Origin of the sequence: Flavobacterium cheongpyeongense, from assembly GCF_003202435.1 — a bacterium.
Classification (GTDB): domain Bacteria; phylum Bacteroidota; class Bacteroidia; order Flavobacteriales; family Flavobacteriaceae; genus Flavobacterium; species Flavobacterium cheongpyeongense.
This window is the reverse complement of the sequence record NZ_QJHK01000013.1, coordinates 1-57,671: the sequence shown is the minus strand read 5'-3', so window position 1 is coordinate 57,671 and position 57,671 is coordinate 1. Positions and strand designations below refer to the sequence as shown.

General features: G+C 34.6%; 53 protein-coding genes (1 of these 53 running past the window's edge). 24 read left to right on the top strand and 29 right to left on the bottom strand.

What is annotated here, in order from left to right; translation table 11 throughout:
* Together DMB65_RS14600 and DMB65_RS14595 are read right to left on the bottom strand one after the other, a co-directional pair.
* Positions 1-885 carry the 5' portion of an NAD(P)/FAD-dependent oxidoreductase gene (locus tag DMB65_RS14600; protein ID WP_110307380.1) on the bottom strand. Its footprint begins 21 nt before the window's first position, so the window shows 885 of its 906 coding nt (coding positions 1-885); its start codon is at positions 883-885; the stop codon falls past the left edge of the window.
* Between the two features lie 11 nt (positions 886-896).
* Positions 897-1,250: a MerC domain-containing protein gene (locus tag DMB65_RS14595; protein ID WP_110307379.1), complete on the bottom strand. Its 354-nt coding sequence runs from the start codon at positions 1,248-1,250 to the stop codon at positions 897-899.
* 92 nt (positions 1,251-1,342) lie between these two features.
* On the opposite strand from DMB65_RS14595, the gene DMB65_RS14590 reads away from it, so the two are divergent.
* From DMB65_RS14590 to DMB65_RS14580, 3 genes are all read left to right on the top strand, one after another.
* Entirely contained in the window at positions 1,343-1,735 is a 393-nt protein-coding gene (locus tag DMB65_RS14590) for a Fur family transcriptional regulator (protein WP_110307378.1), read from the top strand.
* Positions 1,736-1,809: 74 nt separating this feature from the next.
* Entirely contained in the window at positions 1,810-3,678 is a 1,869-nt protein-coding gene (locus tag DMB65_RS14585) for an Nramp family divalent metal transporter (RefSeq protein WP_110307377.1), read from the top strand.
* A gap of 81 nt (positions 3,679-3,759) precedes the next feature.
* Entirely contained in the window at positions 3,760-4,413 is a 654-nt protein-coding gene (locus tag DMB65_RS14580) for a metal-dependent transcriptional regulator (protein ID WP_110307376.1), read from the top strand.
* Positions 4,414-4,814: 401 nt separating this feature from the next.
* On the opposite strand, the gene DMB65_RS14570 is transcribed toward DMB65_RS14580, so the two are convergent.
* The 6 genes from DMB65_RS14570 to DMB65_RS14545 all read right to left on the bottom strand — a co-directional run bounded on the left by DMB65_RS14570 (position 4,815) and on the right by DMB65_RS14545 (position 10,345).
* Positions 4,815-5,213, bottom strand: coding sequence for a hypothetical protein (locus DMB65_RS14570; protein ID WP_110307374.1), 399 nt, complete (start codon positions 5,211-5,213; stop codon positions 4,815-4,817).
* 124 nt (positions 5,214-5,337) lie between these two features.
* The gene (locus DMB65_RS14565) at positions 5,338-6,120 is read right to left on the bottom strand and encodes an enoyl-CoA hydratase/isomerase family protein (RefSeq protein ID WP_110307373.1); all 783 of its coding nucleotides are present in this window, start codon (positions 6,118-6,120) and stop codon (positions 5,338-5,340) included.
* Positions 6,121-6,131: 11 nt separating this feature from the next.
* Positions 6,132-7,547, bottom strand: coding sequence for an ATP-binding protein (locus DMB65_RS14560; protein WP_110307372.1), 1,416 nt, complete (start codon positions 7,545-7,547; stop codon positions 6,132-6,134).
* Between the two features lie 129 nt (positions 7,548-7,676).
* On the bottom strand, positions 7,677-8,225 hold the full coding sequence (locus DMB65_RS14555) for a CopD family protein (RefSeq protein WP_110307371.1): 549 nt from the start codon (positions 8,223-8,225) through the stop codon (positions 7,677-7,679).
* Positions 8,226-8,252: 27 nt separating this feature from the next.
* Entirely contained in the window at positions 8,253-9,272 is a 1,020-nt protein-coding gene (hemH, locus tag DMB65_RS14550) for a ferrochelatase (protein ID WP_110307370.1), read from the bottom strand.
* 206 nt (positions 9,273-9,478) lie between these two features.
* Entirely contained in the window at positions 9,479-10,345 is an 867-nt protein-coding gene (locus tag DMB65_RS14545) for an AraC family transcriptional regulator (RefSeq protein WP_110307369.1), read from the bottom strand.
* A gap of 405 nt (positions 10,346-10,750) precedes the next feature.
* On the opposite strand from DMB65_RS14545, the gene DMB65_RS14540 reads away from it, so the two are divergent.
* The 9 genes from DMB65_RS14540 (at position 10,751) to hemF (ending at position 18,289) form a co-directional block, all read left to right on the top strand.
* Complete coding sequence (locus DMB65_RS14540; protein ID WP_110307368.1) at positions 10,751-11,185, top strand: hypothetical protein; 435 nt, start codon at positions 10,751-10,753, stop codon at positions 11,183-11,185.
* Between the two features lie 18 nt (positions 11,186-11,203).
* A complete protein-coding gene (locus DMB65_RS14535) occupies positions 11,204-11,788 on the top strand; it encodes a globin family protein (protein WP_110307367.1) in 585 nt (194 codons plus the stop codon).
* Between the two features lie 361 nt (positions 11,789-12,149).
* A complete protein-coding gene (hemA, locus tag DMB65_RS14530) occupies positions 12,150-13,454 on the top strand; it encodes a glutamyl-tRNA reductase (protein WP_110307366.1) in 1,305 nt (434 codons plus the stop codon).
* Between the two features lie 44 nt (positions 13,455-13,498).
* The gene (gene hemC / locus DMB65_RS14525) at positions 13,499-14,422 is read left to right on the top strand and encodes a hydroxymethylbilane synthase (protein WP_110307365.1); all 924 of its coding nucleotides are present in this window, start codon (positions 13,499-13,501) and stop codon (positions 14,420-14,422) included.
* Positions 14,422-15,087, top strand: coding sequence for a uroporphyrinogen-III synthase (locus DMB65_RS14520; RefSeq protein WP_110307364.1), 666 nt, complete (start codon positions 14,422-14,424; stop codon positions 15,085-15,087). The genes hemC and DMB65_RS14520 overlap by 1 nt, the downstream gene beginning before the upstream one ends.
* Before the next feature lie 104 nt (positions 15,088-15,191).
* On the top strand, positions 15,192-16,217 hold the full coding sequence (gene hemE / locus DMB65_RS14515; RefSeq protein WP_110307363.1) for a uroporphyrinogen decarboxylase: 1,026 nt from the start codon (positions 15,192-15,194) through the stop codon (positions 16,215-16,217).
* Between the two features lie 105 nt (positions 16,218-16,322).
* Positions 16,323-16,874, top strand: a complete 552-nt coding sequence (locus DMB65_RS14510; protein ID WP_110307362.1) for a transposase — start codon at positions 16,323-16,325, stop codon at positions 16,872-16,874.
* Positions 16,875-17,000: 126 nt separating this feature from the next.
* Positions 17,001-17,381, top strand: coding sequence for a hypothetical protein (locus DMB65_RS14505; RefSeq protein ID WP_110307361.1), 381 nt, complete (start codon positions 17,001-17,003; stop codon positions 17,379-17,381).
* A 5-nt stretch (positions 17,382-17,386) separates the two neighbouring features.
* Positions 17,387-18,289, top strand: a complete 903-nt coding sequence (hemF, locus tag DMB65_RS14500; protein ID WP_110307455.1) for an oxygen-dependent coproporphyrinogen oxidase — start codon at positions 17,387-17,389, stop codon at positions 18,287-18,289.
* A 145-nt stretch (positions 18,290-18,434) separates the two neighbouring features.
* On the opposite strand, the gene DMB65_RS14495 is transcribed toward hemF, so the two are convergent.
* Positions 18,435-20,204 (bottom strand): hypothetical protein, encoded by a 1,770-nt coding sequence (locus tag DMB65_RS14495; RefSeq protein WP_110307360.1) that lies wholly within the window; start codon positions 20,202-20,204, stop codon positions 18,435-18,437.
* Between the two features lie 15 nt (positions 20,205-20,219).
* Complete coding sequence (locus DMB65_RS14490) at positions 20,220-20,852, bottom strand: hypothetical protein (RefSeq protein ID WP_110307359.1); 633 nt, start codon at positions 20,850-20,852, stop codon at positions 20,220-20,222.
* Positions 20,853-21,073: 221 nt separating this feature from the next.
* Here DMB65_RS14490 and hemB point away from each other — a divergent pair, with 221 nt between their 5' ends.
* Both hemB and DMB65_RS14480 read left to right on the top strand, forming a co-directional pair.
* Positions 21,074-22,066 carry a porphobilinogen synthase gene (gene hemB, locus DMB65_RS14485; RefSeq protein WP_110307358.1) on the top strand — a complete coding sequence of 331 codons (993 nt, stop codon included), beginning with the start codon at positions 21,074-21,076 and terminating at the stop codon, positions 22,064-22,066.
* A gap of 2 nt (positions 22,067-22,068) precedes the next feature.
* The gene (locus DMB65_RS14480; RefSeq protein WP_110307357.1) at positions 22,069-22,479 is read left to right on the top strand and encodes a c-type cytochrome; all 411 of its coding nucleotides are present in this window, start codon (positions 22,069-22,071) and stop codon (positions 22,477-22,479) included.
* A gap of 60 nt (positions 22,480-22,539) precedes the next feature.
* Here DMB65_RS14480 and DMB65_RS14475 read toward each other — a convergent pair whose 3' ends face one another.
* Positions 22,540-24,600, bottom strand: coding sequence for a M13 family metallopeptidase (locus DMB65_RS14475; protein ID WP_110307454.1), 2,061 nt, complete (start codon positions 24,598-24,600; stop codon positions 22,540-22,542).
* 199 nt (positions 24,601-24,799) lie between these two features.
* On the opposite strand from DMB65_RS14475, the gene DMB65_RS14470 reads away from it, so the two are divergent.
* From DMB65_RS14470 to DMB65_RS14450, 5 genes are all read left to right on the top strand, one after another.
* Positions 24,800-25,735, top strand: coding sequence for a DMT family transporter (locus DMB65_RS14470; protein WP_110307356.1), 936 nt, complete (start codon positions 24,800-24,802; stop codon positions 25,733-25,735).
* 71 nt (positions 25,736-25,806) lie between these two features.
* The gene (locus DMB65_RS14465) at positions 25,807-26,472 is read left to right on the top strand and encodes an SCO family protein (protein ID WP_110307355.1); all 666 of its coding nucleotides are present in this window, start codon (positions 25,807-25,809) and stop codon (positions 26,470-26,472) included.
* Positions 26,473-26,574: 102 nt separating this feature from the next.
* Positions 26,575-26,814, top strand: a complete 240-nt coding sequence (locus tag DMB65_RS14460; protein ID WP_110307354.1) for a FeoA family protein — start codon at positions 26,575-26,577, stop codon at positions 26,812-26,814.
* Positions 26,814-28,913: a ferrous iron transport protein B gene (gene feoB / locus DMB65_RS14455; protein WP_110307353.1), complete on the top strand. Its 2,100-nt coding sequence runs from the start codon at positions 26,814-26,816 to the stop codon at positions 28,911-28,913. The genes DMB65_RS14460 and feoB overlap by 1 nt, the downstream gene beginning before the upstream one ends.
* Before the next feature lie 6 nt (positions 28,914-28,919).
* Positions 28,920-29,042, top strand: coding sequence for a FeoB-associated Cys-rich membrane protein (locus tag DMB65_RS14450; RefSeq protein ID WP_110307352.1), 123 nt, complete (start codon positions 28,920-28,922; stop codon positions 29,040-29,042).
* Between the two features lie 104 nt (positions 29,043-29,146).
* Here the strand turns inward: DMB65_RS14450 and DMB65_RS14445 are convergent, their stop codons facing one another.
* The 3 genes from DMB65_RS14445 to DMB65_RS14435 form a co-directional block, all read right to left on the bottom strand.
* Entirely contained in the window at positions 29,147-29,800 is a 654-nt protein-coding gene (locus DMB65_RS14445) for an HD domain-containing protein (protein ID WP_110307351.1), read from the bottom strand.
* 226 nt (positions 29,801-30,026) lie between these two features.
* Positions 30,027-31,022 (bottom strand): acyl-ACP desaturase, encoded by a 996-nt coding sequence (locus DMB65_RS14440; protein ID WP_110307350.1) that lies wholly within the window; start codon positions 31,020-31,022, stop codon positions 30,027-30,029.
* Positions 31,023-31,072: 50 nt separating this feature from the next.
* A complete protein-coding gene (locus DMB65_RS14435; RefSeq protein WP_110307349.1) occupies positions 31,073-31,813 on the bottom strand; it encodes a lysophospholipid acyltransferase family protein in 741 nt (246 codons plus the stop codon).
* A gap of 126 nt (positions 31,814-31,939) precedes the next feature.
* Between DMB65_RS14435 and rnpA the strand changes: the two genes are divergently transcribed.
* The 3 genes from rnpA to DMB65_RS14420 all read left to right on the top strand — a co-directional run bounded on the left by rnpA (position 31,940) and on the right by DMB65_RS14420 (position 34,902).
* Positions 31,940-32,344 (top strand): ribonuclease P protein component, encoded by a 405-nt coding sequence (gene rnpA, locus DMB65_RS14430; protein WP_110307348.1) that lies wholly within the window; start codon positions 31,940-31,942, stop codon positions 32,342-32,344.
* 114 nt (positions 32,345-32,458) lie between these two features.
* Positions 32,459-34,096, top strand: a complete 1,638-nt coding sequence (locus tag DMB65_RS14425; protein WP_110307347.1) for a S41 family peptidase — start codon at positions 32,459-32,461, stop codon at positions 34,094-34,096.
* Positions 34,097-34,098: 2 nt separating this feature from the next.
* Positions 34,099-34,902 (top strand): OmpA family protein, encoded by an 804-nt coding sequence (locus DMB65_RS14420; RefSeq protein WP_110307346.1) that lies wholly within the window; start codon positions 34,099-34,101, stop codon positions 34,900-34,902.
* Here the strand turns inward: DMB65_RS14420 and DMB65_RS14415 are convergent.
* The 11 genes from DMB65_RS14415 to DMB65_RS14365 form a co-directional block, all read right to left on the bottom strand.
* The gene (locus tag DMB65_RS14415; protein ID WP_110307345.1) at positions 34,899-35,345 is read right to left on the bottom strand and encodes a GNAT family N-acetyltransferase; all 447 of its coding nucleotides are present in this window, start codon (positions 35,343-35,345) and stop codon (positions 34,899-34,901) included. The two genes, DMB65_RS14420 and DMB65_RS14415, sit on opposite strands and share 4 nt — an antisense overlap.
* A gap of 144 nt (positions 35,346-35,489) precedes the next feature.
* Positions 35,490-36,131, bottom strand: coding sequence for a DUF1579 domain-containing protein (locus DMB65_RS14410; protein ID WP_110307344.1), 642 nt, complete (start codon positions 36,129-36,131; stop codon positions 35,490-35,492).
* Positions 36,132-36,177: 46 nt separating this feature from the next.
* Positions 36,178-37,152 (bottom strand): DUF4837 family protein, encoded by a 975-nt coding sequence (locus DMB65_RS14405; RefSeq protein ID WP_110307343.1) that lies wholly within the window; start codon positions 37,150-37,152, stop codon positions 36,178-36,180.
* Between the two features lie 47 nt (positions 37,153-37,199).
* Positions 37,200-38,996 carry a LysM peptidoglycan-binding domain-containing protein gene (locus DMB65_RS14400; RefSeq protein ID WP_110307342.1) on the bottom strand — a complete coding sequence of 599 codons (1,797 nt, stop codon included), beginning with the start codon at positions 38,994-38,996 and terminating at the stop codon, positions 37,200-37,202.
* Positions 38,997-39,106: 110 nt separating this feature from the next.
* On the bottom strand, positions 39,107-40,294 hold the full coding sequence (locus tag DMB65_RS14395) for a phosphoglycerate kinase (protein ID WP_110307341.1): 1,188 nt from the start codon (positions 40,292-40,294) through the stop codon (positions 39,107-39,109).
* Between the two features lie 262 nt (positions 40,295-40,556).
* Positions 40,557-41,060: a hypothetical protein gene (locus DMB65_RS14390; protein ID WP_110307340.1), complete on the bottom strand. Its 504-nt coding sequence runs from the start codon at positions 41,058-41,060 to the stop codon at positions 40,557-40,559.
* 20 nt (positions 41,061-41,080) lie between these two features.
* Positions 41,081-41,773, bottom strand: coding sequence for a pirin family protein (locus DMB65_RS14385; RefSeq protein ID WP_110307339.1), 693 nt, complete (start codon positions 41,771-41,773; stop codon positions 41,081-41,083).
* 11 nt (positions 41,774-41,784) lie between these two features.
* Positions 41,785-42,540, bottom strand: coding sequence for a dioxygenase family protein (locus DMB65_RS14380; RefSeq protein WP_110307338.1), 756 nt, complete (start codon positions 42,538-42,540; stop codon positions 41,785-41,787).
* 256 nt (positions 42,541-42,796) lie between these two features.
* Positions 42,797-45,010, bottom strand: a complete 2,214-nt coding sequence (locus tag DMB65_RS14375) for a TonB-dependent receptor (protein WP_110307337.1) — start codon at positions 45,008-45,010, stop codon at positions 42,797-42,799.
* A 30-nt stretch (positions 45,011-45,040) separates the two neighbouring features.
* The gene (locus DMB65_RS14370) at positions 45,041-46,387 is read right to left on the bottom strand and encodes a HupE/UreJ family protein (RefSeq protein WP_110307336.1); all 1,347 of its coding nucleotides are present in this window, start codon (positions 46,385-46,387) and stop codon (positions 45,041-45,043) included.
* Positions 46,388-46,406: 19 nt separating this feature from the next.
* A complete protein-coding gene (locus DMB65_RS14365; RefSeq protein WP_110307335.1) occupies positions 46,407-47,810 on the bottom strand; it encodes a DUF3500 domain-containing protein in 1,404 nt (467 codons plus the stop codon).
* 305 nt (positions 47,811-48,115) lie between these two features.
* Here DMB65_RS14365 and DMB65_RS14360 point away from each other — a divergent pair, with 305 nt between their 5' ends.
* A complete protein-coding gene (locus DMB65_RS14360; protein ID WP_110307334.1) occupies positions 48,116-49,165 on the top strand; it encodes a sensor histidine kinase in 1,050 nt (349 codons plus the stop codon).
* Complete coding sequence (locus DMB65_RS14355; protein ID WP_110307333.1) at positions 49,162-49,857, top strand: LytR/AlgR family response regulator transcription factor; 696 nt, start codon at positions 49,162-49,164, stop codon at positions 49,855-49,857. The genes DMB65_RS14360 and DMB65_RS14355 overlap by 4 nt, the downstream gene beginning before the upstream one ends.
* Positions 49,858-49,914: 57 nt before the next feature.
* Here the strand turns inward: DMB65_RS14355 and DMB65_RS14350 are convergent, their stop codons facing one another.
* The 4 genes from DMB65_RS14350 to DMB65_RS14335 all read right to left on the bottom strand — a co-directional run.
* A complete protein-coding gene (locus DMB65_RS14350) occupies positions 49,915-50,607 on the bottom strand; it encodes a LytR/AlgR family response regulator transcription factor (RefSeq protein WP_110307332.1) in 693 nt (230 codons plus the stop codon).
* The gene (locus DMB65_RS14345; protein WP_165834951.1) at positions 50,604-51,470 is read right to left on the bottom strand and encodes a sensor histidine kinase; all 867 of its coding nucleotides are present in this window, start codon (positions 51,468-51,470) and stop codon (positions 50,604-50,606) included. Before DMB65_RS14345 ends, DMB65_RS14350 begins: the two co-directional genes overlap by 4 nt.
* Before the next feature lie 367 nt (positions 51,471-51,837).
* Complete coding sequence (locus DMB65_RS14340; protein WP_165834949.1) at positions 51,838-52,797, bottom strand: PorP/SprF family type IX secretion system membrane protein; 960 nt, start codon at positions 52,795-52,797, stop codon at positions 51,838-51,840.
* Positions 52,798-52,841: 44 nt separating this feature from the next.
* A partial coding sequence (locus DMB65_RS14335; RefSeq protein WP_133249518.1) for a T9SS type B sorting domain-containing protein occupies positions 52,842-57,671 on the bottom strand: 4,830 nt, incomplete at its 5' end.

Below are 57,671 nucleotides of genomic sequence, written 5' to 3'. Positions count from 1 at the left end.
TTCTTTGTTTATTGTCGCTCCTGCAAAAGATCCTGAAGAAACCGCTAAAGCCACAGAACGCATTTGAGTTGTAGCATCACCACTTGCATAAATACCACAAACTGATGTCTTTTGCATAAAATCGACTTTTATCAATCCTTGCTCGTTAACTTCGCAGCCTAAAGTTTGTGGTAACGGACAATGCTGCTCAAATGGGGGTCTTGCATAAACGGCTTTTACAGCAATCTTTTCTCCGTTTTTGAAAACAATATTTGAAATATATCCGGTATTATGTTCGAAAGAATCTATCTCATTTTCTAAAACCAAAACGCCATGATTTTTAAGAATTTGTATTTGTTCTGAAGTTAATGTAGATTTTCCGTTCGTACATAACGTAAGGTTCTTAGTCCAGTTCAAAATCAGTTTTGCATATTCAAAACCCATTTCACCATTGGCAACAATAGCTGTTTTTTCACTTTTGACTTCATATCCGTGACAATAAGGACAATGTAAAACCGAGATTCCCCAACATACTGCAAAACCTTTAATCTGCGGAAGCAAATCTTTCACTCCCGTTGCGAATAATAACTTTTTTGAAGTAAAGAGTTCACCGGATTCTGTTTTAATTTCGAAACTATTTTGTGTTTTAACTGCATCAATGGCAAGTCCATTGTAAAACTGAACCGTTTTGTAAAAGCTGACTTGTAATCTGGCTTTAGCTGCAATGGCGGCCGGAGTTTCACCATCATTCGTGATAAAATTATGAGAATGCGGTGTTTGTATGTTGCAGGGCAAGCCACTATCAATAACTAAAACCTGACGTAAAGAACGCCCTAAACTCATTGCTGCAGACAATCCACTGTAACTGCCTCCAATGATAATCACTTCAAAATTCTTCTGTTCCATAAATGCAATTTTTAATGATTCTGTTTGTTGTATAATTTGTAATTCAATAAATGTCCGCTAATCATTCCAATTCCTCCAAAATAAATCAGGTGTAAATGGATATCCAGAAATAATTCCGTCAAAATGCTTAACCAAATTAAAACCATTGAAACAGTTAAGACCGCAGAAATTAATATATTTGATTTTTGAATAATCTTTGAAACGGCAAATGTTCCAAAAACGGCAAAAACCAAATCGATAAAAGGATTGTGATTTAAACCTAAAGGAAGAATGCTCAGCATTGGAAAAATCAAACAATGAACTAAGCAGATTGCCGCACTGGAAATTCCTAAAAAATCATAAAAGTTAGTCGTAATTTTTTTCATTTTTAATACATTTGTTAACGCAACTTTATTGCAAATATACGCATTTTACACAATCGCAACATTGTTGCTTTATTTTTAATTTTAAAAAAATAATGAAAACCACACGTAATACTCCAGCAAAAACAGCGATTTTAGAGATTTTTGAGAAATCTAAAACAGCCTTGTCACATACCGAAATACAAAAACAATTAAATGATGTTTGTGATCGGGTAACGATTTACAGAATCCTTGACCGGTTGATGAATGATGATATAATACATAAAATTTCTAATCTTGACGGGACTGTAAAATATGCAAAATGCAATCATTCCCATCAGCGCGTACACATTCACAATCACGCTCATTTTAGCTGTGAAAACTGTAATGAAATTACCTGCCTTGAAAATGTTAAGCCAAGTTATATTATGCCACATAACTATAAAGTGAAAGAAATCAATTTTACCTTATCTGGTTTATGTCCTAAATGTTTGAATTCTGACATTTAACTTTTAGACAAGGCTAAAAATATTGTTGCTCTAATATAATTTTTCTATATATTTGGAAAATCAATATTTTAGCAATGACAAAATCATTAGAAGAAGTAAACCAATCAGTCGCAACCGAACATAAAAAAAAGGGGTTTAGAAAAATTCTGGCCTTTTTAGGCCCGGCTTATCTCGTAAGTGTTGGCTATATGGATCCGGGAAACTGGGCCACCGATATTGCTGGTGGAAGCCAGTTTGGGTATACTCTTGTGTGGGTTTTGCTAATGAGTAACCTTATGGCTTTGCTTTTACAGAGTTTAAGTGCACGCCTTGGAATCGTAACGCAGCGGGATCTTGCACAGGCCTCAAGAGAAACGTATTCTAAATACATCAATTATGTATTGTATTTTTTGGCCGAAATTGCCATTGCCGCCTGTGATTTGGCAGAAGTTCTCGGTATGGCAATCGGAATAAATTTACTTTTCGGAATTCCGCTTCTTGAAGCCGTTTTGATCACCGTTCTGGATACTTTTTTACTCTTATTCCTTATCAACAAAGGAATTCGGAAAATGGAAGCCTTTATTATTGCACTTGTTGCAATTATTGGTTTTTCCTTTATTTTCGAAATGATTTTTGCCGAACCTGAGATGCATAAGGTTTTAGAAGGACTGATTCCTTCGATTCCAAATTCGGCTGCTTTGTATATTGCTATCGGAATTATTGGTGCAACAGTGATGCCGCACAATCTTTACCTTCACTCTTCTTTGGTACAGACCCGAAAATTCGACCGGACTCCTGCAGGTATCAAACAGGCTTTGAAATACAATTTCATCGATTCGACAATTGCCTTAAATCTTGCCTTTTTTGTAAATGCTGCCATTTTGATTCTGGCTGCTTCAACGTTCCATCGAAACGGGATGTTCGAGGTTGCCGAAATCCAGGATGCACACCAATTTCTGGAACCGCTTTTAGGAACAAAATGGGCTCCGGCTTTATTTGCGATTGCCTTGATCGCCGCAGGGCAAAGTTCAACCGTAACCGGAACACTGGCAGGACAAATTGTAATGGAAGGTTATCTGCATTTCAGAATTCAGCCCTGGGTGCGCCGAATCATAACGCGTTTGATTGCCATAATTCCCGCAGTAATCGTGATTCTGATTTATGGCGAAAGCATAACCGGAAAATTACTGATTTTAAGTCAGGTGATCTTGAGTTTACAACTGGGGTTTGCCATTATTCCGCTAATTCATTTTGTGAGTGATAAGTCGAAGATGAACGGTTTTCATATCTCTAAACTTACTCAGATTGTTTCATGGATCATCGCTACAATTATTGTTTCGCTAAATGCAAAATTGGTTTATGATGAGATTAGCTCCTGGCTTGAAAGTTCTGAGAATCCAATAATACTCTGGTTAACGGTTGTACCACTGGCTTTTGGCTTTCTGGCTTTATTACTTTACATTGTTTTTAATCCCTTTATTACGAAAGCCAAAACGAAAACATTAAATCATTCGCCACACAATCTGCAGCTGCGGTTTACACCAAAAGAAAGTCAGCGTATTAAAAACATTGCTATTTCTGTAGATTTTTCGAATGCTGATGAAACGGCACTCAACAAAGCTTTTGAATTAGGCGGTCTGCAAACCGAATACACCCTGATTCATGTTGTAGAAACTGTTGGTGCCTTAATGTATGGTATTGATGTTCACGATCATGAAACTACTATTGACGAAAAGCTTTTATTAGAATACAAAGAAATGCTGACACAAAAAGGCTTCAGCATCAAAACCGAACTTGGTTTTGGAAAACCAAACAAAGTAATTCCGAAAATCATAAACAAAGGCAATTTTGATATTTTAGTAATGGGAACCCACGGCCACACTGGATTAAAAGATATTTTATTTGGTACAACCGTAGACAAATTGAGACATAAAATTTCGATACCTTTGTTGATTGTTAAATAGAGTTGCAAAGGCTCTGAGGAACAAAGGGGCAAAATTTTTCCTCTGTACCTTTGTAACTTTGCACCTCTGAACCTTAAAATAATGACCTTTTCAGAAGAAAACTACCTTAAAGCCATATACCATCTGACTGCTTCACTTGAAACAGAAGTAAGTACAAATGCAATTGCTGAAATGATGGAAACAAAAGCTTCATCAGTAACAGATATGCTAAAAAAACTGTCAGAGAAAGATTTGGTGAACTACAAAAAATACCAGGGAGTTTCATTGACAGAGAACGGAAAACTATCCGCAAAAATGATTGTTAGAAAACATCGTTTATGGGAAGTTTTTTTAGTCGAAAAACTAAATTTCAGCTGGGACGAAGTTCATGAAATCGCAGAACAGCTGGAGCACATCAAATCTGAGCAGTTGATTAACCGTCTGGATGATTTTCTGGGTAACCCTACGGAGGATCCGCATGGAGATCCAATTCCGGATGCCAACGGCCGGATTATTAAAATTGAAAAATATTTACTTTCTGAATTATCAGATCACCAGACCGGTATCTGTGTAGGTGTAAAAGACACTTCTTCAGAGTTCCTGAAATATCTTGACAAACAAGGAATTGCGTTAGGTTCTAAAATTGAATTCTTATCAAAGGAATCTTTCGATTTATCGGTAAAAATTAAAATTGACAACAAAGAATTGTCTATTTCGAATAAAATTGCTTCTAATTTGTTTGTGAAGCTTGTATAATTAAATCTTGTTATGAATTTTGATTTACTATTTTATATAATTTTCCAAATCCCATTATTTTTAATCATTTTTAAACAAGATCAATTACACAAACCTGATTTTTTATTAAAACTGTTCGTTTTTGGATTAGCTTTATTAATAATTGGAGCGTACTTCTTTTATAACAAAAATTCTTCTTTACAAAAACTAGCTTATTTCGGATCTCAAACAACATTCATCTTCTTGTTTCTTTATAAGATTATACGAGATGTCTATTATCCTATTTTCTTAAGAGAACCCGAATTTTCGAAAACACCCAAACACAAAATCGACATAATTCCGACACTAATTATTTTTACGGGAACAATAATATTGCCTTTTATAATAGATAGTTTTCTTGTTCAAAAACTTATAGCTAAGATTTAAACAATCCCTTTCTCAATCATCTCCAGCATTACCGGTGATACGTTTTTGAATGTTGGCGGCTGTTCGATTATACTTCCGGCGTTCTTTTTGTTTACTTTGAACGTTATGTCATTATCTGTTGTAAAAAGCAAAGCGGTCAAAAATGGTTTTTTGATATACGTTCCTAAAATCAGTAAAGCTTCATCTAATGTATGGATGCTCTCTGTTTCTTCTGTTTTGTAACGGGTTGTTAGTGAAATTGAAAGGGTATCATCTTCATTCAGCACCAATCTGAAATAGATGTTTTTGATTTCTGTATCCCCGATAGTTTTGGCCAGAGTAAGTTTGGCAAAGGTTCCGGCTTGTATGCTTTCTTTGGCACGCTCGCAAAAAAGAGCAAATATTGGTTCGTACATAATAATTGTTTTAGATAATTGTTTCGCAAAGTTGCATAAAGATTTCGCAAAGTTTACACAAAGCTTCGTTTTATTTTTTTTGGTGTGTCCTCTGTGAAATCTTTGTGCTAATTTGTGGAATAGCCTATTTTCCTGTAAATACAGCTTTTCGTTTTTCTAAAAATGCACTTGTTCCTTCTTTAAAATCCTGAGTGCCAAAGCATTTTCCGAACGCTTTTATTTCATATTCAAAACCATTTTTGCCGTCTGCAAAATTAGCATTGATTGCTTTTATTGCTTTGTTGATTGCAAAAGGGGCATTTTTAATAATTTTGTGCGCAATTACGTTTGTAAACGATAAAAGTTCTGTCTGTGGCACTACATGATTTACCAAACCATATTGAAGTGCTTCTTCTGCAGAGATCATTGATGCCGTCATGATCATTTCCATTGCACGGCCTTTTCCAATTAATTGCGGAAGGCGTTGTGTTCCTCCGTAACCCGGAATTAATCCTAAGCTTACTTCCGGCAATCCCATTTTGGCATTAACCGAAGCAATCCGAAAATGACAGGCCATAGCAAGCTCGAGTCCGCCACCCAATGCAAAGCCGTTTACGGAAGCAATTACAGGCTTTTTCAGACTTTCGATATAATCGAATAAAGATTCCTGACCTTCAGCTGCTAATTCAGCTCCTTCTGCAATTGTGTAATTGGCAAATTCTGAAATGTCAGCTCCTGCAACAAAAGCTTTTTCACCGCTTCCGGTTAGAATGATAACCCTGACATCGTCATTTTTACCTAATAATTTAAATGCTTTACTAAGGTCGCTGATAGTCGCTTTATTCAAGGCATTCAGTTTTTCGGGTCTGTTGATTGTAATTGTTGCGACTTTATCTTCAATAGAGATTAAAATATTTTCGTAGTTCATAACGCCGTATTTTAAGAATTTGTAATGGGCAAAGAGACCTTAAAAGTGGTTCCTTTTCCGTAAGCTGACTCAAAGGTAATTGTTCCTTTGTAATTTTCGATGATGTTTTTTATAATTCCAAGACCAAGTCCCATTCCACTTGTTTTAGTGGTGAATTTAGGTTCAAATACCCGACCTGTATCTTGTTTCTGGATCCCGATTCCGTTGTCATTTACAGCTATCTCCACGTTATCATCGATCCTTTTTACTGTGACCAGAATTGATTTTTGCAATTGACTTTCCGGAATTGCCTGTGTTGCATTTTTTACTAAATTGGTAATGACACGAATCAATTGTGTACGATCCATTTTTGAGATAATTTCTTGCTCATCACTTTCAAAAACAATATAATCTTCGTTAAAAATATCAAGTGCCAATTCTACAACCTCAACAACATTTAAGGTTTCATTTTGCTGCGCCGGCATGGAAGCAAAGTTAGAAAATGCGGAAGCTACAGAAGTCATCGTATCAATCTGCTGAATTAAGGTTTCAGAATAATCATTCATTTTTTGTTTAACATCAGGATCATTCGGATCAAACTTTCGTTGAAAACTCTGCACCGTCAAACGCATAGGCGTAAGCGGGTTTTTAATTTCGTGTGCCACTTGTTTTGCCATTTCCCGCCATGCTTCTTCACGTTCGCTTTGTGCCAGTTTGATGGCACTGGTTTCCAGTTTATCAACCATTCCGTTATAGGCTTTGATCAGGAAGTTGACTTCCTTGCTATTGGCTTCTAAAACAATTTTTTCGTTTTTCTGGTCGAGATTGGTTTCTTCCAAACGATCTGAAATGGTTTTTAGTGATTTTGTAATATAGGTTGAAAGGAAATATGCTAATGCGAAAGCCACAATCAGCATAAAAGAATAAACCTGACTCAGACGAATCAGAAAAGTATTCAATTCGTTATCGTAATAGCCATCGTCTTCCAGATAAGGCAGATTCAGTATTCCGAGTGGTTTGAATTTTTCGTCTTTGATTAAACTATAAGAAGATCTGTTTTTTACTCCATCAATCGTTTTGATGTCGACAAAACGCTTTTCGATAGAAGAGCGAACCAGTTTTAAAATAAAATCAGGAATTGGAGCTGCGACTTTATCAACGGCAAAAGATTCTTTCGAGGATTTTAATAATTTTCCTTTGAGACTATAAATATTGATTTCGATTTTGTGAATCTGGGCTAATTCGTGAATTTTGTCTTTAAAAATTAAATCCAGATTGGCTGTTTTTAAAGGATACGTTGTCGTTGCCAGTACATAATTGATGTGTTCCTTAACAGCATTTTCCTTTCGTTCAAGACGTTCCTGATGGTATTCTTTGGCTTCATTCTTAAACTGAATAATAGAAATGGAAGCCAGTAAAAATGATGCCACAACAATCAATACAATCATCGACAGGAAAATCCTGATTCGCAGTGATAGCATTGACATTTTGAAGTTGTTCAGCATTACTTTTGTTTTATTTGTTTCAGGTTTCAGGTTACGTTACATTTTTCAACTTGAAACCTGAAACTAAAAAAACTATTTTTTTTCTCTAATTCGTTTATAAAATTTAAAGCCTAACATAAGTAAAACGGAGAATAAAATGATTCCGACTACGCCGAAGATCCAGTTGAAGGCACTTTTTAAAACTACTAAAAAAACAATAGCAAATAGTATAATAGTGGCGCCTTCATTCCATAAACGCATATAATTACTGGAATATTTCACCTCATTATTTTGTAATTGTTTAAAAATCTGATGGCATTTTAAATGATACAGATACAATAGAAAAACGAAACCTAATTTAATGTGCATCCAGGGCATTTTGAGCCACGCATTTCCTAAATCCGTGAAAAACAGCATCCAAAAAGCAAAAATACTCGCCAAAACCGCCGATGGCCATGTAATAATGTACCACAAACGGTAAGCCATAATTTTGTATTGCGCCTGCAGAATTTCCTTTTCAGGAGATGGTTTTTCACTGGCTTCGATTTGATACACAAACAGACGCACAATATAAAACAATCCTGCAAACCAGGTAATTACAAAAATGAGATGCAGTGATTTTATGTAGTTATAATATTCCATTTAAATCTTTTTTCTTTGCTCTTTCTTCTATTTTCTCTCAGCCCACTCATTAATCCAGTTCCCGACGGTTTCACACCATTCGTCATCATCATTCAGACACGGAATTGCCAAAAACTCTTCTCCTCCATTGGCTTCAAAATCTTCTTTGGCACGCATGGCGATTTCCTCTAAAGTCTCTAAACAATCTGAAACGAATGCTGGTGTTACAACCGCTAATTTCTTGATTCCTTTTGCCGGCATTTTATCAATTTCTACGTCGGTGTAAGGCTCAAGCCATTTATCGCCCGCCAAACGCGACTGGAATGTCAGACTGTATTTATCTTCCGGAAGCCCTAATAGTTTAATGACCTGCTTTGTGGTTTCGTAACATTGGTGACGGTAACAAAAATCATGTGCCGGAGATGGCGTGTTACAGCAGGAACCATCGATTTTACAGTGCGATTTGGTTACATCTGTTTTACGGATATGACGTTCCGGGATTCCGTGGTATGAAAACAACAAGTGATCATAATCAAATCCAACTAAATGCTTTTTGATTGAATCGGCAAGATTTTTAATATAATCCGGTTTGTTGTAAAACGCAGGGACATCGGTAAAAGTCATTTCCGGAAATTTCTTTTTACGAATTTCTTCAGCTTTAACTAAAATTGTCAAGGTTGAAGCCATTGCATATTGCGGATACAAAGGAAAAAGTAATACTTCGGTAACACCTTTATCATGTAATTCCTGAAGTCCTTTTTCGATGGTCATACTTCCATAGCGCATTGCTAATGCAACTGGCACATTTACCAAAGGCTGTACTTTTTTCTGCATTCTTTCAGAAAGAACTACCAAAGGTGAACCTTCGTCCCACCAGATTTTTGCGTAAGCGTGTGCGGATTCTTCGGGTCTTTTTCTCAGAATAATGCCACGAACTAATAATGCTCTTAATAAATACGGAACATCGATTACGTATTTATCCATTAAAAATTCATCTAAATACGGTTTTACATCTTTTGGTGTTGGACTTTCCGGAGAACCTAAGTTTACTAATAATACGCCTTTCATTTATATTTTTTTTATTGCTTTAAGCTTTTATTTGCTTTTAAAAATTTCGGCAAAAGTAGTACTTGCTGCTTTTGTGAAATATGATAATTGTTACTTTTTAATTATGGTTGAATATTCAAAATTGATTTTAACTAATTCGAGAAATTTTTCACGCAGATTTACACAGATTAAAGCAAATTTCAATTGAAAAATTCGTAGTTTATAAATTACACATTCGCATTAATCGACATCAAATACTTTTTCGGCGTTGTACCAAATTTTTTTTTGAATGCCGCTATAAAATGACTTCCAGTGCTATAGCCGATTTTCAATCCTACCTCGTTTACGTTATAAGAACCGCTGTCTAATAGTTTTCGGGCAAAATCCATTTTGTAATCAAACAGAAATCCGTAAACCGTGTCGCCATAAATTTGCTTGAAACCCATTTTCAGTTTCTTCAGATTCAAACCAATCTGATCTGCTAATTCTTGTAATCCTGGCGGCTCTGCCATATTAGCAATTACGATTTCTTTTGCTTTTCGGATTTTCAGAACATTATCCTCATCAATCAAAAAAGGACATTGCTCAGCATTTGGGTCTTCGGTTCTGTTAAAATACAGACTCAGTAATTCGTATCCCTTTCCTTTATAATACAGGTTTTTGATGGATGGATGAAGATTATAATGAAACAACTGGCTCAGTACAATCGCCATTGACGGACTGATATTTGCTTCGTTGTAATACTTTTTATCTTTATTATCAGCGCTTAAGAAAGTAATATAATCCGCCTCGGCAGAAAAGAGTGCGTGGAATTTTTTGATGGAAACAATAACCGAGATTACCCATGAATTAGGAGTTAATTCTAAATTCAGTGGTAATTCTTTTTGCGGATTGTATAAAAGCAAAGACTTTTCTTCTTTTAATTCTAAAGCATAATTGCCCTGATTGAAAAGGAATTTAGCATTGCCTTTTAGCCCGAAATGAAACTGTATCAAACCACTACCTACTTCACGCTGTGCAAAAAAAGGTTCTGAACCATCGTTTTGAAAACGGATAAGTGTAAAATCCTCTTCAATTTTTATTTCTTCCTCCATTTTTGATTTACTTTTTCAAGTTACTATTCTAGTTAATTAAAACGAATAATTGGCCTTTCAAAATTAAATCTTTTTAACGGTTTATCGTTTACTTGCTTCTAAATTTATAAAATCTTTATTGTTTTGGTGCATTATTTCAAAATAGATTCGATCTGAATATTGATTATGCGACACACCTGAACAGATCTGCAAATTCACTTAATAAAAATCAATTATCCGTTTTGGATTCAATCTCTCCAGAGTATTCTAACAGCAAACTTTACCGGAATACTTACTCCATAAAAACAACACCTTAAGTTATTCATAACAATTCTAAATTAGTATGTTTCTTATATAAAAACAAAACCGTCCGAAAAAAACACTCGTATATCATCTTTAAAATCTAATCATTTTAAAAACACAGATATGAAAATCAACAAAAAAATAAAAAAGATATTTCGAACAGCATTGCTAATTACCGTATTATTTTTAGGCATTTTGCTTTTTCACATTATTACTGCCAAACCTGGAGTTTATGAAAATCCAAATTTACAGGTAAGCCGAATTGATTTTAAAACAGACATAGATTCTGTTGAGGCCAGACAAATATGCTCTGATTTGCGATTAATCAAAGGACTGACATCAGATTCTATTATCGTTAAAAGAAATGTGGTTGTTTATTTCCATAACAATAAAATCACAAATTCCGAAAAAGTATATAATGAATTAATGAGTAAAAGACCTTACGAAGCCAAACGTTATATTTTACCGGCTCACTTAGCGAACAAAGAAGTTTGTCCGGTAAATCAAAATAGTAGGAGCTATAAATTATCTCAAAAAATAAATCAGTTTTTTAATTAACCCTTTAAATATTTTATTATGAAAAATTTTTCTAAAATTACACTTAGTGTTCTGATAATGGCATCGGCAACTTTAATTTCCTGCAGCAATGATGATGATCCTGCTCCAGTAAAAGCGACTATTTATACTCGTTTAGGCGGAACTACAATGGTTTCAGATCCCGATAACCAAGGACAAATGATTGAACAGGGACGTTTAAGTTTCCGCAAAGTTGTAAACTCTACTATAGGATTAATTGTAGCCGACATTCAGTCAAATGCATCTGGTAATTTACAGGCACACTTTGCCCCTCTTTTAGCAGAAACAGGTGATACGCAGGCTACCAATATTGCTAAATTATCAGACAATCTTACTAATTTCTTCTCCTTTAATACAGGCGGTACTAATGCTGTGAATACTTATTCAGGCTTAAACATGGTGGCTGCACATGATCCGGCAGTCAATAAACGTATGGGAACAAAAGCCAGTAATGCAGAATATACAAAATTCGAAGGATATGTTGGTGCTGCAGCTAATGCTAATGGTGTTGCTTCAAATACAGAACTTTACACCGATATTGTAGCTGTATTAGAATCATTGAGAACACCAATTGTTCAGAAATAATTGATTTCATAAAAACCCTATCCTATTAAAAAGGTAGGGTTTTCTTTCATGAAGCTGTTTTTTTATCTTTAGACTTTATAGTATTTATGAAAGTAAATAATATATAATCACAAAAACATTTATTTGAACTCATAGCGATATTTTTTCGTACAATATTTAAAACAAAAGCCAGGCTGTTATTTAGAATAAATATACATAACAAATTGTTGAATCCTTGATATCATTATAAAAGGCAATAAATCCTAATTAGAATAGCCAAAATGAATCAATTTATTCCATAGCGATATAAAAAGTACCTCTAGCGTTGTTTTTATAAAATAGTTAGTAATAATTTTGTTGAACTTTTTAAGGAAAGTATAATATGGAAAATTTTAACATGTCCAGAACCACCACTTTTTACGCTTTAGGTTTAAGTTATAAAAAAGCAGACGCTACCATTAGAGGGAAATTTAGTTTAGACACTAAGGCACAATCTGATTTGCTGGCTCAGGCTAAAGCCGAAGGAATAGAATCATTAATTGTTACCTCGACTTGTAACAGAACCGAAATTTATGGTTTTGCGAATCATCCGTACGAATTAATCAAATTACTTTGCGATAACAGTAATGGTTCTGTAGAGGAATTTCGCGAAGTTGCCTATATCTACAAAAATCAGGAAGCCATAAACCACATGTTTCGTGTGGGGACAGGTTTAGACAGCCAAATCCTTGGTGATTTTGAGATTATCAGTCAAATTAAAATTGCTTTTAACCTTAGTAAAGCTGAGGGGTTAATTAATACTTTTATTGACCGTCTTGTCAACAGCGTTATTCAGGCAAGCAAAAAAGTCAAAACAGATACTGAAATTTCTTCTGGTGCAACATCAGTTTCATTTGCATCAGTTCAATATATCATCAAAAACGTAGAAGACATCGGAAACAAAAACATTCTGCTTTTCGGAACTGGAAAAATAGGGCGCAATACCTGCGAAAATTTAGTAAAACATACTAAAAATGGCCATATTACCCTTATCAACAGAACCAAAAACAAAGCTGAAATACTAGCGGGAAAACTAAATGTTATTGTAAAAGACTACGCTAATCTGCAGGAAGAAATACAACAAGCCGATGTTTTGGTTGTAGCAACAGGTGCAAAAAACCCAACTATCGACAAAACATTACTCAACTTAAAAAAACCGTTACTGATACTGGATTTATCTATTCCGAGAAATGTAAATCCTGATGTAGAACAAACACCGGGTGTAACTTTAATTCATCTGGATTATTTGTCACAGATGACTGATGATACACTCGAAAGAAGAAAACAGCATATTCCCGCTGCCGAAGCTATAATCGAGGATATGAAATTAGAATTGAACACCTGGGTGAACGGCCGCAAATACGCCCCAACTATTCATGCATTAAAAGCTAAACTAAACGATATTGTTTCCGGAGAACTTGCTTTTCAAAGAAAGAAAATGCTGAATTTTGATGAAGAACAGGCTGAATTGATTAGTTCCAGAATTATTCAAAAAATCACCAGCCAGTTTGCCAGTCACTTAAAAGACGAGAACACCTCAATTGATGATAGTATTGAGTTCATTGAGAAAGTATTCCAGATTGGACAGCTTGCACCAAAAAACATTCCTTCTGCAGTTGAAGAAAAATATAAAATCAACCTTTCATAAATAGTTAAACAGAATGTTCCTTACTTTTAAGGATCCAAAAAAATATGGCTCAAAAAGTTATTAGAATAGGAACGCGCGATAGTGAACTCGCACTTTGGCAAGCGCACACCGTTGAAAAAAAGTTAAACGATTTAGGCTACAAAACTGAAATTATTGCCGTAAAATCACAAGGAGATATTATTCTCGACAAACCCCTCTACGAACTCGGAATTACCGGAATTTTTACAAAAACCTTAGATATTGCTATGATCAATGGTGATATTGATATTGCCGTACATTCTATGAAAGATGTTCCGACAGCTTTACCAAAAGGAATCGTTCAGGCAGCTGTTTTGGAAAGAGCAAATGTATTGGATATTTTGGTACACAAAGGAAATCCTGATTTCGCCAATCCAAGTACTATTGCAACCGGAAGTCTGCGTCGCCAGGCACAATGGTTCAATAAATATCCAAATCATACGGTTGTTGATTTACGCGGAAACGTAAATACGCGGATGCAGAAACTTCAGGATAACGACTGGGACGGAGCTGTTTTTGCAGCTGCAGGTTTGGAACGCATTAACCTAAAACCGGAAAACGTTATCAATCTCGACTGGATGATTCCCGCACCAGCGCAGGGAGCGATGCTGGTTGTGGCAATGGAAAATGACAATTATACGCTTGATGCACTTTCGCAATTAAATCATATTGAAACTGAGATTTGTACTTATATAGAACGTCAGTTTTTAAGAACACTTGAAGGCGGATGTACAGCGCCAATCGGGTCTTTGGTTACCTATAATGAAGATGAAGACGCTTTGCATTTTCAAGGCGTTTTACTTTCTATTGATGGGAAACAAAAACTGGAAATCGATAAAACAGTTGATATCTCAGAATGGAAAAAATTAGGTTTTAACTCGGCTCAGGAGATTTTGAATAATGGCGGAACGGAATTGATGCAAACCATTAAAGATTCTCTGAAAAAATAATGGCAAACCAAGTTCAAATACTATCAACTAAAATATTATCGCCTCTTCATAAGCAGGAATTGATGAAATATGGTATTGAAGTAATCGAAGCCGATTTCATCAAAACCGAAAACAAACCTTTTGAATTAAAAGACCTCAACGAAAGCCTGATTTTTACAAGTCAGAATGCCGTTCATAGCGTTTTATCACATCCAAAATCGGAAGAACTCAAAAAGAAAAACGTGTATTGCGTTGGACTTAAGACCAAAACCTTATTGACAGATAACGGCTTCAACGTTGTTGCCTATACAGGTTACGCTTCAGATTTGGCAGAAATTATCACTTTGATTTACAGTAGTGAGAGTTATACCTTTTTCAGCGGGAATCTTAGAAGAGATACTTTGCCTGAAGCTTTAAAAGAAAACGGAATTAAATTCAATGAAATTCAGGTTTACGACACAACATTGCAGCCGCAAAAAATAAAAGGAAATCCTGAAGCAGTATTGTTTTTCAGTCCTTCTGGTGTTAAGAGTTATCTGAAAGACAATTCCATAAATAAACAAATCTGTTTCTGCATTGGTGATACAACCGCAGATGCTTTATCAAAAATTACTAAAAACATCATCGTCGCAGATCAGCCTACAATTGAAGATGTGATCGAAAATGTAATTCAGGAATATAAGTAACAAACCAAATTCCTGCAAGGTTTCCAAAACCTTGCAGGTGTATATATTAATTAAAAACAATACCTACAAGGTTTTGGAAACCTTGCAGGATAAAGAAATAAGAGATGTTAAAAAACGACCTATTTTTAAAAGCATTAAAAGGAGAAACCGTTCAGCGTCCACCTGTATGGATGATGCGTCAGGCAGGAAGATATTTGCCGGAATTCAGAGCCCTTCGTGATAAATATGATTTCTTTACCCGTTGCGAAACTCCTGAACTGGCTGCAGAAATTACAGTTCAGCCTATTCGTAGGATTGCTCCTGATGCTGCCATTTTATTCTCAGATATTTTGGTTGTTCCCCGCGCAATGGGAATTCATGTGGAATTGAAAGACAATTTGGGTCCAATTATTCCGGATCCAATTCGCACCATAGAACAGGTCAATCAGGTCTATGTACCGGATGTAAACGAAACTTTAGGATATGTTTTTGATGCAGTTAAATTAACCAAAGAAATGCTGAACGATGAGGTTCCGCTTATTGGTTTTGCAGGTTCACCATGGACCATTTTCTGTTATGCTGTTGAAGGAAAAGGTTCTAAGAGTTTTGACACTGCAAAAGGTTTCTGCTTTTCAAACCCGGTTGCAGCACATACTTTATTGCAAAAAATTACAGACACAACGATTTTATATTTGAAAGAAAAAGTAAAATCGGGAGTGAATGCCGTTCAGATTTTTGATTCCTGGGGAGGAATGTTGTCTCCGGTTGATTATCAGGAATTCTCATGGAAATACATCAACCAGATTGTTGATGCTTTAGCTGAAATTACTCCAGTTATTGTTTTCGGAAAAGGATGCTGGTTTGCACTAAATGAAATGGGTAAAAGTAAAGCTTCTGCATTAGGTGTAGACTGGACTTGTTCGGCAAGGAATGCGCGTTATTTATCTGGAGGAAACATTACGTTACAAGGAAACTTTGATCCGTCAAGATTGCTTTCTCCAATTCCAACCATCAAAAAAATGGTTCATGAAATGATCGACGAATTCGGAAAAGATAAATATATCGTAAATTTAGGTCACGGAATTTTACCAAATATTCCTGTAGATCATGCCAAAGCGTTTATTGATGCGGTTAAGGAATACGGACAGTAAATAAGTTGAAAGTATTCCGTGTCCATTCCTGCAAGGTTTCCAAAACCTTGTAGGTATAAACTAAATTATCTATATTGAAAACGTCGCAGGATAAGCAATATCAATATGAAATTAGAAGTTTTAGAAAAAGATTGTTATTATCATATATATAACAGAGGAATAAACGGAACAACCATTTTTGAAAATGACACTAACAAGCTTTATTTCTTAAAACAGTTAGCTAAATATTCCAAAGATAAAATTTCAATTTTTGCATATTGTTTAATGAATAATCATTTTCATTTAGTTATTCGACTTAATTCAGAAGAAAAAGAGGTTACTCAGGCATTTTCAAACTTGTTTAATTCATATGCAAAAGCTTTCAATAAGCAAGTTAACAGAACTAGAAGTTTATTTAAAAAACATTTCAAAAGAATAAAATTAAAAGACGAAACTTATTTAAAACAATTGATTGTTTATATTCATTTGAATCCTAAACATCATTTTGATTTAGATTTCAAAAGTTTCCAATTTTCATCCTATCAGACCTATTTATCTGATAAAGAGACAAAAATAGAAAGGAATGAGATTATAAATTTATTTGGAGATTTGGAGAACTTCATTTTTTATCACAATCAAAAGAATGACCTTATAAATGAGACGTATACTTTTGAGTAATCACAGCTTTTATTCTAAGGTCTTCGAAACCTTGAAGAGCTAATTGGAAATGAATTCAGATAAAAACACATAAAGATACCTACAAGGTTTTGAAAACCTTGCAAGATAAAGAAATAAGAGAAAATCATGCTCAACAAAGGTTTAAGAGACGAAGAAAAAATCAGAATCGACAATGTTCTAAAAACATTGCGTACTCTTGTTTTTGTACCTCAGCCTTTGAATGATTTAGATAAAACGAATATTGAAAATCAATTAAAAGAATTCGCGCTAAACATTGAAACCTTAGTTGATCATTCCAATGAAGATTTAATCGAATTATTGATGCATCTTCATTTTGACTGGGAACAATTAGAACAGTTTGCAGATTTTTTAATAGATTTTTCAAAAGTTGAAAACTACAATTTTGAAGATAAGGCTTTGGCTGTTTATCAATATATCCAATCAGAAAGCAAAGTCTTTTCTTTTGGGATAAATTCGAAAATTGCTTCGGCGAAAGCCAAAAAATAATGACAATGAAAGACAAATTTTACGCATACATACAACAATTACAAGACCAAATTGTAGCAGGATTAGAAGCCGTTGACGAAACCACAAAATTCCGTGAGGATTTATGGAAACGTCCTGAAGGGGGTGGCGGAAGAACACGTGTTATTGAAAACGGAGCAGTTTTTGAAAAAGGCGGTGTCAATATTTCAGCCGTTCATGGGAAATTGCCTGAAACCATGCAAAAAATGTTTGGCGTTGGCGAAGCCGATTTCTTTGCTTGTGGATTAAGTCTGGTGATTCACCCAAAAAACCCAATGGTTCCAACGGTTCATGCCAACTGGCGTTATTTTGAAATGTACGATGAATCAGGAAATGTGATTCAGCAATGGTTTGGTGGCGGACAGGATTTAACGCCTTATTATTTGTTTGAAGAAGATGCGAAACACTTTCATAAAACCTGTAAAACGGCTTGCGACAAACACAATCCGGAGTTTTATCCGAAATATAAAAAACAGTGTGATTCATATTTTTGGAATGCACACCGAAATGAAGCCCGCGGTCTTGGCGGTTTATTCTTTGATTATTGCAAGGCAAATGAGTCAATGTCAATGGAAAACTGGTACGATTTCGTAACTGAAGTTGGAAACAGTTTCCTGGAAGCGTATGTACCAATTGTAGAAAGAAGAAAGAATCTTTCTTACACTCCGGAAAACAGAAACTGGCAGGAAATCCGCCGGGGTCGTTATGTGGAGTTTAATCTGGTTCAAGACAAGGGCACATTATTTGGATTAAAAACCAACGGAAGAATCGAAAGTATTCTGATGAGCCTTCCTCCTCATGTGCAATGGGTTTACAATCATCATCCTGAAGCAGGAAGTGAAGAAGAGAAACTGATAAAAGTATTAGAGAATCCTGCAGACTGGATTTGATTACCTTCAAAACATAAAAAAGAGGCTGTCCGAAAATGAACAGCCTCTTTTTTACAATATTTGGACTCCTATTTGAGACGAATTTTATTTATGCAATCTCAGAGACTAGCTTCGACTTTTCGGACAGCCTCTTTCTTTTTCTAAATTATTTCGTACTTAATTCTTCAATCATATCTAAGGTCTGCAAAATGATATTTTTATCTCCTTTTGACGAATTTAGTTTTAACTCAAATTTCAGTTTGTTATCTACCAGTTTTTTTCCAGAATATAAGGTAACATCTGTAAACTGTTGTGCCAGTAGATTGAGGCTTTTCATATCAGATGGTTTTGCTTCACTGGAATTAGAATATGCTGTTACTAATTTATCCATGCTCACCTGGGAAGCAAAATAATTTTGTTTCAGTTCTTTTTTAACTTCTTTTGAGAATGAATTCTCTTTCGGGAAAATATGATCAATACTGTTTCCAATAATCACCACATCCTTGTCCTTAAAAATAAACAAATTCCCATATTCCTGAGTTCCTTTTATTTCGTAGTAATTCCCTTTTGGGGTCAATCCGTTTTTGCGAACGCCTAATTGTATCAGTTTATCAGCAAATGTTGGATGGGTCGAAGTAAAAATTACTGAAAATAGCGGAACTGTTTTTTTTATTGTTTTCTCTACTTCTTTTGACTCATAATTTTCGTCATATTCGTATGTTTTTGTAGTGACTTCTCTTTCTACAACATCGTAAAGAAACATGCTCAAATCACCATCAAAAAGAGTTGCGGTAGCTTCTTCATCGATAATAGTCGAGATTAAATCTGTGGCAACACTAATATCCTCTTTCAAAATATAAGGATTAGTGAAAATTTCGGCGCTAAAAGCCGGGAAATTATTCAGTATTTCCTTTGTATTAAAATGGTACGTCATATAACCAAGTGGCTTTTGGGCAGGAAAATAATTAAAGATATTTTTATTGACTTTTCGGTTACAGATTTTGCCTGCTATATCAGCCATGGACTTTGAATATTCGACAATTTCTTCAACACGTGCGTTATCATTATCAAAATAAAAATCAACATTGATTCCTTTTACAAAATTTCCGATATTTTTTTGATTCTGAAGAAACTTATTATAGGTCGTAAACCTTGCCAAAGCAGCATAAGCTGTATTAAAACTACTCATTGCAGACCCGTAATCAAACCAACATGAAATATCGGCATTTTCATGAACTTTATCTGAGGCCGGAACTGTAAATCCATTTTCAAAAAGCATTTTTATAAATCTGTTCTGACTGATTGACTGAATGCTGTCAAAAGCGGTTTGTTCTTTTTGGTAATTAGCATAATAATCATCAGAATAAGCTGTGTAAGCTGTATCTACGGCAGGCTCATAAGGCTGTTCCATAATAACTGCAGAAGAATCGCTAACAACTGCAACACTATCAACCGCAGTTGTTACAGCATAATCATTGTAAGAGTATCTTTTAGTTAATCCAAAAATCACCAAATGATTGTCATTCCATGCGATAGTCGTTTTTTTGTCACCCGAATTGTATACAGAATACTGACCAAAATCTTCAATAAGAGGCTTCTCAATCGAGTCACTTTCTTTATCCTTCTGAATTAAAAAAGTTTTAATATCGTTTCTGCTTTTTATCGGAATTGTAACCTGATAATATGGAATACTGTCTGAATAATTGCCGTGAACTGTTATTTTCTGGTCTAATTTAATAAGATCTGCATATTGATTGGCATTCAGTTTCATTTTCCCATTCTTTAAAAGAGAATGATTCAGAACCTCAGCAACGCTTACTTTTTTTGAAAGCTGACCGCCATTAAACTGAACAAAATAATCCTGTTTTTTGGAAAGTGTCTGACTGTAAGCAAAACAAAATGTGAATAAAATGAATAACGTAAAAAACTGTTTCATGAGAAAGTATAATGATTATTGATTTAATTTAATAGTATTGTTCATCAGTGCTGATTTTTTAAGAACGCTGTACATGCTTTGTTTTAAAAAAACCGTCTTTTTATTTTTAGAAATTTTGCTGTTTCCGTTAGATGTTGCTGAAATGTCCCGGTCAAAAGTGTAAATAGATACAATGCTGGCTTTTTCCAGATCTTCTTTCTTCTTTTCATCCTTAATTAGTTTCTCAGGAATTGGATACGAGGCGATTCTTTCAAAACTCTTTGAATCTCCTGTAAAATGAATCTGATTCTTTTGCTTGTTTAAAGTATTTACGACTTCATTTAGTGCTTTCAGTGTTTTATAATCTAATTTAATGATAAAAATATATTTGTCAAAATTGGTTTTTGTAATAACATTTGAAATTCCTCCTATTTTTGACACTTTTGATTTAAAGTCATCCAGTTTCTGAGTGATTTCCTGTTCGTTCGGAATTTTAACACCATCTACTTCTTCCAGCCAGATGGCTGATTTTGTTTTTAACCAAGACTGCGAAAAGTCGACCATTAAGGTATACTCGCCACTTTGGTCGTCATGGTGTTTGATTCTTTCTGTTATTTCGAAACAACTGGATAAGAGCAAACAGCAGCAAAAAGCAAATAATTTCTTCATTTGGGAAAGTTAAATTTTGAAAAATTCCATAAGAAGATTCTTAAAAGGAATTAAAAAAACAATACGAATTTAGATAATATTAACGAATTCTAACTCATTACTGGCTCTTTATTTGGTCGTTTTTTCTGTAACTTTGCTTCACTTATTTTAATTCAGGTTTTGAAATGAATATTTAAAGCTTTCAGCCGGAATATTCAACGTAAAATTTATAAAAAACATCTATGTTCCCACTACAAAGAAACCGCCGTTTAAGAGCTAATGAATCTATTCGTTCTTTAGTTCGTGAAACTACTTTAAGTCCAAATGATTTTATGCTTCCGATGTTTATTGCCGAAGGAAAAGATGTAAAAGTCGCCATTCCGTCGATGCCGGGAATTTACCGTCATTCATTGGATAATACCATAAAAGAAATTAAAGAAGCATGGAATTTAGGAATTAAAGCGGTAAATATTTATGTAAAAGTAAGCGACCATCTAAAAGACAACAAAGGTGTTGAAGCCTGGAACAAAGACGGGCTGATGCAGCAAACCATTCGTGCCATCAAAGATGCAGTACCTGAAATGATTGTTATGCCGGATGTCGCTTTAGATCCTTATTCGATTTATGGACATGATGGAATCATAGAAAACGGACAGTTAATTAATGATGCTACAGTGGATGCTTTAACCCGAATGAGTTTAAGCCATGCTGAAGCCGGAGCCGATTTTGTAGCACCAAGCGACATGATGGACGGAAGAGTTTTGGCTATCAGAAAAGCCCTCGAAGAAAACGGTCATCACAATGTTGGTATTATGAGTTACAGTGCCAAATATGCTTCTGCATTTTACGGGCCATTTCGTGATGCGCTGGATTCTGCTCCGGTTGATTCTCAAAATATACCTAAAGACAAAAAGACTTATCAAATGGATTATGCCAATAGAATTGAAGGAATTCGTGAGGCATTATTGGATGTTGAAGAGGGTGCTGACATCGTAATGGTAAAACCCGGAATGGCTTATCTGGACATCGTTCGTGAGGTAAAAAATGCCGTTCATGTACCGGTTGCAGTTTATCAGGTATCTGGTGAGTACGCTATGGTAAAGGCCGCAGCAGAAAAAGGGTGGCTGGATCATGACAAAATCATGATAGAGCAACTTTATTGCATTAAGCGTGCCGGGGCTAATATTATCTCAACTTATTTTGCTAAAGAAGCTGCCATTATCTTAAATAAATAAACATGAAAAAAACTATATTTTTATTAGCTGCTTTTGCTTTTTTAGCTTGTAAAAAAGAAAGTCAGGAACCTTTTGAAAAACCGACTGAAACTACAAAAGAAACTTATTCTGAAGGAGAAACTGCAGCAACCAAATCACCTGAAGAATTAGGAAAAGAAATTTTTGAAGGAAAAGGAAATTGCACATCCTGTCATCAGCCAGACCAAAAAATAATAGGTCCAAGTATCAAGGAAATAGCAAAAACCTATAAAGATAAAAATGCAGACATCGTTACTTTTTTGAAAGGGAATGGCGAACCAATCGTGGATCCAAGTCAGTTTGCTGTCATGAAAACCAATTTTCCTGTGACAAAGGCAATGTCTGATGAGGAACTAAAAGCAGTTGAAAGCTATATTTACAGTCATTTGAAATAATCATCAATAAATAAAAAATGGCGCTGAATCTAAATTCTGCGCCGTTTTGCTATGCTATATCTACCAGATTTTTACTCTCTTTTCTGGTTCAACGTACATTTTGTCTCCTTTTTTAATTTCGAAAGCATCGTAAAAAGCATCTACATTCTGAATTGGCACATATGCTCTGTACATTCCCGGTGAGTGCGGATCTGTTTTAACCTGATTTTTAATTGCCTCATCTCTGGTTTTCGTTCTCCAGACAGTGGCCCATGAGATAAAAAAACGTTGCTCTGGAGTAAAACCGTCAATTAATCCCGGATTACCATTTTTCTTTAAATACAACTGTAAACCATCATAAGCAGCATTAATTCCGCCTAAATCACCAATATTTTCTCCTAAAGTAAATTTACCATCAACGTGAATTCCAGGCAATGGCTCTAAAGCACTATACTGATCTGCAAGAGCAGTTCCTAATGCTGTAAATTGTTTTAAATCTTCAGCCGTCCACCAGTCAATAAGGTTTCCATCTGCATTATATCGAGCACCTGAATCATCAAAGCCGTGTGAAATTTCGTGACCAATTACAGCACCTATTCCACCATAATTCACTGCTTCATCTGCCTGATAGTTGTAAAAAGGAGGTTGCAAAATAGCAGCCGGGAAAACAATTTCATTATAAGAAGGGTTGTAATAAGCATTCACGGTTTGAGGAGACATTCCCCATTCTGACTTATCAACTGGTTTATTTAATTTTTCAAGACCTTTATTAAAATTCCATTTTGCCAGATTTCTTGCATTCTCAAAGTAGCTTCCCCCTTCGGCAACGCTTTTAATTTCTAAAGCAGAGTAATCTTTCCACTTATCCGGATAACCAACTTTTATAGTAATCTTATTCAGTTTTTCAATCGCTTTCAATTTTGTGGCGCCTGACATCCATGATAAATTATTAATACGGTTCTGGTAAGCCAGAATTATATTGTGAATCATATCTGTTGCTTTTGTTTTTGCTTCTGCAGGAAATACCTTTTCTACATATAATTTACCAAGAGCTTCACCAATACTACGATTTACAATTTGTAAGGCAGTCTCTTCTCTAGGCAATTGTTTCAGAGCCCCTCTTAGTGTTTTACTGTAAAAATCAAAGTTTGCCGTTTCGATATCGGTTGTCAAATGAAATGTTGATCTGTTTAACAAAGTCCATTTCAAATACGCTTTCCATTGTGGCACTTTGTTTTCTGTATAAATATTTTGAAGTGCTTTCATATAACGGGTTTCCGAAACCACCACCGTATCAAGCTTTGCAAGACCAAGTCCGGTAAAATAAGCATCCCATTTAATAGCCGGAGTCAATTTTTGAAGATCAGCCACCGTCATCGGATTGTATTGCAGACGACTGTCCCTGCTTTCGACGCGGTCTAATCTTGGAGTTGACAAAGCTGTTTCTAATGCTATAATTTCTGTTGAGCTTTGTTTCGCTTTTTCTGGAGATTCTCCGATAAACTGCATCATTCTTGCTAAGTGAAGTTCATATTTAGCACGTTTTTCTTTAGAATCTTTATCTTCTGAAGTGTAATAATCTTTATCAGACAAACCTAATCGGCTTACTGCCAGAGTTACAGAATTTTTAGAACTGTTTTTTTCATCCGCTCCAATGTAAATCTTAAAAAAGTCATTTCCGCCCTGAGGCTCCATTTCTACTAAATACTTTTGAAGATCAGCTACATTTTTAATGGCATCGATCTTTTTCAAATACGGTTTCAATGGATCAATTCCTCTTTTGTTTCTTCCTGCAGTATCTAAAACTGTTGCAAACAAATTTACTGCCTTGCCTTGATCTGTGTTCGATTTATACTTTGGATTTTTTGAAGCACTTTTCAAAATTTCCATTGCATCCTTGTCTGTTTTTTTTACTAATTCATTAAAACTGCCCCAAGTTGTACGATCACTTGGAATCTCTGTTTTATCCAACCATGTACCATTTACATACTGAAAGAAATTATCTTTGGGACTGATCTCTTTTTTCATATTGGAAACATTGATACCGGGTTCCTTCGGTACGGTATTTTGAGCTTGTACTGCAACTATAGTGAGCGTTGCAGAAATAGCATAAAATAAACGTTTAGTAATCACTTTTTTCATATTTATATATTCTTTTGTCTGAAATACAAACATATTGCTATTATCTCTAACATTATGTTAAAATTAAACAATAATCAATCGTAAGTTTTTAATTGCAAATATTTCATTGAAACCAACTAAAACTTTCATGAATATATTTTGCCTTTTTACCTGCTGTTTGAAATAGTTTTTGGAATTTTGTGACACTAAGTGAAACAAAGTGAAAACAAGAATAAAAACCGCCATATTGGCAAGAATAGACTCTATCGGGCTACCAATTATAGCTTTGTGCTGGGTAAGCTTTTTTTGGGGAACAACCTGGTTAGCTTCAAAAGAAGGCGTTAAGCATATGCCGGGTCTGCAATTGGCGACTATTAGACAATTTTTAGGCGGAACATTATATGTGATTTATTTTGTGTTAAAAAAGGAACCCTGGCCAAAAGGCAAACAATGGATAACTATCCTGATCCTTTCTGTTTTAAATTTTGCGTTAAGCAACGGTTTAAGTACCTGGGGTGTAAAATATATTACCAGCGGACTTGGAGCTATAATTGCAACCATTTTTCCTGTTTGGATTGTTATTATTTGTTTTTTTCAGGGAGAAAGGGTTGCTAAATTGGCAATTATAGGAATGTTAATCAGTTTTGGCGGAATTTGTATCATATTCTTCGATTATTTAAGCGATTTCTTAAAACCCGAATTTCAGTTTGGAATTTTATTATCTCTAATGGCAACAGTTACCTGGGCTTTTGGAACTTTGCAAACCAAGAAAAAAGCAGCCAGTTTCAATCCGTATTTTAGTTTAGGACTGCAAATGCTGCTGTCGAGCTTTATGCTTTTTGTTATAACTGAAGCATGCGAAATCAACATACCGCTTAGTCAGATTCCGGCAGAATCCTGGTGGTCAATTGGGTATTTAGTAATTGTGGGCTCATTAATAACCTTCATTGCCTTTATTTATTCATTACAGCATCTACCAAAAGAAATCAGCAGTATTTATGCGTATATCAATCCTATTGTCGCCATTGTTCTGGGTTTTTTTATTTTTGGTGAAACCCTTACAAAGAGTATTGCCATTGGAGTTTTAGTAACTCTGACAGGGTTGTATTTAGTGAATAAATCCATCCGGAAACCCCAAAAAAAGCATTTGCTGTAATTTGGTTAAAAACGTCCCAATTTAAGGTTTAAAAAAAGTCCTTTTCGTATTTTTGCACGCAAAATCTGTTTATGAAATCTTTACTATATAAATACCGAAAATTTTTCATTGTTTTAATTGTATTTTCAACTGTCACCATAACATTGTTTTATTTTGCTTTAAAACCACAAAAAATGCTGCCAGTCTATAATCCGGCCGATGTGAATCCTGAATTGGTTGACAGTACAGTACAATACAAAAGTAAGTATCACACGATTGCAGATTTTTCTTTTGTAAACCAAAATGGGGATACCATTACTCAAAAAAATTACGAAGGAAAAATTTATGTAGCCGATTTTTTCTTCACAACCTGTGGATCTATCTGCCCAAAAATGACCACCAATTTGGCTGATGTACAAAAGGCTGTTTTAAATAATCCGAAAGTAATGCTGCTTTCCCATACCGTTTTTCCTGAAGTAGACAGTATTCCGGTTCTTAAGACATATGCTATAAAACATGGAGTTGTAGATAGCAAATGGAATTTGGTTACCGGTGATAAAAAAGAGATTTATACCATGGCCCGAAAATCATATTTGGCAGTGAAGTTAGGTCGCCCTGAGCAACTGTACGATATGGTTCATACTGAAAATTTTGTTTTGGTTGATCAAAAAAGACGTGTTCGAGGATTTTATGACGGAACAGATAAAGAAGATATTAAACGTCTCCTGGAAGATATTGATTTCCTTTGTAAAGAATGAAACCGTTCTTTTTAGAAACATTTAGCATATTCGACTGCATTAAATTCCGTTAAATAAAGAATTATTGTCTATTTTTGCAATCTAAATTCAATCTAAATAAGCTTGCTAAATACTATCCATACACTGAAAAAAGGCGAAAAAGCCATTATCAAAGATTTTGATATCGATTTGATTCCTTTAAAATTATTAGAGATGGGTTGTTTGCCGGGCAACTTGGTCGAATTACTTCAAATTGCTCCTTTTGGAGATCCTTTATATCTGGACATTAATGGCTCGCATGTTGCAATTCGGGTCGAAACGGCTCGCGAAATTGAAGTTGAACCTATCAAAACCAATTTATAATGAGCGTTCAAAATATCAATGTTGCCCTTATCGGAAATCCAAATACCGGGAAAACCTCTGTTTTTAATCAGCTTACCGGTTTAAACCAGCAGGTTGGGAATTATCCCGGAATTACCGTTGAGAAGAAAATCGGATTCTGTAAACTGCCTCATAATATTAAAGCCAACATTCTCGATTTACCGGGAACGTATAGCCTGAATGCCAGTTCAATGGACGAAAGTGTGGTTATTGAACTTTTACTGAATAAAAATGATAAATTATATCCTGATGTCGCAGTTGTTGTAACCGATGTTGAAAACCTGAAAAGAAACTTATTGATTTACACTCAAATAAAAGACCTTGAAATTCCAACCATTTTAGTCATCAATATGTCTGATCGTATGGAAAGCAAAGGTATTACACTTGATATTCCTTATTTGGAAGACAAACTAAAAACCAAAATTGCGTTAGTAAGTTCCCGCAAAGGTTTGGGTATTGATACATTAAAAGAATTAATTGTTTCTTATAAAACCATTCCAAATGAGCCTTGTTTGAATGCTTCGGTTATTGATCCTGAATATTTTAAAAAGCTTCAAAATGCTTTTCCGAATCAATTGTTATATAAATTGTGGCTGGTCATTACACAGGATGTTAATTTTTCGCATTTAGACCGAAATGAAATCCGAAGCACATTTACCAAATCACATTCTGAATTAAAACGCCTTCAGCAAAAAGAAACCATTAAAAGGTATCAGTTTATCAATGATGTTTTGAAAACAGGTTTGCAGGTTGATGCTGCAAGTGCAAAAGACATCAGGGCAAAACTTGATCGTGTCTTAACACATAAAATTTGGGGTTATGCTATATTTTTTGCTATTTTATTTTTGATATTTCAGTCGATTTTTAGCTGGTCAACCATTCCGATGGATTTTATTGATTCCTCATTTGCATCTTTAAGTAGCTGGGTGGCACAAGAGCTTCCAAGCGGTATTTTAACTGATTTGCTTTCGCAGGGAATCATTCCGGGAATTGGCGGTGTAATTATATTTATTCCGCAGATTGCCTTTTTGTTCCTCTTTATTTCTATTCTGGAAGAAAGCGGGTATATGAGCCGTGTTGTTTTTTTGATGGATAAAATCATGCGTAAATTCGGGCTTTCCGGAAAAAGTGTGGTGCCTCTGATTTCCGGAACAGCCTGTGCCATTCCTGCGATTATGGCTACACGAAACATAGAAAACTGGAAAGAACGTCTGATTACTATTTTGGTAACTCCGTTTACTACTTGTTCTGCCAGATTACCTGTTTATGCGATTATAATTTCATTGGTTATTCCCGGAAAACGTGTTTTCGGTATTATAAATGTACAGGGACTGACCTTAATGGCGCTGTATGTTTTAGGCTTTTTTGCTGCAATTTTATCAGCCTATATTCTGAATAAGGTATTAAAATTAGATGCCAAAACGTATTTCGTAGTCGAAATGCCAAGTTACAAATTACCTCTTTTTAAAAACGTGGGAATAAATGTTGTCGAAAAAACCAAAGCATTTATTATGGGTGCAGGTAAAATCATCCTGGCAATATCGATTATTTTATGGTTTTTAGCCTCATACGGCCCCGGAAAAGAATTTAACGAAGCAGAAATGATCGTTAAAGAAAAATTTTCTAATACGGCTTTAAGCGAGACTCAGCTTCATAATGAAGTGGCTTCGCAAAAGCTGGAAAATTCATACATTGGATTAATGGGACATGCTATTGAACCTGCTATTGAACCTTTGGGTTATGACTGGAAAATTGGAATTGCCCTAATCAGTTCTTTTGCTGCACGTGAAGTTTTTGTGGGAACACTGGCTACTATTTACAGTGTGGGTGAAAGTGAAAATGAAGCTACGATAAAAAGCAAAATGCAGGCAGAAATCCGTCCTGAAACTGGTCAAAAAGTATTTAATTTTGCAACAGGAATATCATTGTTGCTTTTTTATGCTTTTGCTATGCAGTGTGCGAGCACATTGGCCATTACCAAAAAAGAAACCAATTCCTGGAAGTGGCCGGTAATGCAGCTCTTTTTAATGAGTGGTCTTGCTTATGTTACAGCACTTTTAACCTATCAATTCTTAAAATAAAGTGCTATGATACAAGAAATTATTGCCTTTATCATCTTATTTATCGCCATTGGTTATTTGATTAAAAAGTTCTTTTGGAAATCTAAAAAGAAAAAAGATTGTGGCGAGGACAATTGTGGGTGCTCTTAGAAAAACTTTCACAGAGATTCCAGAAAACACAAAGCTTCACAAAGTATCTAAAAAACTTCGTGAAGTTTTGTGTCATCCTGGTGTAACTTTGCAGAACAACTAAATTATCTCATTCCTTCCCATTCCGCATAAAACTGCGATAAAAAACTTTCCATAAAACGATGTCTTTCAGTAGCAATTTGCTTTCCGGTTTCTGTATTCATTTTATCTTTTAAGAGCAAAAGCTTTTCGTAAAAATGATTTATTGTTGGTGCATTATTGCTTTTGTATTCTTCTTTGGTCATGTTAGTAAGGGGCGTTATTTCAGGATTGTACAAAGCCCTGTTTTTAAAACCACCATAATTAAATGCTCTGGCAACTCCAATTGCTCCGATCGCATCTAAACGATCTGCATCCTGAACAATGTCAAGTTCTGCCGAAGAGAATTTCTTTTCGAAATTTCCTCCTTTAAAAGAGATGTTTTCGATGATCTGGATAACGTGTTGAATAGTATTTTCTAAAACATTTTCAGATTCCAAAAACAAACGTGCAGTTTTTGGCCCGATGGTTTCATCTCCGTTATGAAATTTATTGTCGGCAATATCATGAAGTAAAGCGCCTAATTGAACCACAAGCAAATCACAGTTCGTATCTCTTGCAATTAAAAGTGCGTTTTTATATACTCGCTCAATATGAAACCAATCATGTCCGCCCTCAGCATCGTTTAATTTTTCTTTTACGAATGCTATTGTTTTCTTTATTAAATCAGAATTATTCATACTTCTTTATTGCTTAAGCGTTTGCTTTATATTGTTAATAATGATGGCTTGCTTTAAAATTTATTTCAGAATTTTAAAAAACCTCGAAATTTGACACCTTAAAATATCAAAAAAATGCTGATTATCAAAGTTTTGAAAACTCCAACAATCAACATTTTATTTGCTTTTTTCTAAAACGCAACAAAGTTGCGTTTTAGAAATTACACTTTAAAATCTAATTTTGATACTATAATAATCTCGCAGGTTCAACCCACTTAAAAATATGAGATTCTTTAGGAATCACAATTCGCTCCGAAATTCTTGCCATTCGGGCAGGTAATTTCATCAGGTAGTCACGTGCTTTTTCTGCTTCGTCAGTAAGATTAGCTATCTTATCAATCTCCCATTTATCTATTAATTTTTGCATGATATCAACATAATCATTTGCGGTATAAACACCAATACGTTGTGCAGAATCAGAAAATTGCTCAAATGCTGTACTGATTTTTTGACCGGATTCTCTTAAGAAATGAGCCGGCATTACGATTTTTTGCTTCATCATATACTGAAAGGCCAACATCATTTCGCTTGGATCGACCTGAAAAATACGGTTTACAAATTCGCTGTATGCATGATGATGACGCATTTCGTCACCTGCAATCATTTTACACATTTTAGACAATTTTTTATCACCAAATTTCTTAGCTATTTGTGCTACTCTGTTGTGCGAAACATACGTTGCCAATTCCTGAAAACTGGTGTATACAAAGTTTTTGTATGGATCTGATCCTGTTCCGATGTCAAAGCCGTCGTTGATTAAATGCTGTGTTGTCATTTCGATTTCACGCATGTTTACACGACCAGACAAATACAAATATTTATTTAGTATATCTCCGTGGCGATTTTCTTCACCGGTCCATTGACGGATCCATTTAGACCAGCCGTTTCCACCGTTTTCAACCTGATTTACACCTTCTACATCCATCAACCAGGATTCGTAGGTTGGCAAAGCTTCTTCGGTGATGGTATCACCAACTAAAGTTACCCAGAAATCATATGGTAATTCTTTGGCAATTTCACGTAGTTCCCTAACCTCTTCAAAGAAATTATCTCCCTCTGAATTAGGCAGAAAATCTGACGGCTGCCAAATCTTTTCTACTGGAATTAAATACTGTTCTACGAAGCTATCCACGTTTTTTTCCAAAAACTGCATTACTTCTAATCGAATGTTTTTTATAGACATTACTTATTTAATTTGGGATTTAAGCTTCAGATTCTCTCTAACGCAAAAATCTATTTATATTCATTTACTCCTTCTACTACTGCCTTTTCGGTCAATTTCATTAACTCAGCAAAATCATAATCTTTAACGGCCATTGCTTTGTGCGCAGTAAAGGTAAGATGATTTCCTAAACCAACGGGAAAAAACCCATATTTTACCATTTTCCATGAATTGTTTATGCTAACCGGAACAACATACGCCGAAGGTGCATATTTACAGAGGATTTTTAAACCGCTTTGGGCAAATTCTTTAGGTTTTCCTGTTTTACTTCTTGTTCCTTCAGGAAAAATTACAGCAGATCTGGTATTTTTTTCAATATATTCAGACAAGCCTTTGATTACCGGAATAGCTTGTTTAGGGTCTTTACGGTCTATTAGTACTGAACCTCCATGTCGCAGATTATAAGATACGCTTGGAATTCCGCTTCCTAACTCCTTCTTACTTACAAATTTACAATGAAAACGTCTAAAGTACCAAATCATTGCTATTATATCGTACATACTTTGATGATTCGATACAAAAATCAACGGAACTCCGGTAGGAATAGTCTCCCTGTTTTGAATTGTATATCTGGTTCCCACAAGATTTGTACATCTTAACAGTGAGAAATTCAGATAGTCAACACTAATTTTGTGAGCCTGATAGCCAAAAAAAGTAAGGCAAACCCATTGTATTAGATGAAAAACCAGCAAACACAATCCAAAACATAAATAATAAATTACAGAGATTGGATACGAAATTATCTTTTGCATGCTTAAAAAAATTAATTGCCAAAAGTAATAAATAAATTTTTAGCGGTGTAAAAATTGAAAACAATAACAGCTTTTATGCTTTAATTGTACCTTTGTCCATAAAATTGCCATTTTTTTCTGAAATAAATGAACTTTACTTACCCTAAACAAGAACGCTTAAAGAGCAAAACAACTATTGGATTACTGTTTTCTGAAGGGAAATCGGTTTCAAAATATCCATTGCGTTTGGTGTACCGCCAGGTCGAAGCCAATTCTAATGAAAAAACTAAAATTGGCGTTTCGGTTTCTAAGAAATATTTTAAAAAAGCGGTTGATCGCAATTATTACAAACGGGTTTTAAGAGAAACATATCGACTGAACAAGCATTTGCTTTGGGACAACATGCAACAACCTTATTCTCTAATGTTTTTCTATCAGACGAAAGACAAATTATCTTACGAGGAAATTAACACAAAAACGGCTCAGCTGTTTGAAAAATTTATCCAACAGGTTAACAAAACGAGTGATTCTGAAAATAAAGCTGAATTGTAAAGTACTTTATAATCAATACTTTTCAAATACCGAAATGAGATTCACCTCAACGAATCGCCTTAATTGATGATTTATTATTATTTTAGTAGTTTATAATTTTAGACAATTCATAATATGCCTCCTTATTTCAAAAAGAAATTCATTATACCGGCCGTTGCAACAGGCTTTTTATTTATTGGAACCAGTTTCAAAGACGACTTTTTTGAAATTGCCAAGCAAATAGAAATTTTTACGACGTTATTTAAAGCTGTAAACACTAATTATGTCGATGAAACAAATCCGGGTGACCTGATGGATAAAGGTATTAAAAGTATGTTGGGGAGTTTAGATCCTTATACAGTATACTTTAATGAACAGGATGTTGTAAATTTTAAAATTAACAACACCGGCGAATATACCGGAATTGGTGCTATGATTGCCCGTAAAAAAGACCGATTAATTGTTCGTGAACCTTACAAAAATTATCCGGCAGACAAAGCGGGGTTAAAAGCCGGTGACGAAATTATTCAGATTGGGGATGTTTTGATTGCTGATTTTAAAGACGATGCCTCACAATTACTAAAAGGAACGAAAAATACCAAGATCAAAATAAAATACCTGCGTCAGGGAAAAATTTATACTACTGATTTGGTTTTGGATGAAGTTGATATCAAATCGGTACCATTTTATGGAAAAATCGATGACAAGACCGGGTATATTGTTTTGGCCCATTTTAGCAGAAAAGCAGCCTTTGAAGTAAAAGAAGCACTTGAAAAACTAAAAAGCGACGGAGCCTCACAAATTGTTCTTGATTTAAGAGGAAATCCGGGTGGTTTATTAAACGAAGCTATTGATATCTGTAATTTGTTTGTTCCAAAAAATGAAGTAATTGTAACGACGAAATCAAGAATTGAAAAACACAATAACACCTATAAAACCACTAAAGAGCCTGTAGATACACAGATTCCGCTTGCTATTTTAGTAAACGGGAAAAGTGCATCGGCATCTGAAATTGTTTCGGGAGCCCTGCAGGATTTAGACCGTGCCGTGATTTTAGGAAGCCGCAGTTTTGGAAAAGGTTTGGTACAACGCACCGTTGAACTAACATACGGAACACAGCTAAAAGTAACCATTTCACGTTATTACACACCTTCAGGACGTTGTATCCAGGCATTGGATTATGCGCATAAAGACAAAAACGGTGTGGCTCAAAAAACCGATTCTAAAAATTTCAATGCCTTTAAAACCCGAAAAGGCAGAACGGTTTATGATGGTGGTGGTGTATTGCCGGATATTGAACTGGATGAAACTAAAATGAGTCCGATTACAAATGCTTTACTGAAAAACGACGGAATTTTCGATTACGCAACAACCTATTATTATAAAAACCCGAATTTGGGAGATAAGATTCCAACGATTACAGATGCAGATTATAGCGCTTTCAAACAATATTTAAAAGCCAATAAATTTACATTTGATACAGAAACCGAACTGGCACTGAAAAACACATTGGCAGCTGCCAAAAAGGAAGAAATAGACGAAGCAATTGTTATTGAATATAAGCAGTTATTGAATGCGCTTGAGAAAAGTGAAACTACCTTATTAGACAAAAACCAAAAAGAAATCAAAAACCTGATTCTGGAAGAACTCATCAAAAGGTATCAATATCAGGAAGGATTGTATCAATATTACATTAAAAACAATTCAGAAATTAAAAAAGCGGTAACCGTCTTAAACAATCAGGCTGACTATAAAACGATTTTAAAGATGTAAAAATGAAACTTTGTAGCCCCTTATTTCTGTTGTTTATTTACAATTTATCGGCGCAGCAAAAACCCATCGAAACCATTTATTTTGATTTTGACAAATACACCCTTACTAATCAGCAAACTAAAGTTATTACCGACTTTGTAAAAAACATTGATACCACAAAAATAGAATCCATACAAATTTATGGCTATTGTGATGACCGTGGAAACGATGAATATAATTACCGCTTATCCTATAAACGAGTCATTACTATACAGGAAATATTACTTGTAAATGGTTTTAATAAAAGTAAAATAATCATTCTGGAAGGAAAAGGCCGTGTCATAATCAAACCTGATACAGTTCAAAACTTACACGAAACAAGATCTAAAAACCGAAGGGTCGATTTGATCGCCGTTAAAAAAAACAGTTTCGGAAAAGGAATTCACAATTCCCTGAAAAATGAATTAAAAGTAGGGGATAAGATTTTGCTTGAAAATATTTTGTTTGATCTTGGAAGTTCAAAATTAACAACTGCTTCCAAAAAAGAACTGGATAAAATCGCCGCCATTTTGAAATCCAAAAAAACGATTCATTTTGAAATCAGAGGTCATGTTTGCTGTACACCTGAATTGTATACAGACGGAATCGACAGGGAGAGCAGAGAAAGGAGACTATCCTGGAATCGTGCCAGAACAGTCTTTTTTTATTTGTCATCAAAAAGAATATCCAAAAGCAGAATGACCTATATGGGCTGTGGCAACAAATATCCACTTGGAAAGGGTGATAATTTAGATCGGCGTGTGGAGTTTAAAATTACTAGGATTTAATTAAGCATCATCTCAATATGCGGAATATCATCTTCCAGATACATTTCACTGGTTTGAACAAAACCATGACTTTCGTAGAATTTTTTCAAGTATAGTTGTGCACCAATTGTAATTTTTCCTTTTCCAAAATTTGATTTTATACCAGAAATAGCTTCACGCATTAAATCATGTCCCCATTTTCTGTCACGATAATCCGCATCAACCACAACTCTGCCAATTGAAGCATTATCAAAACTAATTCCTGCATCAAACAAACGCGCATAGGCAACAATTTTACCATCATATTCACCAATTAGGTGCATTGCTTTCTTGTCTTTAACGTCGAGATCTAAATAAACGCAATTTTGTTCTACTACAAAGATCTCGCTTCTTAATTTGAGTAAATCATATAATTCATGAACCGTTAATGCTTCAAACGGTTTGATTTTCCATTTTAATTCCATTGTGTATTATTTTATTATTTATTTTAATTTGAAGAACAAAATTAATTTTAAATAACTTAAACAGGAAGAATCCATATATCTGTTTTAAAAAAAATCCCGATTACATCTCGTAATCAGGATTTTTTTAATCATTATTAAGGCAGACTATTTCTTCTTCATAATGATTTCCATACTTTTATATTCTTTATTGTTTTTTGTATCGTACATTTCCATTTTACGGGTTGTTGCATCCACGATGGTATAGACTTCACGATAGGGTGTTTTATTTCCGTTTAACGGATTTACCATAGTGCCTTTAAGCTCCATGCTTTTAGTCTTATCATTATATTTACCGCTGGCAATCATCATGCCTGTGCCCATATTATCAATAAAAGTCGTTGTGTACTCTTTGCTGGCATTATTGTAAGCCAAGGTAGATTTTCCTTCAAATGGCTGTCCCATCATCGTTCCCTGATAATTTGCCTCCTGATAACGGCCTCCAAGAATCATCTTTATAGCTGCTGTAGAACTTGCCTTTTCTGGCTTTCCGCCTTCTTCTTCCCAAAAAGTCATATCGCAGTTCCAGGTTCCGGTTTCATCTGCCATCATTTTATGAGGCGAACCCGGCGTTGCATATGCAATCCAGGCTTTCATCTGTGCGGCAGAATCTAGAGGTTTTTCAGGGATTGAATCTTCTGTTTTTACATTCTCTACAGCTTTGGTGGTTTCTATTTCTGTTTTTATTTCTTTTTTACATGAATAAAAACAATAAATTAAGATCAATAACGGGAGTAATGCATTTTTCATAATTATCTGATTTAATGTTCATTATAAAAGTATAAAAAAATAAACATTATCTCTTATCTACTTTGACTGATTTTATAATCGCTTCTAATTCTAACATTAAATCCCGTTCCTGATTCGAGGGTGAATAACAAAAACCTTCAATGACAAGAATTCGGTTAAAAGCTTCATCAATTATCGCATAATTAATAAAAGGCCCTGTCATAAAATCGTTTTTTAATTCCCAGGTTCCTTTGGTTTCAAATGTTTTTTTTCCGTTTAATGTTGTAATGGAAAAGTATGGTGCATAATCTTCTCCTGTGATCATCTGTGTATCTGGTTCGCGACCTTTAATATAATGTCCTACAGAATCACGCATCCGAACTATATTTCCAACAACATTCTGATTTTTTATTAATCTGTTTAGTGGAATCTGATAAATGAGCAAACTTGTATTACCACTAATAATTTCCTTCTTTAGCCAGATAAAATTCTTTTTATGGAGCATGTATTCATAGCCTGTAGGGATTTGCAAATCGATATGAAATTTGTTTTTGATTACGGCCGGATTCAAAAGTGATTTACTGTTATCCTGTTGTATTTTTTTAATTTCTGTTTGACGGATTGCCTTAATGATTTCCGGAGAATTCATTTCGATACTGCAAATAATATCTTCAATTGATTTTCCGTAAATTCGAAATGTATTGTGTGGTAAGGTTTTAATATTTGTTTTAACCTCAAATTTATCTGTAGCCGATTTTTTTACTACAATAATGCTTCGGCTATCGGTAACAAAACCTTCCAGTAATTTTGCAGGATATTGATTGATGGTAAACAAAGGTTCTTCTTGTGTAAGACCCAAGACCGGTGAAGCAAATTTATTTCGAATGCTGTCACCTACTTCACCATACCATAGCTGGTCGTCAATAATGATAGAAATTGTATTTGTCTTGCCTGGTTTAGGCTGTGGCTGATTTTCGTTCTTTTGAAAACAGGAAACCAGTAAAACCGAAACTAACAGAAATAAAAAATGGGTTTTATTCATTTTTATCATTTTATGAAATAAAACCCAAATTTAGGTAAGATATTTTATTATCCGTTTATTTTAAGCTTCATTCCTGGTTTTATATCCTCATCTTTAATTCCGTTCCATTTTTTAATATCTGAAATAGTCACGCCAGGATATTTTTTGGAGATACTATATAATGAATCTCCTTTTTTAACATAATAATCTTGACCAACAGTTTTTGCTGTAGTTGCTTTTTTCTTAAAAGAATCAACTGAATTAGAAGCAACAACTGTAGTTTCAGCAACAGTATTTTCCTTTTTAGAAACAATTAAAACCTTCCCTAATGCCAGATTATTTGTTGTCAGGTTGTTCCATTCCTTTAATTCTGACAATGTGATGTCGAATTTTTTAGCAATACTGCCCAGGTTGTCCCCATTCTTTACGATATATTCAACCTCAATTTCATTTTTATCAGATATTTCAGCTGATGCAACTGCTGTCTCGGTTGGTTTTTTAATTATTTCAGAAGGTTTGGAAACAAAATCCTTAGGCTTTATTTTTAAAGCTCTCCCTAATACTAGTGAATTGCTCTTAAGGTTGTTCCATACTTTAATATCTGTAACAGAAACATCATACTTTTGGGCAATTGAACTTAAATTGTCTCCTTTTTGCACTATATAGGATTCTAGATCTACCGGTTCAGGAACTTTTACGGGTTTTGTCTTTGTCTTTGGAGTTACTTTTTGTGCAAGACGGGAAGGCATTTTATAAATATTGGAATCATATCTTGCATAAGCATAGATTTTTTCTTCATTATTTACAAAAGTTGCTATTTTATCTTTTGGCAACCTTAAAAAGTGTTGTTCATCTTTATAAAAAGGAACTATTTTAAGTTTATAAGAAGGATTTAAAAGTTCAATCTCTGATTGAGGCATGTCTAACAAATCGGCAATTTGTTTAAACGACATTTTTTCTTTGATTCGAATTGTATCCGTTTCGAAGTTTTTGATTAGTGCTCTTTGAGGGTGTATTCCGTGTTCTTTATGGTACTCAAAAAGATACATTGTTGCTAAAAAGGCAGGTACATAACCCTGAGTTTCTTTTGGAAGATAATTTCGGATGTCCCAGTATTTTGTTTTTCCACCGGAACGGCGTATTGCTTTGGTAACATTTCCAGGACCCGAATTATATGATGCTAAAACCAGCTCCCAATCCCCAAAAATAGCAAACATTCTGGTCATATATTCTGAAGCTGCTGCGGTTGCTTTGAGTGGATCACTGCGTTCATCAATATAGGAGTCAATTTTAAGGTCATATTGTTTACCAGTACCATACATGAACTGCCAGAGTCCTGTGGCACCCATTCTAGAAACTGCTTTAGGATTTAAAGCAGATTCTACAACGGCTAAATATTTAATTTCTAAAGGAACATTTTGTTTCGCAAATGCATCTTCGAAAATAGGGAAATAGTATTCTGACAAAGACATTAATCGTGAAAAAGATTTTTTTCGATTTTTAAGAAATGACTTTATTATATTTTCTAAACCCTGATTATATTCTATTTCAAAAGGTGATTTTTCATTCATTGCCTGAAGGCGCTGTTTAAGCAGTTCTGTTGGCAATTCCTGATCAACCGTAACATCTTTATTGATTGTCTGAATATCCTTGGTCAGATCATCGTAAATATCGAGACTTGTCAATTCATTCATCCAAAGGCTATCAACGCATATAGCCAAATCATTTTTGACAAATGAATTTTTTACTGAATCTAAGTACGAAATCTTTACTTCGGGTTTAACTTCTGAATTAGCTGTATTTTGTGCAAAAACAGTTATCGAAAAGAAGACCGAAACGGCTAAGGAAATTTTTCTTATAATCATATAACATTTTTTTAAAATTCTATAATCCAAAGAATTACAGAAGTGGTATTTTTACAAACTTAAGCAGAATAAGCTTAAAAACTGTAAAAAAAAATGTTAATTGTTATATTTTAGTCTAAAATAGCTGCAATTCCAGGTAAAATCCTTCCTTCTAACATCTCGAGCATGGCTCCGCCACCAGTAGACACATAACTCATTTTGTCTTCGAAACCGAATTGTTTTACAGCTGCTACAGAATCTCCACCTCCAACAAGTGAGAAAGCACCATTTGCAGTAGACTCAGCAATATAATCGCCCAAAGCAATCGTTCCCTTAGAAAAAGTTTCCATTTCAAAAACTCCCAAAGGTCCGTTCCATAAGATTGTTTTGGACTCTAAAATTACTTTTTTGAAGTTTTCCAAAGATTTAGGACCTGCATCCAGACCTTGCCATCCATCAGGAATTGCTGTTACATCAACAACTTGCGTATTTGCTGTATTTGAAAAATCATCCGCAGCAATTACATCAACCGGAATGTGAATCTGAACGCCTTTTTCTTTAGCTAGTCTTAAAATCTCTAGTGCTAAATCCTGTTTGTCATCTTCACAAATAGATTCACCAATTTTACCACCTTGCGCTTTAATGAATGTAAAAGTCATTCCTCCACCAATAATCATGTGGTCAACTTTATCCAGGATATTTTCGATAACCGTAATTTTAGAAGAAACTTTTGAACCTCCTAAAACAGCAACAACGGGTTTTTCGCTATTTTTAAGTACTTTATTTAAGCTTTCGATTTCTTTTGCCAATAAAGTTCCGAAACATTTTTCAGTTGGGAAAAATTGTGCAATGATCGTTGTTGAAGCGTGTGCTCTGTGTGCGGTACCAAAAGCATCATTTACATAAATATCTCCTAGTGAAGCTAATTCTTTTGCAAAAGCAACATCTCCTGCTTCTTCTTCAACATGAAAACGTAAATTTTCAAGCAATAAAACTTCTCCTGGTTTCAAATTCTTAGCAGCTGTCTGAGCGGGTTCACCTACACAATTTTCTGCAAACTGAACCTGTACTCCTAAAATTTCAGAAGCTGTTTTCAAAATATGTTTCAATGAGTATTTTTCTTCAGCACCTTTTGGTCTTCCTAAGTGGGACATTAAAATCACACTTCCACCCTGAGCTAAAATAGCATCAATAGTTGGTTTTGCAGCTTCGATACGTGTTGCATCAGTTACATTAAAATTTTCATCCAAAGGCACATTAAAATCAACACGGATAATTGCTTTTTTATTTTTAAAATCGAAATCGTTTAGGGTTTTCATTTGATAATTTTTTTATGGTTTTTTTGAAAGAAAAACAAATATAGAACTTTTAAGGTTCTTATAAATTTGGATAAACCAAAAAACCGATAATTTAAAGAACGAAATCGTTATAATTTCACAAATAATTTCCTTTATTAAATATTAAACACAAATTTTGATAAGAAATAAGCTGATTTTGGGTATAAAAAAGCCTTTTTTATCAACCAACAGGATAAAAAAGGCAAAACAATAGCAGTTCTTTGTTTTTGGAAATAATATTGGTTTATTCTTTTTGAATATAACAAATTGAAAGATGTGACTGTACCGGAAACATCATGGTTTCGTATCCATTTGTATGTTCAGTATTCCTGGAAACCAAATAATTGCGTTCTATGATTCCGAAATAAGTTAATAATGGAGAATAAAATGTGATTCCGATTTTATGTTTTGAATGATCGGTAATGTCACTGTTTACAATATCGAGCTGATAATTTATAAAAGGAAAATACTGATTACCCAAAACATCAGAAACCCTGTGAAAATTCCCTTTTAATTGTTGAACATATCCATCAGCGGCAATTCCGACTAAAAAATGCAATTGAACTGCCTTTTCATTTTCAGCCAATAATTCCCTAAACGTGTTTTTAGGATTTTCTACAGAATTGAATTGCTGGCTCTGCATCTTATATTCCTTAAAAGTGTCTTCAAAAACATATTTATCCCAGATAATTGTAGAAGAACTATCAATAACCACACGATATGCCAGCCTTATTTTTGATATTTCCATAAGCTCAGATTTGAATCACATTATTTTAAGACAACTTCAAATACCAATAAAACAGCATTTTCAGACAGTGCTTCCCATTCTATGGTATCGACTTTACTCATGCTCAGACCATCTTTAGTTTCCAAAAGTCTGTTTTCTACTTCAAAAGCACCACTGATTATAAATATAAAAACACCATTTTCAGAATTTTTAAGAGTATAAAAACCTTCTTTTCTTCCATCATAAACACCTATAAAACCAATCCCTTTTTTAATTTCAAACAGAGGTATTAATTCATTTCTTGTATTAAAATCGATCTCCGTTAGCTGAATACCCTTTTGTAAATCATCTTGTTCTTTTTGAAATTCAATTTGAAGATAACTTACATTTTCATTTTCATACGGATTAAAAATTCTAACAGTGGATTCATCATCAATGGCTGTAGCACTAATTTGCTCTACCCTTAAAAATTCAGTATTACCAAGATTGTCATTGTATTCTATTCCACCAAATAAGGGCAAAATAATCACATTCGTATTCGCTTTTATTACTCTTGAAATACAATGTTGGGGACCCAGTATTTCTTCGTTTAAAATTTGTAAGGATCCAAATGGTTTTCTGGACAAATCCTGATAATGCTCAAAATTTAAAGTGGCAAAACAATTGTGGCTTTCTGATTTGAAAGTGCCTCTTTTTTCTGACTTATAAATCTGAGCTGGAATTTGCTTAATCATTTTTAGGTTTTTTAACTGGCAACATTTATTGTATGTTTTAACACAAAGCCTTCTGCGATACTACCTGTAACTGTCGCCAGCTCGTTTGCCACAGAATCTGAAAACACATTATCAGAAGCGTTATAAGTATAACCCGACAAACCTTTAGTGTATCCGTTTGCTGTTGATGCATTTACCAAAGCAACAGCACTGCCAGAACCTTCCGGAAATGCAATTTGCGTTACCAGCAATGATGTTCCACTTGAATTGTATATGTGAACATGAATATGTGTAGCTCTGCTAGTATACCAACCCGGAAAAATAGACGTAAAAGTCACCAAACCGTTGTCATCTGTAATTTGTCTTCCTCTTAGAAAATGAACTGCTGTATAATCTACAGTCTGCATTGATGTTCCTCCATATTCTGAATAATACCCATCTTTGTCGCAATGCCAGATATCAACAATAGCTCCTTTTAAAGCCGCACAACTGGCTTTTGTATTTTTAATGGTGATATTAATCGTAAAAGCGACACCTGTCCTGTCCATGACAATATTAGTCTTCACCAAAGAAGATGGCGATTTGGTAGGAAACGGTCCTGCCGTTTCTGAAGAAGTAACCGAACAATCCCCAGAAGTACCAGAACTGGAACCGGTATCTGTAGCTGTATCTGTATCGCTTGATGTTTCTGAAGAATCATCATCTTTACTACAGGCGTTTAAAATTGGAATAGCCAAAGAACCTATTCCTACTAAGCCTAAACCTCTTAAAAAATCTTTTCTCTTCATAATAATACCATTTACAGTTATAGTTGTAAAATTATTTAAACCGATAGTTAACTTAAAATTTATGAGGTAATAGCAAGTTTTTATGAGGTAAAACAGTTAAAATAGAATCAAATATTTTAAAATTTAAAACGTTTCCTATATATTTTGAAAATAAGACCAGGGTGTAGCCCATAATAAAAATCACCCGAATTCTCTTAAATTGCATTACCACTCCTAATATTCCGGGCTAAAAAAGATTCTATAGATTTCAGAAAAATTAGAATTTATAGTTTATTCCAACTTTCAGGAAAAAAGGGGTTCCCGGTGTAAAATGAATTTCTTCTACACTTGCCGTTTCATTCTTCAATCTTGATTCTGTGGCAAACTGGGTTTCATTCCACTCCGAATTGAATATATTTTCAATCGTAACACCAAAAATTATTTTTTTGAAGGTATAATTTATATTGAAATCTGAGATAAAATATCCTTTTGCAACTATCGAATTGTCTTCGTTGGCTGGTCTGTCTTTCATATATCTATAGCGCAAACCGCCTGAAAAGTTTTTCCAGTTTTGAAAACTTAATCCCCCAGTAGATGTAAAATCCGGGGCCAGCGGAATGTAATTTTGCCCTTTAGGATCATTAATGCTTCGTGCATAGGTGTAATTGGCATCCAGATTAAAAAAGAAATAATCACTTAATTGATAGCGAATACCCAAATCAAAACCTGACCTTCCCGTTTTACCGCTTGGTTCTACAACTCCTGCATCGCCTACATATACAAACTCTTGCTGTAAATACAAATACCATAAAGCGGAATTAACAATTAATCTTGAAAACGGTTTCCAAATCGTACCTAAATCTATTCCAACTGCTGTTGGCAAAATTTCTTTTCCATTATTTGCTACGACAACTCTGGCATCATTGGAATGAAAACCCGTTCCCGTTTTGATGTACAATTGCAAATCATTATTTTGTGAATAAACGAAATTTAGTTTTGGTGATACTTTTGCCTGACTTTCGGTTTGTGTTTTGTAATTAGCGGCCAGCTTATCCTGATACCCGAATTTAAAATAATCCAGTCGAACGGCAGGGTTAATCAGCCATTTGCCCAAACGAATCTCTGAATTTAAATACGTAAATATATTTGACTCATCAATATCCCCTAATTTGATTTGTTCTAAAGTCGTTCTTCTATTCAATGTATGTGACAATTCAGTATTGGTTGTGGCGTCATTTCTCATACCAAAGCCCAATTGAAATAACAGCTCAACCGATTCTTTATGAATGTTTCTATTCAGCTCTGCATTGATTCCGTAAAGATTTCTGTCTTCTTTTTGCTTAATCTGGTCACCATTTACAGGATCTTCCAGAAAAAAAGTAAAGTTTGAAAACAATTCGAATTTATAATTTGAATAAAAGGTATTGGCTTTCAAAAAAGTATTGTCATCAATTGGTTTAAACAGGGAAACATTAAAATTAGATCTGGAAGTTGACCCGCCTTCGGTATCATCTACGGAACCAAATCTGGAAATCGTTCCTGCAGCCACCAATCGCTGCGGAATTTGTCCGGAAGCATCCCACTTACTGGTGAAACTTGAAGCTGTAACTGAAAAACGGCTGTTGTCTTCTAAAACGAAAGAATATTTTCCAAATAAATTAATTCGGTTAAAATTTTGCGGGGAATCAAATGGCCCGTCAGTAAGAATATATTCGGTAGCAATGTAAGCACTTTCTTTTTTATTATTTCCCAAAAGATCAAACAAACCTACGGTTCTAAAGGTATTAAATTGCCCGGCTTCTACTCCAATACTGCTAAAATCCAGTTTTTCTTTTGTTCCAAAATCAACATATCCGGCCGTTGTAAAATCACCTTTGTTTGCATAATAGGTTCCTTTGCCAAAATCTATTTTCTCAACCGTTTCCGGGATAACAAAATGCAAATCGGCATAGCCTTGTCCGTGTGCATGCGAAACCATATTTACAGGCATTCCATCCACATTAATCGCAATATCTGTTCCGTGATCGATATCAAAACCGCGCAAAAACATTTGTTCTGCTTTACCTCCACCGGCATGCTGTCCAATAAATAATCCCGGTACTTTACGCAAAATTTCCTGCGAAGAATTAACCGAAGTGGTTTCCAGATCAATTTTTGAAATCACATTAATGGCAGCTATTTTAGAGGGAATAATCACTTCTTCCAGTTTAAAACTATCACTTTCCATCACAATACTAATTTCAGAATCGGTAATTGTATAAGTCCTTTTTTTGTACCCTAATGCAATTACATTCAGTACATCTCCAATATTGGATTTATCAATATTAAAAATCCCTGTTTCATTAGTATGCGAATGCGTATTTGATTTTGGATTAGTAATAGTCACGTTTTCTATTGGTTTTCCGTTTTCATCAATAACAATTCCTTTTTGAGTCTGAGTGAAAGCGTTTAAACTAAATAATAGCGTGACAATTAATGTATATTCTTTCATTATTCAAATTAATGGTTTTTAAGAACAATTTTAGGAAATAGTATATTGACTTGTGTGTTTTTTACGTTTGATCCAGTAATTCACTCCAAAAATAGTTAAAGAAAAAAATGCCAATATCAAAATTCCCCAAGGAGCATATTCATAATTACTTTGTATTAAAATTGATATCTTATTTGGTTTTTCAGAAACCCTTTCCAAAATCCAGGCAAGGGAAGTAATTCCGGCTAACAGCGCCCATACAATTCTAACCCATTTATATACCGGAGTCTGACTCAACAGAATTAACCATGGAATTATGAGAATAACTACAAATAACTGCATGATTTCTATTCCAATGTTGAAGCCCAAAATACTTAAAACCATAATACCTGTGTCCAAATTTAAAACAGAAAGTACAGTAGCAAAGGCCAAACCGTGAACGAGTCCAAAACCAGCTGCCACATAAACTTCTTTGTTTGGAAAAATAGGATAGATGGCATGTATAGCAGAAATTAAAATAGAAACCGCAATTAAGATCTCAACAGGTTTCACAGGCAGATTGATCCAGCCTGATGCGCCTATTAAAAGTGTAATGGAATGTCCAATTGTAAAAGCTGTAACAATTTTCAACAAACGCATGATGCTGTATTTAGTTCCGCCAAAATTTCCCCATCTTTTGCGATTTACAACAAGAGGAGCTGGTAGTAATAAGACAAGTAAAAACAATAAATGATCTGTTCCTTCCTTGATGTGCTCCATTCCCAATGCAAACATTCCTTTGAAACCCGTCCACCAATTACCGCCTTTTTCTAAATTTACTTCTAATGGATAGATGAGTGTTGATCTGGTGTCTACTCTTATAACACCAACTTTTACAGGTTCTTTGTTTGTTTTTCCTAATTCCCAATCACTACGGATAGAAACCAAAGCGCTATGAGTAACCAATTGATGCATAATTACATCATAGTCAAAAATGAATTTACGGGTACTTTCTCCTGTTGGGGGAATAAGAACAAGCTGTATTGTAATTTCCTGATATGGTCCGCTCTGGGTTTGTTCTGCTTTTCCAACAGTCATATTGGTAACTTCAACTAGCCAGGGTTTATCTTTGGTTGTCATTGGATGAATATGGGCCAATAAATATTCTTTGAGCTGTGACCCAAATTTTTCAATTAAATGGTTTGGATCTTTTGTGATTTCATGCCCAAAAGCAAGTTCTAATTCCCCAAGAGGTAATTGGAGTTCGACAGAAACCGTTTTAGGATTTACATCTAATAACACAATGGTACTTGGCGTTTGATGTGCAAATATTCCTTGCGGAAAGCAAAGTAAGAGCAGAAATAAAAACAACCACCATTTTTTGAAATGGCGGTTGTTTATAATTAATTTGTGAGTCATTGTTGATAACGATTTATGTTTACAATCCGATATAATCACTTGTATGATCTCTATAGACACTGTGATAATGAATTTGATTCGGAACTACTACACCCGTTTGACATATAAATTCTATCCAAACACGAGGACCATCAATACGAACATAATCGGTGTTTTTTGTAAAAAAAGAACTCTCGCTGCCCGAAACTCCGCTGGTATTACTTGCATAAGTTACATACGTATCAGCCAAAGCGTTGGTATAAAGTGTTGTAAATGCTGCCGCTGAAGTAGCATCTAAATCATTAATCCATGGAGCCATTGCTGCTAAAACTTTAGCTTGAGCGGCTGTACTTAATGCGCTCACTTTAATCCCAAGTTTTGTCGTCGGAAATGTATTGGTAGTAGAGCCCGGAACCATTGTGACATCAGAGAATGTAGATGAAATCTTTGCACTAGCCAATTCAGCTGTAGTAAAAGAGGCTAACATAGCTGCCATTGCGGCTTTTTCAGCTGCCATTGGTGAATATGTTGTTCCATTATACGTAAAAGTTGTAGGTTCAATTCCTTGATGTGATGGTGTAGTACTAACAACTGCCCCTGAATCATAAGTAATATTTTGAGCGTAGTGGTGACCTCCAAATTGCAATTGCCATTTACCTGTTGTACTTGGTGTACCTAAAAATGCAATTACATAATAACCTGAAGAATAGCCTCCTGAAGAAAGCGTGCCCAAATAATCATCAGCCGTATTAATTCCAATAAATTCATTATACCCTTCCTCTGTGCCTGTACCGCTTGCCGCAGCTATAACTGCTTTTGCCGCTGCAAGCTGAACTGCTGTTAGACTGCTAAAAGCTAATCCGTTGCGACAAGATAAACCGCAAGGTAAATTAGACCATCTCTTGGCATTGGAAAGATTTAATGTAAGCACTACTGATGCTTTCTGTGTTGTAGTTAATGTTGCCAAAAAAGCATTCGCCAAACAAACTACCTTTGCAACTCCTGTAGCTGATGAACAATCGGCAGTAGCGACAGAATTTACAGTCAAAGTAATGGTTACGGTTTGTCCTCCAAATGTAATTACAAAACTAGCAACTCCTGATGATGTTGGTGTTCCGGTAATGGTATAAGTAAGATTTCCTGCTCCGTTTGCCAATGTTCCTGCCACCAATGTAGCTGTTAAACCCGTAACTCCAGTTGATGAAACCGCTGTTCCTGCTGAATAGGCTACCCCATTACCACCAGTGTAAGGAAGTGTGGCAGTTCCGGTATAAGCAACATTAATGATAGCTGTTGAAGAAAAAACAGCAGAAGCACTTGTAAGTGCCGTAACAGAAGCTGAATTACTGGAAGAAGAATCATCATCGTCACTTTTGCTGCAGGCGAATGCAATTGTCAATAGACAAGCAATAGCTCCTAAAAAAAATAATTGTGGTTTTTTCATAGTTGTTTAAAGATTTATGGTTTTTAAAACTTAAAAACCTCAAAATTAAATGATTATTTCAGCGTAGTCATTTTTTGTGGTTAACAGCACTTTTGTAGTGGTAAACAAATGAAAATCATCTCTTTTTTGTCTTTGTAATTTAAAATATACCCTGAAAAATATGTTTTTGCATCACGGAATTATGATAAACTAATTCTGCCTTTTTTTGTTCATTTAAAATTTGGATAATAGCATACACAACCACATTCTTCGATTTCACCACATTTTTTTTGTTACTGTTTAATATTGCATAATTTTACATCATTATGCAAAAGAAACTAAAATCATATCTGTTTTTAATTATAGGAAGCCTGGTCTTTCTGTTTCTTCCATTATTGTTTTCACCTCATCCTCCTGAAGAAGAAAATTATTTGTTTACAAAAGCAACTCAACGAGATTTTTTAGCCAATTTATTGATGCTTCTTTTCTTTTTTCTGAATTTTTATGTTTTAATAGAAACACTTTATATAAAGAAGAAGTATGTTTTATATGGTTTTATTATTATCATTTGCTTATTGATAGTTTGCATTGTTCCTTCTGTTATTACCGGCCATAATCCTTTTACTCCACATGATGAGTTCCTTCCTGAAATCCATAAACCTGGCAGCGATTTTATGCCAAAACGTCCAAACGGATTCTTTTTTCTTGAGGAAATCAGGCACCATATTTTTCTGTTTACAGCTGTCATTTTTTCTTCAGCGTTTCTTCGGGAAAAAGTTCGTAACAAAATCATAGAGAACGAAAAACTACAAGCGGAGCTTTCACACCTTAAAACACAAATTCATCCGCATTTTTTATTCAATACTTTAAATAGTATTTATGCATTATCTATTAAAAAAGATGATAAAGCTGCTGATACAATTGTAAAATTATCAGAATTCATGCGGTATTTACTTAAAGATTCGAATCAGAATGAAGTGTTTTTAGAAAAAGAAATCACCTATATTGATAATTATATTGATTTACAGAGATCACGATTGCGAAATTCAATCGATTTGGAATATAAAACTGATGGGGATTTTTCGAAATACAAAATTGCTCCGTTATTATTATTCCCGTTTATAGAAAATGCTTTTAAATATGGTGTAAACCCGGATGAAAATTCTGTTATAAAAATAACAATCGAAGTGTTTGAAGATCATTTAAACATGACGGTTTTTAATCATAAAGTAAGCATTATAAATATAGAGTCTTCAAAAATTGGTTTGCAAAATACATATGATAGATTGCAGCTTTATTATCCAAAAAAACATACTTTAAAAATTGAGGAAGATGAACATGTTTACACGGTAAACCTAAGAATAGAACTAACATGATAACAGCAATTGCATTAGACGATGAATTACCGGCACTGGAAGTTTTAGAAGCTTTTTGCAATCAAAGCAAAGAAGTGAATTTAGTAAAATTCTTTACAAAAACCCAAGATGCAAGGTTTTACCTGGAAGAGTACCCGGTAGATTTGCTTTTTTTGGACATCAATATGCCTTCTGTATCGGGAATTGATTTTTATAAGTCGATCTCTCAGGAAACAACAGTAATATTTACAACTGCTTATGCAGAATATGCTGCGGAAAGCTATGAATTGAATGCTGCAGATTATTTAATGAAACCTTTTAGTTATGATCGCTTTTTGAAAGCTATTGATAAAGTAAAAAAACTAAATCAAATTCAAAAAGCTGATAAACAAAATTATATTCTTTTCCGTGTTGATTATGGTTTGACCAAAGTGTTGCTTTCAGATATTTTATACATCGAAGGATTAGATAATTATTTAAAAGTACACATCAAAAATCAAAAGACTTTGGTTGTAAGAATGACAATGAAATCCTTGTCGGAAAAATTGTCTCCAACAGAATTCATAAGAGTACATCGTTCTTATATAATTTCAATACCAAATATGGAATCATATCGCAATAAAATCATTTATTTAAACGATAAGGAAATCCCTTTGGGAACAAGCTATGAAGCTGAATTTTTACAAATTCTGAATAATAATAAAACAAATTAAACGGTCTTAAAAAGCAAAAGTAGAGGCTTATGAACTTATAGCCTTGAATAGTGGAACTCAGCCTTTATCATTTAACAGCGCAAAAAAATCGGTTTCGTAACTCGCACTCACAGGAATTTCCTTATCGTTTAAATAAATAATTTTATTTCTTATTTTTTCTATTTTAGAAACAGGAACAATAAATGACCTGTGCACACGAACGAATTCAGGCGAAGGAAGTTTTTCCAGCAATACCTTTAAAGTCATTCTGGCCACGACCGTCTTTTGGTTCTGAATATGAATCTTGAGATAATCATCTAAACCTTCGATATACAAAATATCCGAAAAAAGGATTTTTATCAAACTGTAATCCGCCCGGATAAAAAGATAGTGTTGCTCTAAATTCTGATTTTGTGTTTTCCATTGTTGAAGTGCTTTTTCTGCAGCCTGCTGAAACCGTGAAAACGAAATGGGTTTTAAAAGATAATCTGTAGCACTTAAAGTAAAACCTTCTACAGCAAATTCAGAATAGGCTGTAGTAAAAATGACCATTGTTTTGTGCGGCAGTTTTTTATAAAAATCCAATCCTGAAATAGAAGGCATATTGATGTCTAAAAACAGCAAATCAACAGGATATTTTTTAAGATATTTAAAAGCTTCTTCAGACTTTGTAAACACTTTTTGCAAATCGATATACTCAATTTCCACACACAGATTTTGCAAAATTTCTAATGCCAGTGGTTCATCATCTAATGCTATTGCTTTTATCATCCTACTTCAATGGTTAAGTTTACAATATATTTATCATGACTGTCTTCAATTTTAAGTTGGTGTCTGTCTGGATATAATAACGCTAATCTTTCAATTGTATTTTGCAGTCCGATTCCGGTTTCAGATTCAACCGAAAATATTTTTTTATTGGATACCATCAGTGTTAAGTCTTTTTCATGAATATCAATAGCGATACAAATTTCTGAAGTCTTGTCAGGATTTACACCATGTTTAAAAGCATTCTCTATGAAAGAGATTAAAATAAGTGGTGTGATTGCCTTGCCAAAAGCGTTTCCATTTACTTTATAATCGATACTAACCGTATCTCCCAAACGTGTTTTTTGGAGTGAAACAAAATTAGTAATGTAATTGATTTCCTTGCTTAAATCGAGTACTTCATCATTTGCATTAGTGATAATATAGCGCATTAATTCAGATAATTGTATCACGGCATCGGGAGTTTTGTCATCTTTTTTTAAAGCCAGGGCATAAATACTATTTAATGTATTAAACAAAAAATGGGGATTAATCTGAGCCTTCAAAAAAGCCAGTTCAGATTTCATTTTTTCTTTTTCTACATTTTGCAATCGACTGGATATAGCAAACAATAAACTTGAAATTACCCCAAGTAAATAAACCAAAGCGGTATGTCCGTATTGAGTTGGAGGCCCTCCTTTTGTATCAAAAGACATTAGTCCTGATGGCAAATTATGAAAATGTGGAGGCGGTTTTATTCCTTTTTGAAAAGGATTCGGATGGTTTAAAAAGGGTTTTGGGTGGTTTCTAAAATCTAAAAAATTATGATCCGGTCGGTCTAAGAATCTCGAAATCCAAAGAAAAAATAAAAGAAAACAAGCAATCATTATAAAGTATAATAATTGCTTGTTTTGAAAATAATATTTTTGAATTAAATAATAATAGTTAAAATAAAAAAAACATAGCAAACTGAAATAAATGAAAAAATAAATACGATCATGTTCATTTGAGTACAAATTAGGCCACGCAAAAATCGTCTTTGTCGATGCAAATGCATAAGGTAAAAATAAAAAGACCAAACATAGACACAGATGCAGGGCATAAAACGAAAGCTTTGTTTTCATAAATCGAATTGATTTATTCAAATTTAACAATCTTCGGGGTTACAATCAAATTAATGAGGTGAAACCAGTCAATTATGCGATTCGTTTAAAAGTATTTGCTTAAAGTCTTTACTATTTCAAATGTATGTTATTAATCATGAACAGGACTATCGGTACAAGGACAGCTACTTAATGCCTGAAGGAAATCAAATCCCAGAGTTACTACGTGTGTTCCCGAGTTGTAGTATCCTAAATCGTTAAACATTATCTGATAAGAATATCCAAAATAGAATTTGGATTTCATAAAACCTGCCATTGGTCCAACAGATAAAGGCTTTGCAAACTGATCATTAAGCATACGATATGAAACTCCTACCCAGTAATATTCTTCATAACTATTGTAATGCCTGTATTTAAAATTAAAATCAGTAGCTGAACGTTTATCATTTGCAAAATACTGGAAAAAAACAGAAGGTTCATATTCGATACGGTTGTTATCTCTGTCACTAAACGTAAATCCAGAATATATTTGAAAATTAGACAGCAAATCTGGTTCGCCTACTCTCTCTACATCAATTTTTTTCTTTAAAACGTTATTGGCATTAAAACTGAAAAAAAAGTTTTTGTTACGATACAATGCACTTAAATCAAAGTTATTATTTGATGTAGCACGGTTACCGTTAATTCCTGGATCTCCAGTATATTTTTTACTATCAAGATCAATTTTGAAAGTGTTAATATTATAAGAGATACCAAAAGACAAATACTGCTTAGAATAATAATCTAAAATGATATGATGCGCAAATGACAACTTAGCACCTGTTTGTTTTGTATCTCCATTACTATCGTTGTAAAGAGAAATACCAACTCCTGATCTGTCTAAAAGCCTGAAATCAACATAGGCAGACTGATTTTCGGGTGCATCTTTAATCCCAACCCATTGTGTCAATCCGTTGACCCTGATTCTAACATTGTCACCAATACCTGCATATGCGGGTGAAAGCACAAAAGCGTTATCTGCCAAATATTGCGTAAACACCGGTAGGTTTAGCTCCTGGCTGTAACTTGATGTTACAGCCAGGAGTACTAAGGATACTATTAATTTTTTCATTGTAATAATTTTTTTAGATAACATCATAGGGGCACTTCTTTTTGTTATCTGTATAAAGTGAAATGTCCAACAAACTCCCTATCATCTTTCTTCTCATTTAGTTTAAGAACATACCAGTAATCACCTGTTGGTAATTCCTCACCATTGTATTTACCATCCCATTCCTGACCGTATCGGTATTTTGCAATCGCACGACCATATCTGTCGAAAATAGAGAATTCAAGGTTGTTGTAAATATTAGTACAACCAGGACCCCATCCGTCAAACTGGCCATCACCGTTTGGTGTAAAGATGTCCGGGATACAAACATCAACATAAGTCATAGGAACGATTAATTCAAATGTACATCCATTTTGATCTCTAACTATTACTTTATAATCTCCAGATTTGTAGATTTTGTATTTGTTAGCAGATGTAAAGTCCTCTCCGTTGAAACTATACTCATAAGCTGGTGATCCACCTGATGCTGTAACCGAAATTACATTCATCTCTGGTTGTCCGGCAGATAATGCCAAAGTCAATGGAGCAATAGCTTTAATATCGAAATTAGTGTCTACACTACATCCATTAGTGTGTCTTACTGTTACTGTGTGTGGTCCAGGAGTAAGATTTGTAAAGATGTTACTTTGCTGGATTGTTGTTCCCTCATCAAGACTATAATCAATTTGGCTATGGTCATCATAACCCGGATCAATTGTAACCATGTTTGCGTTTGCGTTATTCACACAGTCATACGTTACCACATTTGTTGGGTTAAGTTCAACAGCTTCATCCATCGGAACCGAAACTTCGTAATCACATCCATTGGCATCTATGATATAAACACTATGGTTACCACCAGAAAGATTTTCAAAAGAGTAATGAACTCCGGTAGTACTGTCATAAGTACCACCAATAAGAACGAAAGGTCCTTTTTTGTCATCCAAACTAACACTGTATGGAGCAGTTCCTCCTTTAATATCTATATCGAAACTACCATTTTTCTCTCCTTTACATTGTTCCGGCTGGATACTATTTGGAGTAATTTCAGCGTATATAGGTGTTGGTTCTGTGATCTCAAAATCTAAATATTCAGTACAACCTGCCGATGCATCCTGAACCAGTACAGTATAAGGTCCCGGTTCTAAATTTTCAAATATTCCATCATCAAAGAACTGGTTCATATAAGGAGATATTGCATAAATATAAGAACCTGTTCCTCCAGTTGTTGTAATAACAATTTTTCCGTTCTTACTACCGTAACAAGTCACATCTGTATGGGAAGGAGTATTAAATATTGGGGCATTAGGTTCAGTAATTTCAACTGGAATATCTGAATCTTTAGCACAATCTCCACTATCCACATGAACGGTATAAGTTCCTGCAGGGAGATTGCTAAAGTTTCCATCTGCTTTTGGTCCCTGAACGATTGTTGTTGTACCATCACTATTTACTCTTAATAAACTATAAACATAGTTTCCTAAAGCACCTTCAGCAGTGGCTACAATAACACCTGTTGACTCTCCTTTACAGTTGATAACAGCATTTTGAACATCAACTTTAATATCAAGTTCCGGAAGTTCTGGAACAGTAATAATCGCAACAATACCAACACATCCATTAGTATCTTTTACATAATACTTATGTTCACCCGGTGCAACATTAAATTTAGCTGGTACAGTAGCTGTAAATGACCCAAGTACCGTAGTGAAATTAGGATCTGTACTATAAGTATAAGAACCTGTTCCACCAGTTGCGCTCAACGTTAAACTGTCTTGCGTGAAACATGTTGCATAACCTGATTGTATTAATGAAGGTACAACAATGGTTGGTTCTGTGATTGTTATTTCAGCAGACGTATTTTTACAAGCATATCCATCGGTAACTGTAATGCTATAAGTTCCTGCTCCTAAACCTGAGAAGCTTGGTGAGTTTTGCGGTCCTGAAGAAATTACTTCAGTAGGCATTATTCTATTCAAAGTATAGGAATAATTTATACCATCACCTCCACTTACATTAGTTGCTGTGATTGTAGCACTAGTGTCTCCATAACATGGTACGATAGTCATATCAGGAGTAGCTGTTACCAAGATTTGTGTTGGAATTTCGAGCTTCACATCAACACTTACCGGACAACCTTTTGTATCTCTAACACTTACTGTATACGTTTCAGCAGTTAAGTTAGGGAATTCATAAGTTGCAGACCAGTCAGAAATAACTGTACCCACACTATTTACTAATTTATACTCATATCCGCCTGCCCATCCGCCAGTTGCTGTTACAGAAATACTTCCATCATTATTACCTGTGATACAAGTAATAGCAGTATGCTCTTCTGAAATACTCAATGCTGCATCAGGCTGTCCAATAGTGAACGTTGTAGACACCGTACAGAATGGACTATTTTTTAATGTCGCTGAAACAGTATAGTTTCCTGCTTTTAAACCAGTTAAAGGTGGCATTACTGCTGTTGCAGAAGTTCCTGAACTTGGTACAGGTCCTGATACTGTATAATCAAAAGCACCTGCTTCATCCGGATTACCAATATTATCAATTAAAGTAATTGTTACCGCACCCTCATTCGAACCCAAACAAACTACATCACTATCTTTTACAACTTTTAAATCGAAAGTATTCGGCTCGTTTACATAATGTGCTTTTTCGATACTACATCCTGTTGTCGGATTTAGTGCCGTAATGATATAATCACCAACCGCTAAACCTGTAAAATTACCTGTTGTATTAGAAGCGAATGTAATTGCTCCACTCACGTCTGTCAACGTATATTGAATACCTGCAATTGCTATTCCGGAAGCATCAACCGCCGTAGCAACAATACTTTCTGGATTAACACATGTAATAGCAGTTTTAACAACATTTATTTTATCCAGCTTAATATATGGATCAATTGTTATAGGTAATGCATAAGTACCCATACAACCGTTACTGTCATAAACATTTACAGTATAAGTTCCGCCTGATAAGTCAAATTCAGTATATGTATTTGAAGTACCTTTTTGAACCTGCGTACCATCTTTGATAAATTCATAAGTCACATAAGTTCCTGAACCTCCCACTACTCCTGTTGATGGATCAACTGTAATAGTAGCGAAATTAGATGTATTACCTGTGGTACAAACAAATTGAATTACATCTACAGTATTAATAACTACAACAGTTGGCTCAATAACTGTAACTAACTTAGTATCGAAACATTCTCTTTCAGATCTAACTGTTACTGTATAATTTCCTCCAGCTAATCCAGTAAATACAGGTGAATCTTGTGGAATACCTCCATTCAAACTATATGTGTATTTCGGATTATCATTGATACCTGGTGCCGGAGTATCGATTATTGCTGTAATAGTACCATCGTTACTTCCATTACAAGTTAAAGGTGTTGAACTTAATGTAAATCCTGTAATTTGAGTCGCTGGTATTAGCTCGATAGCAGCTTTCATTTCACAACCAGTGGTAATATCACGAACATGAATTGTATGTGAACCCGAAGCCACACCTGTAAATGGTGTAGTCGTACCGTAAGTACCACTATCTATTTTGTATTCATAATTTCCTGAACCTCCTGTTGTTGCTACAGCTACCACACCATCACCATCTGTACATGAAGGAGAAGAAGTAACTGTAGGTGTAAGGATTAATGGCTGCATAATAGTAACCGGAGTAACAATTGAAGGACAACCATTAGCATCTTTTACTGTTACATTATATGTACCCGGAGTATTTACCGTAATAACATTATTGGTATTATAACTAACACCATCAATACTATATAGTAATGCTGAACTAAATCCAGTTGCTGTTACAGTAATTTCGTAAGTTCCTGTCAAGCTTGGACATTGTGTCGCAACTGCGCTGGCAATAATTGGGTTCTTATCTAAATCAATTAGCTGAACATTATTTGCATCACAATTATTGCTGTCTAGTACATACACAATCCAGTTTACATCAGCACCATTATTGGTATCTACAACCAACTGATTACTTGTTACAAAACTTGTTGGAACCGGATCACTTGCTTTTGCTACAGCATACCTATAAGGCAATGTTCCTCCGTTTGCTGTTACAGTAATCGTTGCATTATCTTCATTACAATTAATATGTGTTGCAATTGAAGCTGAACTTAAGGCTGCTGTTGGCTCATTAATCGTGAAATTAATCGGAGCTGAACAACCGGAAACATTATCGGTAACAGAGAAAGTATAGTTACCTACAATTAGACCCGTGTAACTAATAACATCTCCATTTTGAGTGAATGAATTTACAGTTGTCGAACCAGTTGTTAAGCTAAATGTATAGTTACCCGCAGTGATATAATTAGAAACTGTGAAATCCACTGCTCCTGTGTTACCACCTTTGCAATACACATCATTAAGTATTTGATGTGAAACAGCTATTTTATCCGCTTCTTCAACTATAATCGGTTTAGTTATACTGCAACCATTACTACTGGTTACTTTGATAACATAAGTATTAGGAGATAAATTAGTAAAACTATTTGCTGCTCCTGGAACAGTTACTGCTGAAGCCGGTGAAATAATTTCATAAGTATATGGAGCTATTCCCCCTAATACCGAATTCACTGTTACTGTTGCAACAGTACCTGCTGTATTACAATAGATAGGAGTAGCTGATAAATCCATACCGGTCAACGGTAAATATTTATCTACTGTAATATTTCCTCCAACAATACAGCCTTTAGCATCCATTACTGAATAAACAATAACCTGGTCTGTTCCATTATCGGATACTGATAAGGTATTAGCTGATGTGTAGCTCGCTGAGCCATTGAAGCTATAAGTATATGGCGCTGTACCTGTACCCACAGTAGCCGTTACAGTTACAACTGCGGCCTGTGGTACATTGCCCGAATTACA

What these genes read in the sequence shown, in the direction of transcription:
- DMB65_RS14595 (WP_110307379.1), bottom strand. Translation starts at nt 1,250, where the DNA reads ATGAAAAAAATTACGACTAACTTTTATGATTTTTTAGGAATTTCCAGT.
- DMB65_RS14590 (WP_110307378.1), top strand. Translation starts at nt 1,343, where the DNA reads ATGAAAACCACACGTAATACTCCAGCAAAAACAGCGATTTTAGAGATT.
- DMB65_RS14585 (WP_110307377.1), top strand. Translation starts at nt 1,810, where the DNA reads ATGACAAAATCATTAGAAGAAGTAAACCAATCAGTCGCAACCGAACAT.
- DMB65_RS14580 (WP_110307376.1), top strand. Translation starts at nt 3,760, where the DNA reads ATGACCTTTTCAGAAGAAAACTACCTTAAAGCCATATACCATCTGACT.
- DMB65_RS14570 (WP_110307374.1), bottom strand. Translation starts at nt 5,213, where the DNA reads ATGTACGAACCAATATTTGCTCTTTTTTGCGAGCGTGCCAAAGAAAGC.
- DMB65_RS14565 (WP_110307373.1), bottom strand. Translation starts at nt 6,120, where the DNA reads ATGAACTACGAAAATATTTTAATCTCTATTGAAGATAAAGTCGCAACA.
- DMB65_RS14560 (WP_110307372.1), bottom strand. Translation starts at nt 7,547, where the DNA reads ATGATTGTATTGATTGTTGTGGCATCATTTTTACTGGCTTCCATTTCT.
- DMB65_RS14555 (WP_110307371.1), bottom strand. Translation starts at nt 8,225, where the DNA reads ATGGAATATTATAACTACATAAAATCACTGCATCTCATTTTTGTAATT.
- hemH (WP_110307370.1), bottom strand. Translation starts at nt 9,272, where the DNA reads ATGAAAGGCGTATTATTAGTAAACTTAGGTTCTCCGGAAAGTCCAACA.
- DMB65_RS14545 (WP_110307369.1), bottom strand. Translation starts at nt 10,345, where the DNA reads ATGGAGGAAGAAATAAAAATTGAAGAGGATTTTACACTTATCCGTTTT.
- DMB65_RS14540 (WP_110307368.1), top strand. Translation starts at nt 10,751, where the DNA reads ATGAAAATCAACAAAAAAATAAAAAAGATATTTCGAACAGCATTGCTA.
- DMB65_RS14535 (WP_110307367.1), top strand. Translation starts at nt 11,204, where the DNA reads ATGAAAAATTTTTCTAAAATTACACTTAGTGTTCTGATAATGGCATCG.
- hemA (WP_110307366.1), top strand. Translation starts at nt 12,150, where the DNA reads ATGGAAAATTTTAACATGTCCAGAACCACCACTTTTTACGCTTTAGGT.
- hemC (WP_110307365.1), top strand. Translation starts at nt 13,499, where the DNA reads ATGGCTCAAAAAGTTATTAGAATAGGAACGCGCGATAGTGAACTCGCA.
- DMB65_RS14520 (WP_110307364.1), top strand. Translation starts at nt 14,422, where the DNA reads ATGGCAAACCAAGTTCAAATACTATCAACTAAAATATTATCGCCTCTT.
- hemE (WP_110307363.1), top strand. Translation starts at nt 15,192, where the DNA reads ATGTTAAAAAACGACCTATTTTTAAAAGCATTAAAAGGAGAAACCGTT.
- DMB65_RS14510 (WP_110307362.1), top strand. Translation starts at nt 16,323, where the DNA reads ATGAAATTAGAAGTTTTAGAAAAAGATTGTTATTATCATATATATAAC.
- DMB65_RS14505 (WP_110307361.1), top strand. Translation starts at nt 17,001, where the DNA reads ATGCTCAACAAAGGTTTAAGAGACGAAGAAAAAATCAGAATCGACAAT.
- hemF (WP_110307455.1), top strand. Translation starts at nt 17,387, where the DNA reads ATGAAAGACAAATTTTACGCATACATACAACAATTACAAGACCAAATT.
- DMB65_RS14495 (WP_110307360.1), bottom strand. Translation starts at nt 20,204, where the DNA reads ATGAAACAGTTTTTTACGTTATTCATTTTATTCACATTTTGTTTTGCT.
- DMB65_RS14490 (WP_110307359.1), bottom strand. Translation starts at nt 20,852, where the DNA reads ATGAAGAAATTATTTGCTTTTTGCTGCTGTTTGCTCTTATCCAGTTGT.
- hemB (WP_110307358.1), top strand. Translation starts at nt 21,074, where the DNA reads ATGTTCCCACTACAAAGAAACCGCCGTTTAAGAGCTAATGAATCTATT.
- DMB65_RS14480 (WP_110307357.1), top strand. Translation starts at nt 22,069, where the DNA reads ATGAAAAAAACTATATTTTTATTAGCTGCTTTTGCTTTTTTAGCTTGT.
- DMB65_RS14475 (WP_110307454.1), bottom strand. Translation starts at nt 24,600, where the DNA reads ATGAAAAAAGTGATTACTAAACGTTTATTTTATGCTATTTCTGCAACG.
- DMB65_RS14465 (WP_110307355.1), top strand. Translation starts at nt 25,807, where the DNA reads ATGAAATCTTTACTATATAAATACCGAAAATTTTTCATTGTTTTAATT.
- feoB (WP_110307353.1), top strand. Translation starts at nt 26,814, where the DNA reads ATGAGCGTTCAAAATATCAATGTTGCCCTTATCGGAAATCCAAATACC.
- DMB65_RS14450 (WP_110307352.1), top strand. Translation starts at nt 28,920, where the DNA reads ATGATACAAGAAATTATTGCCTTTATCATCTTATTTATCGCCATTGGT.
- DMB65_RS14445 (WP_110307351.1), bottom strand. Translation starts at nt 29,800, where the DNA reads ATGAATAATTCTGATTTAATAAAGAAAACAATAGCATTCGTAAAAGAA.
- DMB65_RS14440 (WP_110307350.1), bottom strand. Translation starts at nt 31,022, where the DNA reads ATGTCTATAAAAAACATTCGATTAGAAGTAATGCAGTTTTTGGAAAAA.
- DMB65_RS14435 (WP_110307349.1), bottom strand. Translation starts at nt 31,813, where the DNA reads ATGCAAAAGATAATTTCGTATCCAATCTCTGTAATTTATTATTTATGT.
- rnpA (WP_110307348.1), top strand. Translation starts at nt 31,940, where the DNA reads ATGAACTTTACTTACCCTAAACAAGAACGCTTAAAGAGCAAAACAACT.
- DMB65_RS14425 (WP_110307347.1), top strand. Translation starts at nt 32,459, where the DNA reads ATGCCTCCTTATTTCAAAAAGAAATTCATTATACCGGCCGTTGCAACA.
- DMB65_RS14420 (WP_110307346.1), top strand. Translation starts at nt 34,099, where the DNA reads ATGAAACTTTGTAGCCCCTTATTTCTGTTGTTTATTTACAATTTATCG.
- DMB65_RS14415 (WP_110307345.1), bottom strand. Translation starts at nt 35,345, where the DNA reads ATGGAATTAAAATGGAAAATCAAACCGTTTGAAGCATTAACGGTTCAT.
- DMB65_RS14410 (WP_110307344.1), bottom strand. Translation starts at nt 36,131, where the DNA reads ATGAAAAATGCATTACTCCCGTTATTGATCTTAATTTATTGTTTTTAT.
- DMB65_RS14405 (WP_110307343.1), bottom strand. Translation starts at nt 37,152, where the DNA reads ATGAATAAAACCCATTTTTTATTTCTGTTAGTTTCGGTTTTACTGGTT.
- DMB65_RS14400 (WP_110307342.1), bottom strand. Translation starts at nt 38,996, where the DNA reads ATGATTATAAGAAAAATTTCCTTAGCCGTTTCGGTCTTCTTTTCGATA.
- DMB65_RS14395 (WP_110307341.1), bottom strand. Translation starts at nt 40,294, where the DNA reads ATGAAAACCCTAAACGATTTCGATTTTAAAAATAAAAAAGCAATTATC.
- DMB65_RS14390 (WP_110307340.1), bottom strand. Translation starts at nt 41,060, where the DNA reads ATGGAAATATCAAAAATAAGGCTGGCATATCGTGTGGTTATTGATAGT.
- DMB65_RS14385 (WP_110307339.1), bottom strand. Translation starts at nt 41,773, where the DNA reads ATGATTAAGCAAATTCCAGCTCAGATTTATAAGTCAGAAAAAAGAGGC.
- DMB65_RS14380 (WP_110307338.1), bottom strand. Translation starts at nt 42,540, where the DNA reads ATGAAGAGAAAAGATTTTTTAAGAGGTTTAGGCTTAGTAGGAATAGGT.
- DMB65_RS14375 (WP_110307337.1), bottom strand. Translation starts at nt 45,010, where the DNA reads ATGAAAGAATATACATTAATTGTCACGCTATTATTTAGTTTAAACGCT.
- DMB65_RS14370 (WP_110307336.1), bottom strand. Translation starts at nt 46,387, where the DNA reads ATGACTCACAAATTAATTATAAACAACCGCCATTTCAAAAAATGGTGG.
- DMB65_RS14365 (WP_110307335.1), bottom strand. Translation starts at nt 47,810, where the DNA reads ATGAAAAAACCACAATTATTTTTTTTAGGAGCTATTGCTTGTCTATTG.
- DMB65_RS14360 (WP_110307334.1), top strand. Translation starts at nt 48,116, where the DNA reads ATGCAAAAGAAACTAAAATCATATCTGTTTTTAATTATAGGAAGCCTG.
- DMB65_RS14355 (WP_110307333.1), top strand. Translation starts at nt 49,162, where the DNA reads ATGATAACAGCAATTGCATTAGACGATGAATTACCGGCACTGGAAGTT.
- DMB65_RS14350 (WP_110307332.1), bottom strand. Translation starts at nt 50,607, where the DNA reads ATGATAAAAGCAATAGCATTAGATGATGAACCACTGGCATTAGAAATT.
- DMB65_RS14345 (WP_165834951.1), bottom strand. Translation starts at nt 51,470, where the DNA reads ATGATTGCTTGTTTTCTTTTATTTTTTCTTTGGATTTCGAGATTCTTA.
- DMB65_RS14340 (WP_165834949.1), bottom strand. Translation starts at nt 52,797, where the DNA reads ATGAAAAAATTAATAGTATCCTTAGTACTCCTGGCTGTAACATCAAGT.